The organism is Pseudomonas leptonychotis (assembly GCF_004920405.1).
Classification (GTDB): domain Bacteria; phylum Pseudomonadota; class Gammaproteobacteria; order Pseudomonadales; family Pseudomonadaceae; genus Aquipseudomonas; species Aquipseudomonas leptonychotis.
In genome coordinates this window covers 57,672-114,695 of record NZ_RFLV01000004.1, presented here as the reverse complement: position 1 = coordinate 114,695, position 57,024 = coordinate 57,672, and the positions used below count along the sequence as shown (strand labels likewise).

The following is a 57,024-nucleotide window of genomic DNA, read 5'->3' as shown; positions in this document are numbered from 1 at the left end:
ATTACCCGCAGGCGCTACAGCCACTGTCTCGACCCACCCAACAAGCGGGTCGGTTGATGGGGCCCGCAGCGCCTGCCATACCGTAAAAATCGGCGTTTCCCAGACTATTGGGTACGGCTGCCGCTTGTCACGAGTGGCAGCCAGCGGCCTGGGAGCGCACTTGAATAAAGGCTCGGCCTGCGCAGTGCGCTCCAAGGTCGGGCATAGCCTGTAACGCACCCGCCGTCTGAGCCAGGCTTACGCCAGCAGCTGAATAATCCACTGCGCTTGCTGGGCAACCTTCTGCACCTTCTCCTCGGGCACAGCCTGCCGCGCGTGAGCGAAGTCGGCCAGGGTCTGCTGCTTCAGACGCAGCATGCGTTGCCATTTGGCCAGGAACGCAGGGCTACGTGCCTGCATCTGCAGCGGGCCAAAGTACAGCTCTTCGGCGCTGTACAGCACCGGGCCAGAGCGTTCGGCAACGATGATTTCGTAGGCAAAGCGATTCTCTCGCAGCACTTCCTCGCAGAGGATGCGGTAGCCATTGTCCATCAGCCATTGGCGCAGTGGCTGTTCGCCGCCGTTGGGCTGCAGGATCAAACGTTCCTGACCACTCAGGTGCGCCTTGCCGCTGTCCAGAATGTCGCGAATCCGCTCGCCGCCCATTCCGCAAATGCTGATTGCCGTGATTGCGTCGCCCGTCTCAATCGCCGCCAAACCATCTGCCAGGCGCACGCTGATGAGTTGGCTCAAGTCGCTCTCGCGCACGCTGCGTTCGGCCGCGTGGAACGGCGTCAAAGCCACCTCCCCCGCCACCGCAGTTTCGATGGCACCACGGCGCATCAATGCTACCGGCAGATAAGCGTGGTCCGAACCAATATCAGCCAGCCGCGCCCCGGCCGGCACATGCGCCGCTACACGTTCCAGGCGCATGGACAATGTCAGCTCATTCAACTCCAGCCCCTTCTTAGCATCGACGTCCGGCCATTGGGCCAAATCGGGCCGCGATTTTGTCGAGCAACGCCGTGTATGGCAAATTTCTGCGACCAGCGCTATGCATCCGCCCCGAGCCTAGGCTTCAGGGGAGCACTAATAACGAAACTTAGTAATGGGCTGTTATCGACCCATAACTGCCGGTGGGGATAGGCAGAAGTCGGCCAATTAGTAGACATTACAGCGCCACATGCCCTTCAACGCATAAGCAGACAAGGGGCGATGTACTTAATTGGCCTATAGCAGTTCGATGCCAAAACGACGGACGCACAAGGCAAACAAACCGAAACAAGCAGCGGTAGCGACGATGTAGATCAGCAGAGCTGGCCAGAAGCCGAAGCGGGTCAGAAGCATGGGGAACGCGAGTAGCGTCGGCAAGGTGGGCAACACGTACCAGAAGGTGTACCACGCATGGTTAGCGATCTTTTCTGCTGGCTGGTTTTCAACGTTTAGCCAGATAAGCGTCAATACGGTGATCAGGGGCAACGCCGCAATAAGTCCCCCAAATTTGTCACTACGCTTCGCGATCTCCGAAACCACAACGACCACGACTGCGGTCAGGAAATATTTGCTGATTAGCCATGCCATCCTGCATCTCCTCGCCGTTAGTGTTGAGCCGCCTCAGAGGTACTTGGTGATTTGCTTGAAATCTTCGAGTGATGCGCGCTCGCCTATCGCAAGTGCTTCGACCGTATGTTCCAGGCAGTGGTCGATATGGTCTTGGATAAGCACACGCTTGGCCTGGCAAACGGCTTTTTCCACGGCATGCAGCTGCTGGGCGATGTCCACGCAGGCTCGGCTGTCTTCGATCATGGTGACGATGCTGCGCAGGTGACCCTCCGCACGCTTCAACCTTTTGATGATGTCGCCATGACTTTGGTGCTGGTGGCCGTGTTCGTGATCGCTCATGCCTTGAGTCTCGTGCATCGATGAATTACGCTCGCATGCTATCCCCCCCCGGGGGATACGGTCAAACCGATCACCCCTCCAGAAAAGCCATCCGCTTAGGCATCGAAAGAACCACAATATGCTCAGCAATCCCATCAGTACCAAGGTGATTTTTGCCCTTGCTCTAGCCATATTGCTGGCTTGGGCTGGACATACCTCTGCGCTGTTTATGGGATCGAGCCAGCCTTCCTTGAGCGGCAATGACGGTGCTCATTCACATGCGCATGGTGACGAGACGCTGGCCTGTGCTGCGTACGGGGATCACTGCCACTCGCCGCTGACCGCCGACCATCTGCATGAAACACCACACCTGACCTCGCTGCTGAGCATAAGCACGCTGCCAGAGCGTGCGCAGCCGATAGAAACCCCTCGCTACTCCATTCCTCCCAGTCCGATCTTCCTGATCGAGCGGCCACCACGCCCCACATTCGTGCTCTGAAACGGGCTGCTATGCGGCCCAAGCCCCCTTTAATTTAGGACTCAACCATGCATTCGCTATCTATGGGCGCAATGGACGTATCTGCCGTGCGCCCGAATCGCTCGTTACTACTGTTGCTGCTGTTCACGGCATTGCTGTTTCTCGGCATGCCTGACGCACTGGCCCACGCCGTTGCCGAGGGCGACAAGGGCTTTATCCAGGAAAGCTCCGGGGTGATGGTGCTGCCGTTCATCTACATGGGCGCAAAGCACATGATCACCGGCTACGACCACCTGCTGTTCCTCTTCGGGGTGATCTTCTTTCTCTACCGCCTGAAGGACGTGGGGCTCTACGTCACGCTGTTCGCCGTGGGTCACACCGTGACGCTGTTGTTGGGCGTACTGGCGGAAATCAACATCAGCTCCTATGTGATCGACGCCATCATCGGTTTCTCGGTGGTGTACAAGGCGCTGGATAACCTAGGTGCATTTCAGCGCTGGTTCGGCCACCAGCCGAACACCCAAGCGGCCACGCTGATTTTCGGTTTGCTGCATGGCTTTGGTCTGGCGACCAAGATTCAGGAATATGAGATCTCGGCAGACGGCCTGATCACCAACCTGATCGCCTTTAATGTCGGCGTCGAAATCGGCCAGCTTCTGGCCTTGAGCGCCATCCTGATTGTCATGGGCTACTGGCGACGCACCGCCAGCTTCTGGCGTCATGCCTACACCGCCAACGTCGCCATGATGAGCGCCGGTTTCCTCTTGATGGGTTACCAGCTCACCGGCCTGATCGTCTCTCAATAAGGAATTCTCCGCATGTTCAATACCAAGCTTCCGACCCAAAGCGAATTGCCTACCAGCCGCCAACTGCTGCGCTCCACCGTTATTGCCATAGTTGTTGCTGCGGTCTTGCTAGTCACCGTGGTGATGCCGTCGGAGTACGCCATCGACCCAACGGGGGCTGGTCGCTTACTCGGCCTGACCCAGATGGGCGAAATAAAGAAAACCCTGACCGAAGAAGCGGTAGCGGATGCAGCTATTCAACCCGCGACTGCCCCAGTCGTAGAAGCCCCTGCGCCTGTTCAGCCTGTGGCTCAAGAGCCCGTTGCAGCAGTACCTGCTGTAGAGCCTGTAGCTGAGCCTAAGCCAGCCCTGAAGTCCGATGAAGTGACCGTCACACTGAAGCCGGGCGAGGCCAGTGAAATCAAACTGGAAATGCTGGACAAGACCACGGTCAGCTACGAATGGACAACCGATGGTGCTCCGGTCAACCACGACACCCATGGCGAGCCCTACAACGGCCCGAATGGCTACTTCCACAGCTACAGCAAGGGCAAGCAGGTCAAGGGCGACAAAGGCGAATTCACCGCCATCTTCGACGGCACCCATGGCTGGTTCTGGCGCAACCGCAGCAACAGCGATGTGACCATCACGCTCAAGACCAAAGGCGAGTACCTGAGCGTTAAACGAGTTATTTAAGGCAGAAAGCCCCCAGCGTCATCAGGCACTGGGGGCTTCTACATTCATGATCGAAATCAAAAGGAATAGACGATGAAAATCACAGCTACCCAGACCCGCTCCCTGCTGTTGGTTTGCCTGTTTGGCCTACTGTCGGCATGTGGCGCCGACGAGCCGGAAACCCAGTCCGAAGTCGAAAGCCACGGCCATGCTCACGATTAAGTGCTGAAGTGCAGTGTTGTCACGTGCAATGAGCCGTTACTTGGACGTGACAATCAAATAATTTCTCTTCCTCTCGGCTTCCGCTACATATGCCACCGAATTGTTGAATGGCGGCTTTTGGCCGACTTCTGCCCTTCATGACCGGCAACTGTCGGCCAACAGCAGGCCGCCTAATGGCCGTCCCATTTTTTTGATCAACCATCAACATCCCGGCCTCAACATTGGTCAAGCCCAACACTGTGCGTAAGATGCCCCCATGACTACCCACAACCAACGCTTCTCCCTCGACCACCCGCGCCTGCTCGAATCCCTTCTCGCGACCGACAAACTGCTGATCATCCAGGACCTGGACGGCGTCTGCATGGATCTGGTGCGCGACCCACTGACCCGCACCATCGAGCGCCGCTATGTCCAGGCCGCGGCGCGTCTGGCCGGGTGTTTCCAGGTACTGACCAACGGCGAGCATATCGGCATCCGCGGAGTGAACGACATAATCGACAAAGCCTTCGACGACCCCAACCATGCCCGCGAACAGGGCCTTTACCTGCCGGGGCTGGCCGCCGGTGGCGTGCAGTTGCAGGATCGCTTCGCCAGGGTCAGCCATCCAGGCGTCAGCGCAGCCGAGTTGGCCTTTCTGCAAGGCGTGCCGGACAAGGCCACGCGCTTTCTCACCGAACTGCTGGCCGCCCCGCCCTACGCCCTCGCCGCGGCCGAGATCACCGCCCTGGTCGGTGCCAGCGTGCTGGACAACCTCGCCTCGCCGACCCTCAACCTCAATAGCCTCTACCAACGCTTCAGTGCCCAACCGACGCTTTACCGGCAATTGCAGCAAGCGGTCGCCGACTTTATGAGCGCCTTGCAACAGCAAGCCAGCCAGGCTGACCTGGTGGACGCCTTCTTCGTCCACTACGCGCCCAATCTCGGGCACGACGCCCAGGGCCACGAACGGCTCAAATACAGCGATGGCGATGACGCCGGCAGCACCGACTTCCAGTTCATGCTCAAGGGCGCGATCAAGGAAGTCGGCGTGCTGCTGATCCTCAACCACTACTACCAGCAACGCACCGGGCACTACCCGCTGGGCGAACACTTCAACGCCCGCCAGGCCCCGCGCGACCAGGGCGCGCTACTGCAACTGGCCCGCGAGCATTTCGACCCGGCGCTGATGCCGCGCATCCTCGGCGTCGGCGACACCGTCACCTCCAACACCCGCACCCTAGACGGCCAACAGCAACAACTGCGCGGCGGCAGCGACCGCGGCTTTCTTAGCCTGGTGCAGCGACTCGGCGAAGCCTTCGACAGCAACAACACCCTGGCCTATATCGACAGCAGCAACGGCGAAGTCGCCCGCCCCGGCATCGATCTGGCGCACCTGCAATGCTGCACAAACGACCCCAGCCTGGCACCCTGGCCAGCCTTCGCAGGCATCAGCGACAGCGCAGACCCGCTAAAACTGGATGTGATTTTTTGTGGTGGGCATAGGCAATACGTGGAATTTTTCTGTGCGTTGGCTGAGGGGTATGTGGGACGGTAGGAAGCTGGCTGCTGTTGGTGGTGGTGGTGGTGGTGGTGGTGGTGAGGTTTGAGGATTAATTGTGGTCTGTCCCTAGTTATTCCAGCTCGCTCTCGCGCACGGATCGTTCAGCCGCGTGAAACGGCGTCAACGCCACCTCGCCGGCCACCACCGTGATCACGCCGCGGCACATCAATGCCACAGGTAGGTAGCAGTGATCAGAGCCAATATCGGCCAGCCGCGCACCTGCCGGCACATGCGCGACTACGCACTCCAGACGCTTGAACAATGCCCACTCGTTCAATTTCAGCCCCTTCACCACCAGCGTCCGGCACGGACGGCCAGATCGGCGCGCGATTCTGCCGGGCAGTGTAGGGGATCCGACTGAAGTCGACCCAAAGCGGACTCTCAGATATGGCTATGAAACTAGGGGCGATTCCGTATATTCAGGGGTCAGCGTTGCACTTATGTGTTGGATTCAGGCGTTGAAACGGGTGCAGAAGCTGTCCGGCGGGTCGGTGCACCGGCCATTAGCTCTAGAGTACAACTGCAAGTCAGTGGTATGGGTATGAGCCTGGAAGCCGCGGAGAGGAACGCAATTAATTGTGCGTTTCCGCTCTTTTGCGTTGGACCAGGCAGACGCTGCGGTGGCAGCTTAAGCGGACTGGGAGCAGGTTGATCTGAATGGTTATTAAGGTTCTGATTTGCTTTGGACTGGCATTGCTCAGTGGCAGGGTATGGGCGACGGAGATTGGGGTCTACGCTCCGGAGGAAGCACCTTACCAGTACCTTGATAGCAGCTCGGGGCAAGCTGCTGGCTTTGCTGTCGAGGTCGTACAGCTGGTGCTCAAAGAGGCGGGCAGCAAGGTACCGATCAAGCTGCAACCCTGGCCAAGAATTGAATGCTGTGTGCTGGAGCAGCCCAATAACCTGATCTTTACCGTCTACCGCAATCAAGAAAGTGAACTGGACTACCGTTGGGTCGGGTCTTTGGTGCCCTTTAAGATAGTCGTCTATCGACTCAAGTCGCGCCAGGATGTGCAGGCGAGCAGTGTCAGCGAGCTGGGCCAGTATCGAATCGGCGTTGCTGCGCAAGGCAGCCGGTTTCGTTATCTGAGTAAACAGGGTTTGGCCGCCAATCTGGATATTGCCAACAATGATGAATCCAATATCCGCAAATTCTTCCACGGCCGGTTTGACCTTCTGCCCGAAGATCCCACCATGCTGTTCTACGCGACCCAGCGTTTGGGCTTGGATTTCAGTCAAGTTGAGAGGCTTTTTGAGCTCACCGAGTTGGCTGGCGAAGGCTATCTTGCCTTTACTCTGGGGACTGAGGATGCACTGGTGAGTCAGTTCACGCGTGCGCTAGAAAAGGTCAAATCAGGGTCGGCTTACCAGGATTTGTTACTGAAGTATGGGTTGTAAGCGCTGGTGACGGCATGCCAGCGAAAAACCAAAGGGGGGCGGAGTGAACAAATTTTGATGAGCCAAGCTGGTATTTGAACCCCAGCGCGACCAGCGATTAAAAATAATTCACTTCCTCCCCTTATAGCCACGATAGAGCAGGATGTTTGTCCTGACAGATAGGTGCGACAGACAGGTGATTTGCATCAATATGGGATCTGACTGTCCGCTTCTGGCCGCTAACAGCCTCTCGTGACAGGTCGTTTCCGACCCGTTGCAGACGGTCAGGTTAGTCAAAATATCAGTACTCATTCTCCATTCTGAGAATCCTCCAGGATGCTAGTGAGTCTCAGGAAATGGTAACCGTGTGCAAACCCGCTCAGCAGCACCCTCGCTGCTGCTGCTGAATTGGCGGGCATGGCACTGAGCCGAACGAGCAGAAAACACAACAGTGGCCCGCTTGCGGTCTTAGTAACGTCTTGCAGTTCAAGCATTCGTAGTAGAACTGGCATGCATCTGTGGGCATGGTTTCCTGCTGGGCATGACCACAGTGCGGGCAAGTTAATACCGATTCGAGAATTATGGCGCTCATCACCGCCTCACTTGTGCACTGAGGAGGGATAACCCGCGTTCGTAGTTGCTGCAGTCAGCGCCTCGGAGTTTGTTATAGCCGGGTCAAAAGTGACGATCGCCGTTTTCTCATCAAAATCGACTTTGACGGCACTTACTCCTGGCAGCTTTTCCAGTGACTTCTTGACCGTGATCGGGCAGACCGCACAGGTCATCTTTAGCACCTCGAGCGTAATGGTTTCCGCTGCAGCCGCCAGCGTCACTATGGGTAAGGCGACGAGCACAGCCAGTAGCAATTTTCGCATGGTGAGTCTCCTTCAATAGAACAGTGGGGCGAACCACGGCACGACCAACAGCCCCAGTAGCAGCCCCGTTACGATCCAGAATATGCGTCGCTGCCGAGTAGTCGTGTGCGGATCTGCACAGGCCGTGCCTGCTGGGCACGCCAGTGGTTTCAGGTAAAGCTTGCGGAAAGCCAGCCCTAGAAACAGCAAAGTCAGACCGATGAAGAAAGGTCGGTATGGCTCCATCGCCGTCAGGCTGCCGATCCATGATCCGCTGATACCAAGCGCCAACAATACGAGCGGCCCGACACAACAAAGCGACGCACCAATGGCGGCCAATACACTCGCGATAAGCGAGCCTTTACCGGTGAACTGAGTCATCGCGATCTCCTTGAACCTATCCAACTAGGCGTTACTCTAAACTCTGTACCTGAGTACGGAATCAAGGGGTTTGTGATGGCAACGACACTGACTATCGGCAAACTGGCGGAAGCTGCCGGGGTGAACATCGAGTCGATTCGCTATTACCAGCGACGCGGCCTTATGGATGAGCCGCCAAAACCGCTGGGGGGCTATCGGCGCTACCTACCTGAGCAGATCAAACGGGTGCGATTCATCAAGCGAGCACAGGCGCTTGGCTTCACTCTAGATGAGGTCGGCGCATTGCTGACGTTAGATGCTGGGTGCACTTGTGTTCAGACACGTGCACTGGCTGTGCGGAAGATGACCTTGATTCAGCAAAAAATGGCCGACCTTGCAGCCATGCAGAAGGTCCTTGGCGGACTGGTGCAGCAATGTGATGTAGGCGATGGCGGTGCCGCTTGCCCTATCATTAATGCACTAGATGGGGAGTGAACTCAGCTGGATGTCACCACACTAAATCGGCAACCAGTGAAGCGAAGCGATAGGCCCATTGCTTATCACGACTGTCCGCTTCTGCGCCGACTGCGGCCTATCGTGTATTTATCTACCAACCTGCCTAGCAACTGTCACGGCCAAGTGAAATCCAGGACCAGAGCGTTACCACGCACAACTGCGCAGGCTTGGACATGGCGCCACTATTCGGCCGTACCCATAACTCTGCCACGACGCAACGATAAGCCGTTGGCGTGCTAAGCGAACCGTGTAAAATCCCGCGCCCCAAAAATGCAGGAGATAACACGTTGGCTATTCACTACGCCGCGTCCGCGGAAAATGTCGCATGTGGACGCACTGGCTCAAACCTGAGCAGTACTCAGGATGTAACTCAGGTTTCATGCAAGCTGTGCCTGCGCAGCGTTGAGAAAGGTACTGCTGAGCCTGTCCGTAAAACCCCAAGTCTTGCTGAACTCAGAGCCGCGGCAAAAGCTGCGAAGGCCGCTGCCGCAACGGCTGAGTTGGTAAAGCCAACCACTGCCCTGAAACCCCGAGCACAATGGCAGCAACGCCTGGAACAACTGCCGGGTAGAAACCGCATCCCACGCGGGATGGCTCGGCAGGTATTCGTTTAAACACTGCTGGCCAATTTCAGCCTGCCGCCAACGGCCGTTGCGGCTCGATCCCAACCAGCCCCGGCTCTCGGGGCTATTGCACTCCCACCATCCGTTTTAGCGATGGCGTGGTTTCTCTAATCAGCCAAACATCACACAACCGCGCCAACCGTTAATAAAGCAAGCGAACTGCTGCGGATATACAGACGTCGTCAGGGAAAGCGCTGCCGTTTACGGCCTCACATAGCGCTGCACGATCCGTGCATAACTGCCGCTCGCCACCAGCTCACGTAGCGCATCGGCATAAGCCTGGACAAAGGCTGAGTCTGTGGTTTTCTTGCTGAATGCCACTTCAGCAGCCTCACTGGACACCACAACATTGGAAGGTTTTATCTCGCTCTGCAGGCCTAGCTGATGAATTTCATAGGCACCGGTATTTTCATCAGCAATCACGCCGTCAATCCGGCCTTTACCCATCATGCGCCACAGGTTGAGTCGGTTGGCGGACATAAATACCCGCTCGGCCCATGCTTGATTCCGCATCAGATGCTCGAAGTCTGCACCGTAAGAGACGTTGATCTGTGCCCCCAAACGAAAATCGCTGTGCTGTAGCGCTAAGAGCTGGCTAATCGGCCAGCGTGCCAGGGCGAGCCGGTGCATGAACAGAATATTGCGCGAGGGCGGCAAAATGGTGCCGGAGAAGTGCGCATAAACCTCACGCTCTGGACGCTTGAAAGCGCCCGGCAAAATATCCAGCCGACCGATCTCAAGCTCTTTAAGCGCACGGCCCCAAGGCAGCTTACGCAACCGCACTTCGCAACCCAGGCGCTCCAACACCTCGCGGTTAGCATCGACATAGATACCTACGACAGAACCGTCTTCCGCCCGCATGCTAAAGGGTGGATCGTCGGCCCAGCGTAAGGTTTTCTGGCAATTCGCCACGGCCAAGGCTGGCAGTAACACCAGTAGCGGCGCGGCGAATAGGCATTGGCGCAACAATGCTGATAGACCAATAAAGACTGCAGCCAAGAGGACAACTCATGCAGGGTTAGTATGCGGTTCTCGAATCTAGCCACCTGGCGAAGCAGATGGCAGCGATCAGCAAAAATACCGGTCAGGCGTCCACACTACTCCACTGTTTACTCAGACGCTTATCCGACACCGGTAGCTTGGTACCCAGCTGTTGGGCAAACAACGACACGCGGTACTCCTCCAGCAGCCAGCGATACAGCACCAGCTGCGCATCGCGCTTACCTTCCTGACTGTGCTTGGCCAAACGCGCCTGGTACTGCTCCCAGTAACCGCCTAACTCGCCGCTCCACACACGGTCGCGTTGCACCTGGCTGCCAATTTTGTCAAAACGCTGCTCGATGGCTTTGAGGTAACGCGGCATCTCCTTGAGCCACTGGGTCGGGGTTTCGCGAACGAAGCCGGGGTACACCAGGTTGCTCAGTTGCTGCTTGATATCGTTCAGCGCCATCGCCTGAGCCAGGTCGATTTTTCCTTTGAACCGCTTTTGCAAACCGTGCCAGAGCTTAAGCACTTCCAGCGTCAGCTTGGCTAAACGCTCGGCATGCTCGGCCCAGTCGCCACGCTTGCGCTCGGCCAGCGCCGCCAGCCCGGCACCGTCGCGCGGCAGATTGGCCTCACCGTCGAGGATGCAGCTGTCGAGGCTGGCGAGCAGGATGTCTTCGACCAACGCATCGACCCGGCCCATGTCGCGGTAGAGCAACGCCAGTTCGGTCAGCCCCGGTAATTTATTACGCAGAAACTTCGCCGGCTCGGCCAGTTGCTGCAGCAGCAAGCGTTGCAGCGCACGACGATGCTGAAACTCGGCTTCGGCCAAGGTGGGGAAGCGCCCTTCCTTGACCACGCCCGCCTCTTCCACCAGCGCCGGGTAAACCGTCATGGACAGACCCGCGACCTGCTGCTGGGTCTTGGCTGCAACTTCACTAAAGGCTTTGGCTTCGACCGGCTGCTGACTCTTGGCGGTTTTCGGCAGGGCCAGACCGGCCTGCGTCGCTTCGCTGAAACGCGCGGTCAGCTCAGCCAGATCGCGGCCTTCGCCCAAGGGCTTGCCCTGGTTGTCGACCACCTCGATATTCATCCGCAGATGCCCTTCCAGCTGCGCTTCGGACTCGGCCCATGCCTCGTCGCTGACCCGCGCACCGGTCATGCGCGTCAGCTCGCGGCCCAAGGAAAGCGACAAGCTGCCTTCGGCAAACTGCACTTTGCTTAAGGCCGCACCGACAAAGTCCGGCACCGGCACAAAGTTCTTGCGCAGCGCCTTGGGCAGGCCGCGCACCAGAGCCATGCACTTGGCCTCCAGCAGGCCCGGCACCAGCCATTCCAGTCGCTCAGTCGGCAGTTGCGGCAGCAAAGGTGCGGGCACCCGCAAGGTCACGCCGTCGCGCGGGTGATTGGGTTCGAAGTGATAGGTCAGTGGCAGGGTCAATTCACCCAAACTCAAGGTGTCCGGGTATTGCGCGGCGGTGACCTCTTTGGCATCGCGGGCGAGCACGTCCTCCTCGCGCATGATCAACAGCTGCGGATTTTTCGCGCTTTCGGTTTTGTACCAACTGTCGAAGGTGGCGCTCTGGTAAATCTCCGACGGCAGGCGTGCCTCGTAATAAGCGAACAGGGTTTCTTCGTCGGCGAGAATGTCGCGCCGACGCGCCTTGGCTTCCAGCTCGTCGAGCTTTTCCAGCAGCTGACGGTTGGCGGTCAGGCACTTGGCGCGGCTGTGCATTTCACCGCCCACCAGGCCTTCGCGGATAAACAGTTCACGCGAGACCACCGGCTCAATCGGGCCGAAATGCACGGCGCGGCGACCCACGACAATCATGCCGTAGAGGCTGATTTGCTCATAAGCGACTACCTGGCCGCGCTTCTTCTCCCAGTGCGGTTCCATATGGTTTTTCTTGATCAGATGGCCGGCCAAGGGCTCGATCCAATCCGGTTCAATCTTGGCCACCATGCGCGCGAACAACTTGGTGGTTTCCACCAGCTCGGCAGCCATCAGCCACGTAGGTTTCTTGCGGCCGATCACCGAAGACGGATGCACCCAGAAACGCCGTTGGCGGGCGCCGAGGTAGTCGCCGTCTTCAGTCTTTTGACCGATCTGGCTAAGCAGCCCGGCGAGAATCGCCTTATGCACGGCGGCGTAGCCTTTGGCTCGTTGCGCGGCCTCGCCGGCCTCGGCCTGCTCACGGACGATGACATTGACCTTGCTGTCGGTGGTCGGTTGCGGATGCGCATCGGCTGGCACTCCCTTGTGGGAGGAGCCTTGGCCGCGACTGGTTTTTTGCGAGTTTGCATCGCGGCTGAAGCCGCTCCCACTGGGTGCTTGCAGCTGCAGATCACGGGTAATCAGCACCAACTGGCGGTGGGAATCACGCCATTCACGCAGGCGCAAATAGTTGAGGAAGTTCTTCCGACACCAGCTACGCAGCGCGCTTGAGCCCAACGCCTGGCGCTGCTCTTCAAAGCCGCGCCAGAGATTGATCAGCGCGGCGAAGTCAGAGTCGACATCCTTCCACTGCGCGTGGGCTTGGTCGGCCGCCTGCTGACGGTCGGACGGACGCTCGCGCACATCTTGTACCGACAGCGCACTGGCGATGATCAGGATTTCTTCCAGGCTGCCCTGTTTGGCCCCTTCCAGCACCATGCGGCCCAGGCGCGGGTCCACCGGCAAACGGGCCAACTGGCGGCCCAGCGGGGTGAGCTGACCCTCGCGGTTCACCGCCGAGAGTTCCTGCAACAGGTTGAAGCCGTCGCTGATGGCTTTGCCGTCTGGTGGTTCGATAAAGGGGAAGGCTTCGATCTCGCCGAGGCGCAGGTGCAGCATCTGCAAAATCACCGCGGCCAGGTTGGTGCGGAGGATTTCCGGATCGGTAAAAGCCGGCCGGCCGATGAAGTCCTCCTCACTGAACAAGCGAATACAGATGCCCGGCTCAACCCGCCCGCAACGGCCCTTGCGCTGATTGGCACTGGCTTGGCTGATGGCTTCAATCGGCAGGCGCTGCACCTTGGCGCGGTAGCTGTAGCGGCTGATACGCGCCGTACCGCTGTCGATTACATAGCGAATGCCCGGCACGGTCAGCGAGGTTTCCGCGACGTTGGTGGCCAGCACGATTTTGCGGGCACCCATGGGCGCGAAAATCTTCTGCTGCTCGGCTGGGGTCAGGCGCGCATACAGCGGCAGCACCTCGGTCATGCGCAGGTTGGCCTTGCGCAGCACCTCGGCGGCGTCGCGAATTTCACGCTCGCCGGGCAGGAACACCAAGACGTCGCCTGGGCGTGTGCCTTCACTCTTTTCAAACGCGGCAATTTCATCGAGGGTGGCGAGAATCGCCTGGTCAACCGACAGGTCTTCTTCGACCCGATTGCCCTCCTCATCCTGCTCGGCGGCCAGCGGACGGTACCAGGTGTCCACCGGGAAGGTGCGGCCAGACACCTCGACAATCGGCGCGCCATCGAAGTGTTCGGAGAAACGCTGCAGGTCGATGGTGGCCGAGGTAATGATCAGTTTCAGGTCAGGCCGGCGCACCAGCAGGGTTTTCAGAAAGCCCAGGAGGAAGTCGATGTTCAGGCTGCGTTCGTGAGCTTCGTCGACAATGATCGTGTCGTACTTTTCCAGGTAGCGGTCGTGCTGGGTCTCGGCCAGCAGGATGCCGTCGGTCATCAGCTTGATCAGGCTGCGCTCGTTGCTCTGATCCTCGAAGCGCACTTGATAGCCGACCAACTCGCCCAGCGGCGTGCCAATTTCTTCCGCCACCCTTGTCGCCACGCTGCGCGCCGCCAGACGCCGCGGCTGGGTGTGACCAATCAGCCCATGTACGCCGCGACCTAGCTCCAGACAGATTTTCGGCAGCTGAGTGGTTTTACCCGAGCCGGTCTCGCCGGCGATCACCACCACTTGGTGTTTACTGATGGCAGCCTTGATCTCGTCACGCTTGGCGGCAATCGGCAGCGCATCGTCATAACGCATCGCCGGCACACTCAGCCGGCGCGCCTCGACTTTGGCCACGGAGGCCTCAAAGCGCTGCAGCCACTGCGCCAGCTTGGCTTCATCCACCGGATTCTGCTTACGCAGCTCATGCAACTGGCGGCGCAGGCGATGACGATCACCCAGCAGCGTCTGGTCGAGGTTTTTCAGCAGTTGGTCAACGGCGGGCGTGGCTTCGGTCATCAGGTAATCGCGGGGTGGGGTCAGGGGGAAGAGCAAAAGGGTGGCGATTGTCGCAGATTTGCCGAGTGAGGTCAGGAACCCCATAAATCTCAGGGATCGAGGCAAATGATCAGCCTTCGCCATCTTCCCGTGTGAAAAAAATCTTCATGCCCCGCCCTTGCATGGCCATAAAAGCTGACTAGGCCTGCAACAATCCGACCTTGCCAAGAGCCCCGCCGTAGAGTAATCGCGCAACTCTTATTGCTCTCTTTAGGCTGCGATTGACCGGCATCGGAGCGCGTTTGTGCGCTTAATCGCGGTCTATTGACCCAAGTCACTACGGTCGCCCTGCAAGAGCGCTCAATACCCCCCTGTTCCCTGACATGGAGGTATGTGAAATGCCTGATTCGACACAAAAATTGCGCCTAGGCGCATTAGTCGCCTTGGTAGTCGGCTCCATGGTCGGCGGCGGGATTTTCTCCCTGCCGCAGAACATGGCAGCCAGCGCCGGGGTCGGGGCCGTGCTGATCGGCTGGGCCATCACTGCGGTCGGCATGCTGACCCTGGCCTTCGTCTTTCAGACCCTAGCCAACCGCAAGCCGGAGCTGGATTCCGGTGTCTACGCCTACGCCAAGGCCGGCTTCGGCGACTACATGGGCTTTTCCTCGGCCTGGGGCTACTGGATCAGCGCCTGGCTGGGCAACGTCAGTTACTTCGTTCTGTTGTTCTCCACCCTCGGCTACTTCTTCCCGGTTTTCGGTGAAGGCAATACTGTGCCGGCGGTGATTGGTGCCTCTCTGGTGCTCTGGGGTGTGCACTTTCTGGTGCTGCGCGGGATCAAGGAAGCGGCCTTTATCAACTTCGTGACCACCATCGCGAAGATGGTGCCGCTGGTGCTATTCATCGTGATCGCCGCCATCGCCTTCAAGTTTGAGGTGTTCACTGCGGACATCTGGGGCTTGGGCAACCCGGACCTGGGCAGCGTGATGAACCAGGTGCGCAACATGATGCTGGTCACCGTATGGGTGTTTATCGGCATCGAAGGTGCCAGCGTCTATTCGGCCCGCGCCGAGAAACGCAGCGATGTCGGCAAGGCCACCGTGATCGGCTTCGCCAGCGTGCTTCTGCTACTGATGCTGGTCAATGTGTTGTCGCTGGGCATCATGAACCAGGCCGAACTGGCTGGGCTGAAGAACCCCTCCATGGCCTACGTGCTTGAGCATGTGGTCGGCCGCTGGGGCGCTGTATTTATCGCCATCGGCCTGGTCGTTTCGCTGGCCGGTGCCCTGCTGTCCTGGACCTTGCTGTGTGCGGAGATTCTCTTCGCCGCCGCGCGTGACCACACCATGCCGGCGTTTCTGCGCAAGGAGAACGCCAATCAGGTGCCGGCCAACGCACTGTGGCTAACCAACGGGCTGATCCAGCTGTTTCTGGTCATCACCCTGTTCAGCAGCTCCACCTACCTCAGCCTGCTGTACCTGGCCACCTCGATGATTCTGGTGCCCTACCTCTGGTCCGCCGCCTACGCCGTGCTGCTGACGATACGCGGCGAAAGCTACGAGCACGCTCGCGGTCAGCGCAACAAGGACCTGCTGATCGGCAGCATTGCCCTGCTCTACGCCATCTGGCTGCTCTATGCCGGAGGCATCCAGTACCTGCTGCTCTCCGCCCTGCTCTATGCCCCTGGCGCCCTGCTATTCGCCAAGGCCAAACGCGAGCTGGGCCAACCCATCTTCACTGGCGTCGAAAAAATCATCTTCACCGCCGTGCTGATAGGCGCCGCCATCGCCGCCTACGGGCTGTATGACGGCACCCTTAGCCTCTAACGAACAGGAGTTCAGTATGTCCAAGAAAGCCCTCGGCGTTCATTCCGAAGCCGGCAAACTGCACAAGGTAATGGTCTGTTCACCAGGCCTGGCCCACCTACGCCTGACCCCGAACAACTGCGACGAGTTGCTGTTCGATGACGTGATCTGGGTGTCGCAGGCCAAGCGTGACCACTTCGACTTTATGACCAAGATGCGCGAACGCGACATCGAAGTGCTGGAGATGCACAACCTGCTGGAGGAAACAGTCAAACACCCTGAGGCCCTGAAATGGATCCTCGACCGCAAGATCAGCCCCAACAGCGTCGGCATCGGCCTGCAGGACGAGGTACGTTCCTTTATCGAAGGGCTGGAGCCACGCAGAATCGCCGAATTCCTGATCGGCGGAGTCTCCGGCGCCGACCTGGCCAAACACAAGGATTCGGACGCGGCAAAGATGTTCAACGCCTACCTCGGCGAATCCAGCTTTATCTTCGCGCCACTGCCCAATACCCAGTTCACCCGCGACACCACCTGCTGGATCTACGGAGGGGTAACCCTTAACCCCATGCACTGGCCGGCGCGCCGGCAGGAAACCCTGCTGACCACCGCCATCTACAAATTCCACCCGGACTTCGCCAACGAGGCGTTCGATATCTGGTACGGCGATCCGGACCAAGACCATGGTTCAGCGACGCTGGAAGGCGGCGACGTGATGCCCATCGGTAACGGCACCGTACTGATCGGCATGGGCGAGCGCACCTCGCACCAGGCCATCGGCCAGGTGGCCCGCGCACTGTTTGCCAAGGGCGCAGCTGAACGGGTAGTGGTGGCTGGCCTGGGCAACTCCCGCGCCGCCATGCACCTGGACACCGTGTTCAGCTTCTGTGACCGCGACCTGGTGACCATCTTCCCGGATGTGGTGAACGGCATCGTGCCCTTCATCCTGCGGCCGGACGAGAGTCGTCCCGGCGGCATCGATGTACGCCGCGAGGAAAAAACCTTCCTCGAAGTAGTCGCCGACTCCCTCAATCTGAAGAAACTGCGCGTGGTGCAAACCGGCGGCGACAGCTACGAAGCCGAGCGTGAACAGTGGGACGACGGCAACAACGTGGTCTGCCTGGAACCGGGTGTGGTGGTCGGTTACGACCGCAACACCTACACCAATACTCTGCTGCGCAAGGCTGGCGTGGAAGTCATCACCATCAGCGCCAGCGAGCTGGGGCGCGGCCGCGGCGGCGGCCACTGCATGACGTGCCCGATTATCCGCGACCCCATCGACTACTGACCAAGCCTTGCCCCTACGGCTACCCGCCGCAGGGTGCTTTCAGATGCCCATAAGGAGAAAGATCCATGGCTTTCAATATGCACAACCGCCACCTGCTCAGCCTGATGCACCACAGTGCCCGCGAGCTGCGTTACCTGCTCGACCTTGCGCGCGACCTCAAGCGCGCCAAATACACCGGCACCGAACAACAGCATCTGCAGCGCAAGAACATCGCGCTGATCTTCGAGAAGGCCTCCACCCGTACCCGCTGCGCCTTCGAGGTGGCCGCTTACGACCAGGGCGCCAATGTCACCTACATCGACCCCAACTCCTCGCAGATCGGCCACAAGGAATCGATGAAAGATACCGCTCGCGTGCTCGGTCGCATGTATGACGCCATCGAATACCGTGGCTTCAAGCAGGAGATCGTCGAAGACCTCGCCCAGTACGCAGGAGTGCCGGTGTTCAACGGCCTGACCGACGAATACCACCCGACCCAGATGCTCGCCGACGTGATGACCATGCGCGAGCACAGCGACAAGCCCCTGCACGAAATCAGCTACGCCTACCTGGGCGATGCGCGTAACAACATGGGTAACTCGCTGTTGCTGATCGGTGCCAAGCTCGGCATGGATGTGCGTATCGCCGCCCCCAAGGCGCTGTGGCCGAGCGATGAACATATCGCCGCGTGCAAGCAGTTCGCCGAGGAAAGCGGCGCGCGCATCAGCCTCACCGAAGACCCGAAGGAAGCAGTCAAGGGGGTCGATTTCGTCCACACCGACGTTTGGGTATCCATGGGCGAGCCCGTGGAAGCCTGGAGCGAACGCATCGAAGAGCTGCTGTCATACCAGGTCAACATGGACATCATGAAGGCCACCGGTAACCCACGGGCCAAGTTCATGCACTGCCTGCCAGCCTTCCACAACAGCGAAACCAAGATCGGCAAGCAGATCGCCGATCAGTACCCGCATCTGGCGGGCGGTATCGAAGTTACCGAGGAAGTCTTCGAGTCGCCCTACAACATTGCCTTCGAGCAGGCGGAAAACCGCATGCACACCATCAAGGCGATATTGGTCTCAACTCTGGCCGACATCTAAGAACCGGCTGAAAGTCTGCTGCGCGTCGGCACTGTTGCGTTAAAAACAGGCTCGGGCTGCTCATTTACAACTCGTAGACTCCGCGCCCTCGTCTGTTTTGCCTTGCATTGCTCTAGCTCGCGAGACTTTAAACCGGTTCTGAATAGCCGTAGCCCTGATTGCATCCGGGCTACGCACTATCGAACAAGGAGATCCAACCATGCGATTAGTCATCGCTCTGGGCGGCAACGCCCTGCTCCGCCGTGGTGAAGCCATGAGCGCCGAGAACCAGCGCGAGAACGTGCGCATCGCCTGCGAGCAGATCGCCAAGGTGGCGCCCGGCAACGAACTGGTGATCGCCCATGGCAACGGCCCACAGGTCGGCCTACTGGCGTTGCAAGGCAATGCCTACGACCCCAGCAATCCCTTTCCGCTGGACGTGCTCGGAGCCGAGACCGAAGGCATGATCGGCTACATGATTGAGCAGGAACTCGGCAACCTGCTGCCATTCGAAGTGCCCTTCGCCACCCTCCTCACCCAGGTCGAGGTGGATAGCGCCGATCCGGCCTTCAAGAACCCGAGTAAACCCATCGGCCCGGTCTACAGCAAGGAAGAGGCCGAGCGCCTGGCCGCCGAAAAGGGCTGGAGCATCGCCCCCGACGGCGACAAGTACCGCCGCGTAGTGGCCAGCCCCAGACCACAGCGCATCTTCGAAATCCGCCCGATCAAATGGCTGCTGGAAAAAGGCAGCGTGGTGATCTGTGCCGGCGGCGGCGGGATTCCCACCATGTATGACGGTAATCAACTGCGCGGCGTAGAGGCAGTGATCGACAAGGACCTGTGTTCGGCGCTGCTCGCCGAACAGCTCAATTGCGACCTGCTGGTGATCGCCACTGACGTCGACGGCGCCTATATCGACTGGGGCAAACCAACGCAGGCATCCATCGCCGAAGCGCACCCCGACGAGATGGACAAGCTCGGCTTCGCCGCTGGCTCAATGGGGCCCAAGGTACAGGCCGCTTGCGAGTTCGTCCGTAACACCGGCAGCAGCGCGGTCATCGGCTCGTTGGAGAACATCGAAGCCATCGTCAAGGGCACCTCCGGCACCCGCATCAGCCTGGCAAGCAACGGCATCCGTTGCTACTGACCCGACCGCAGGGCGTCGGCCCTGCATGCCCTACAGGAGCGCTTCAACATGTTCACCCCTGGCCATCTACACCGCAGCAACCTCGACCGTTCTGAAAGCCTGCGGCTGGCACTGCCCTTCTCTATCGACTTCTACTACGAGGTGCGCCAAGACCCGCAAGAAGGCCCCATGCTGCATATGCGCTTGATCGGCGAGGTGCAGGACCGACATTTCGAGGAGGAATTCGAACTGCATCGCGATGTTGCCTTCAACTTCGCCAGCGTCGCCACCCGGATCGCCGCTAAACACGGCCTACCACCCAGTGCCAGCCCGATCATGCGCAGCCACGACGAATACGACAAAGTGTTCGCCGATATTCGCCAGCAGCTGCATGCCACCTCCGGGGAGCCCGTCAATCTCGACCACATCAGCTAAGCGGGCGGTGTAACAACCGCTCGGACCGTCCACGGCCACCACAGCGAACTCCGCTCCGTCGTGGTCGGTCATACCACGCCGTGCAAGGACAACCTCGCCAGATACTTAACCCCATCGCGCAACCTGCGGATGGGCTAACCGTGCAACGGCATCACCCATCCCCGGCTCAGCGCTAGTCGCGTTCAGACCACATCACGCCAGCGCTGGCCCAATCGCTTTTCTTCACCTCCTCGAAAATCACATCCACTGCGTCGGCATCGCAGCCGAGAACGCGAGTCGAGGCTTCGGTAAGGGCTTTGGCGTACTCGCGCTTGATCTCGTCGGAACGGCCTTCGAATATTTTGACCAGAAGGGTAGGCATCTAATAATCCTCAAACAGGGAAACAGGACTGGTTAGATCGGTCACGGCGATCCGCTTGGCGCAATGGCGCGGGCGCATTATGGCGTGTCAACGACAGCATGGGTATCGCCGCGCTCAGCCCATTCGAGCCACTGCTCGAAGCATTGAGGTACCTGTGGGAGGCGATTTAGCGGCAGGCTGTTAATCGCTTTTTTCGCGGCTGAAGCCCCTCCTACATACCTCATCGCAAACAGCCAATAAAACAAAGGGCCGCATCATGCGGCCCTTTGTAGGTACAAGTGCAATCAGCCGTGCTTGCGCCGACGCCACAACCACAGCGCCAGCACACCCAGCGTCAATACCAGCGGCACCAGGGCGATATTGAGGAACTTGAGCGTGCCGCCCAACGCCTCAATATCGGCATTGAGCTGGTAGCGCACGTTGCGCAGCTCTTTGCGGATCGCCAGTTTCTGCTGCACAAACTGCTGCACCGCCGCTTGCTGTTCCGGCGTCAGCTCCAACGCTTTACTGGGGTCGTCACTCTGCTGCAGCTGCGCCAGCTTTTGCTCGGTGTCAGCCAGTTGCGCTTGCAGGGCTTGTTCCTTCTCGCGGAACTTGACCTCAGCGTCACGCTGGATCGCATCCACCACCTCGAACGGACGGGTAAAGCGCCCGCGCGAGCGCACGCTGATCAGCGCTTCGGAACCGGCCAGGTTATCCAGCGCGTTGATCGCAAAGCCGGCGTTGTCGGCCCATGGCTGCGGGATGCGCTGACCGAAGAAGTCCTGCACCTGCACCCACATGCGATCGGTGAGCATGTCGGTATCAGCGACGACAATCACGTTGATATTGTCCGCCTGCTTGAGGCCATCCTTCTGCCCTTCGATGCCGTCAGGATAAGCCGACTGCGCCGGACCGCTGATGCGCGCCGCCAGGGTGTAGCGCTCACCAGTGGGTTGCAGCTCGCGGATCAGCTCTTCGGGGTTGGCCAGCATGCCGAAGCGTTTCGCATCAAACGGCATGGCGTACTGTGAGCTGCGAATCAGCGGAGTGAACTGGGTTTGCGCGCCTTCCAGCGGTTCCAGGATGCCCGCCGTGGCGACCGTAATGGTTTCCAGCGAAGCGGTGCTGATGTCGTCCTTATCCAGGGCATTCTTCGGCAGGCTCAGCCAAGCCGCATGGCGCACCGGGCGCTGACCCTGGCCCATGTTCACGGACATGGCGTAGGAACCATCGCCGAGCACCTGATCCGGCACCATGCGCAGGCCCCAGGCCTTGAACAACGCCGGCAGATCGGAGGCTTTGTCGATGACTGCTTCACCCGGCATCTCGGCCTGGGTATCCGCTTCGCTATAGGGGTCAACGAAGGTCAGTAGCTTGCCGCCACGCAGCACGAACTGGTCGATGGCATACAGGGTCTGCTCGGGCAGTTGCTTAGGGTGAATCAGCAGCAGCACGGAGACGTTTTCCGGGATCAAATCCACGTCACGCTTGAGGCTTTCGATCTGGAACAGCTGGCGAATTTCCTCGATCAGCATCCAGGCCGGCGTCGGCTGACGCGCGGCCATGTCGAAGCCACCATTGACCTGCAGCCCAGCCAACACACCCACCACCGGCCGCTCCGGTTTGGCCAGGCTCTGCACCAGTCGGCTGAGTTCGTACTCCAGAAACTCTTCCTGATCCAGGGCGAAGAACGGGATCACCTGCACCTGACCTTCGGCATTTTTGCCGGCCAGACCGAAGTAGATCGAGTCGCCACCCTGCTGCAGCGGGATACCCTGCAAGCCGAACTCAGCCGCCTTGTCTTCCTCCTCGGAGAACGGCTCGGGGTCGATAATCGTCAGTTTGAGCTTGTCACCCGCTTCACGCTGGTAAGCCTTGAGCATTTCCTCAACGCGTTTGGCGTAGGTGCGCAGGGCCGGCAGGTCCTTGGTGGCAGTGTCGGAGTAAAAAAAGCTCAACTCCACGGGCTCGTCCAAGTCAGCCAAAATCTGCTCGGTACCGCTTGAGAGGGTGTAGAGCTTCTGCTCGGTCAGGTCCAGGCGTGCGCCGCTAAGGCTCAGGCTGGAGAACAGGTTGAACGCGAGAAACGCCAGGGCAATGAGTACAAGCCCGGCGCTGGAAACCATCAGCTTTTTCATGGGCGTCCTCAATCAGCTTTTTTCAGGTCGATAACCACCGCGGTCGCCGCCAACCAGGCGGCAATCAGGGTGAGGAAATACAGCAAATCGCGCAGGTCAATCACGCCTTTGCTGATCGCATCGAAACGGGTGAGGAAGCTCAGTGAGGCCACGGCGTCGATCATCCACTGCGGGGCCCAGGCGCTGAAGCCATCGAGCACCATGGGGAAGCCGCTGACGATAAACAGAAAGCACACGCTGACCGACAGAATAAAGGCGATCACCTGATTCTTCGCCAGCGCCGACATGCACGAACCAATTGCCAGGTAAGCCCCGGCCAGCAGCCAACTGCCGATATAGCCGGTGATGATCGCGCCGTTATCCGGCTCACCGAGGTAGTTGACGGTGATCACCATCGGGAAGGTCAGCAGCAAGGCCAGGCCGGCGAATACCCAGGCGGCGAGAAACTTGCCGGTGACCGCATCGAAACGGGTGATCGGCAGGGTCATCAGCAACTCGATGGTGCCGCTCTTGCGCTCTTCGGCCCACAGGCGCATGGCAATTGCCGGCACTAGGAACAGATAGAGCCAGGGGTGGAAGTTGAAAAACGGCGCGAGGCTGGCCTGGCCGCTTTCAAAGAAGCCACCGAGGTAGAAGGTGAACACCCCGGACAGCACCAGAAAAATCAGGATAAACACATACGCCAGCGGCGTGGCGAAGTAGCTCGCCAGCTCACGTTTGAAAATTACCGGTAACTGACTCATAGCCCCTCCCCCCGGGTCAGGCTGCGGAACACTTCATCCAGCCGTCCGCGTTCGACATTTAGCTCACGCACTTTCCAACCACGTTCAGCGATCAGCGCATTGACCTGCGCGAAGATCACTTCGCCCGGCTTGGCCAGAATACTCAGGCTGTGTTCCAAGGCGTTTTCTTCCACCCCGGCAACGCCCGGCAGTGCCGCCAGCGCGTCTTGATCCAGCGGCTCTTCAGCCACCAAGGTCACCGCCTGGTGATAGCGCGAGCGGCTTTCCAGCTCCAACGGTGTGCCGTCAGCCAGCAGCTTGCCGTGGGCGATCACCACCGCGCGGGTGCATACGGCCGAGACCTCTTCGAGGATGTGGGTGGAAATGATCACGATCTTGTCGTAGGCCAGGCTCTGGATCAGTTTGCGCACCTGATGCTTCTGGTTCGGGTCGAGGCCATCGGTGGGCTCGTCGAGGATCAGCACCTTGGGGTCGTGCAAAATCGCCTGGGCCAGACCGACGCGGCGCTTAAAGCCCTTGGACAGGGTTTCAATGCTCTGTTCCAGCACCGCCTCAAGCTCGACCTGGGCCACGGCCTTGGCTACCCGTTCGCACTTCTCGGCGCCCTTGAAACCGCGCACCTCGGCGATAAATTCGAGGAAGCTGCGCACCGTCATATCGCCGTAGCACGGCGCGCCCTCGGGCAGATAACCGATCTGCCGCTGAGCCTTGAGGGTGTCTTTCTGGATATCAAAACCGAGGATGCTGGCGGTGCCGGAGGTCGGCGCCAAAAAGCCGGTGAGCATCTTCATGGTGGTGGATTTACCGGCGCCGTTGGGGCCGAGAAAGCCGAGGACTTCACCGGCCTGAACGCTGAAGGACAGGTCGTCGACAGCGGTGTGCTGGGCAAAACGCTTGGTTAGGTTTTTTATTTCGATCATGGCCTCTCACCATTGCGGTAACAGGCCCTGCTTGCAGCCGGTACTGACGCAAGCCGGGCGCTTAAGTGCCGGCGGACTATAAGGAGTCACGCGCCGGCAGCGCAAGCGAAGAACTGGGGAGTCATGTATCTGTTCGCTACAACGCAGCCAGGCGCTACGCAGTAAACGGGCGAACCGCGCAGGAGGGGTTAGCGGTGCCTAGCGCAGAGCAATCAGGCACCGCCATTGTGGAGCGCCGCGTAACCCACCCTACGCAAGGTCGCTTAAGCCTGTAACCCGGATAAAATCCGGGGAAATCCATCCCCCTGGATTGCATCCAGGCTACGACTGGCTGCTTAACAACCAGCGCCTGGCCGATCGCAGATTAAAGGGTGCCGCGCAGGGCTTTTTCGAACAACTGACTGTACTGCGCAGCGGTAAAGGCAATCGGATTGGTGCCGGCCGATGGGTCAACCTCGGCCATCTGCCCGACCTGCTCGATACGCGTGTCATCGATACCGATCTCGCCCAGGCTATGTGGAATGCCGACCTGCTCACGCAGCGTCATCACCCACTCCAGCACGCCCGTAAAACCTGACTTAGGCAGGTTCAGATAGCGCGCCATTTTCTCCATCTGTGGCTCGATTCGTTCTCGATTAGCCACCAGCACATAGGGCATCAGCACCGCATTGAGTAAACCATGGTGGGCGTCATACAGCGCACCGAGCGGGTGAGCCAGCGCATGCATGGCGCCCAGGCCGCGTTGGAATGCGGTGGCGCCCATGCTCGACGCCACCAACATCTGTAAGCGCGCTTCGACATCTGTGCCTTTAGCTACCGCGCGCGGCAGATACTCCTGCACCAGGCGCATACCCTCCAAAGCAATGCCTTCGGCCATGGGGTGGAACAGCGGAGAGCAAAAGGCTTCAAGGTTATGCGACAGCGCGTCCATACCCGTAGCCGCGGTAATCTTGGCCGGCAAGCCAACCGTCAACTCCGGGTCGAGAATCACCAGCGCCGGCAACATGCGCGCATGAAAGATGATGCGCTTGATATGCGCGGCATCATCGGTAATCACCGAGGCCCGACCGACTTCCGAGCCAGTACCGGCGGTGGTCGGCACCGCCACCACTGGAGCCATACCGGCTACATTGACGCGCTCGCAGTTGTCGCCAATGTCTTCGAAATCCCACAACGGACGATTCTGCCCAGCCATCAGGGCGATGGCCTTGCCCGCATCCAGCGCCGAACCACCGCCAAAAGCGATCACGCCGTCATGCTTGCCGGCTTTGAACGCAGCCACCCCGGCCATCACGTTATCGCCGGTGGGGTTGCCCTTGATGCCATGGAACAGGCCGGTCTTGAGGCCATCATCACGGCACTGCAACAGCGCCCGATCAATCATCGGCAGCGCAGCCAGACCGGGATCGGTGACCAGCAGCGGGGCCTGCATGCCCAGCTGGCGACAGGCCGCTGGTAGTTCGCTGATGCGGCCGACACCAACGCGCACCGAGGTCGGGTAATTCCAATTCATGCGGTAATGATTCAGGTCCATGTGCGCCTCACAGCTGAGTCTTGAAGTGGAAGGATTTCGGCCGGGTGACGTGCTCAAAGCCGACGCTAGACAGGGTGCAGCCACGCCCGGAGTTTTTCACCCCGGTCCAGGCCAGCGCCGGGTCGAGATAATCGCAGCGGTTGAGGAACACCGTGCCGGCTTGCACTCGGTCGGCCAGGGCCATGGCGGCATCCACGTCACGACTGAATATCGCGGCGGTAAGACCAAACTCGCTGTCGTTCATCAGGGCCAGGGCTTCTTCGTCATCCTTGACCTGCTGGATGCCAACCACCGGGCCGAAGGATTCCTCGGTCATCACTCGCATGCCGTGGTGCACATTGGTCAGTACCTGCGGTGCAAGGTATTGGGAGCCGGGATGGTCGAGGGCAAAGTCGGCGGGCACTAGATGCGCCTGTGCGCCTTGCTCGATGGCATCGTGAATTTGCCCACGGACGAAATCCGCTGCATCAGCACGCACCAATGGGCCGAGGGTGGTGTCCGGATCATCGGAACGACCGAGTGTGTATTGCTTGACCAGCGCCACCGCTTGCTCGACGAAGGCCCCAAAGAGCGATTCGTGCACATAGATGCGTTCGATACCGCAACAGGACTGCCCGGAGTTGAAAAAAGCGCCGTCGATGGTGGTTTCCACCGCATGCGCAAGGTCGGCATCGGCACGTACGTAAGCGGGGTCTTTGCCGCCCAGTTCCAGGCCGACACTGAGGAAGCGCCCCACCGCCACGCGCTCGACCATGGTGCCGCCCGGCACCGAACCGGTGAAAGCGACGTGGGCGATGGTCGGCGCCTGGATCAGCGCCTCGGTTTCCCCATGACTGAGGTGCAGGTACTGGAACACGCCCTCCGGTAAGCCAGCCTCAATAAAGGCCTCAACCATGCGCTCGCTGCACAGCGGCGTTTGCGCAGAATGTTTAAGCAACACCGCATTGCCTGCCAACAGCGCCGGCATCACCGCATTCACCGCCGTCAGATAGGGGTAATTCCAGGGGGCAATCACCAGCGCCACACCCAGCGGCTCACGACGAATAAAGCGAATAAATCCGGGTTTTTCCGGCACCGGAATATCGGCCAGTGCCTGCTCGGCAATGTCGGCCATATAGCTGGCGCGCTCAACAAAGCCGCGCACCTCGCCAGCCGCATAACGAATTGGCCGGCCCATCATCCAGCACAGCTCTTCAGCCAACTGGTTTTCCTTGGCGGCAAACGCGGTAATCGCCTTGCGGCCGATGGCGATGCGCTCGGCCAGAGGGGTATTTTTCCAGGCCACCTGCGCCAATTCGGCCTTGACTAACGCCGCCTGGATCTCTGGGTTTGAGGCCAGATGACGCTCGACATACACCGAGCCGTCGATGGGGGATATGCATTGCAGTTTGCTCATTGCTTGCACCATAGAGTCCTGTCACCAACAACAGGTAGGTCTGTTGTGTATCTACAAGCCTGGATCTCGTAGGGCGGATGGCGCTTTACCCATCAACCGATACACGGGTGGATGAAAACAGCGTCATCCACCCTACCCAGCGCCTCTAGCCCCTGTGTCTATCTGTGAGCCTTGCTAGGCAGGGCATCAAATAATTTCGAAGTAGCGATCCAGCTCCCAATCGCTGACATGGCGGCGGTATTCGCGCTCTTCCCACTCGCGGCTGGCGGCAAAGTGCTCGACGAACTCGTCGCCAAACAATTCGCGCGCCGCCGTCGATGCCTTCAAGCGCTGCGCGGCATCCCACAGCGTGCGTGGCAGAGCCAGCTCTTCCGGATGCTTCATGGCATAGGCGTTGCCCACCACAGGCTCAGTCGGCTCCCATTCCTGCATCACCCCGTACAAACCGGAGCCGAGTGCCACCGAGAGAGCTAGATAGGGATTACCGTCAGCAGCGCCGAGGCGATATTCCTGGCGCTGCGATTTGTCAGTACCGGGAATCACCCGCAATGCAGCGGTGCGATTCTCCACGCCCCAGGTGGCGTCGGTGGGCGCCCAGAAGCCGGGAATCATCCGTCGGTAACTGTTCAAGGTTGGCGCGACCATGCACAGAAACTCCGGCATCAAACGCTGCTGGCCGGCGAGAAAATGCCGCTGCAGCTTGCTCATGTTGTGCGCCTGAGTTGGGTCGTAAAACGCCGACTTGCCGCTGGCCAGATCGCGCAGCGACACATGAATATGCCCACTCTGCCCCGGATATTTGCCCGACCATTTGGCCATAAAGGTGGCCATCAGACCGTTGCGCTGGGCCAGCACCTTCATAAAGGTTTTAAACAATGCGCCCTTGTCCGCTGCGGCCTCGGCGCGGTCATAGGCAATCGCCGCTTCCAATACGCCGGGACCAGTTTCGGTGTGCAGGCCTTCGATGGGGAAGTCCATGCGTTCGGCCATTTCGAGAATTTCGTGGTACAGCTCGGCATGCACCGAGTTGCGGATCATCGAATAACCGAACCAGTCCGGCGTAAATGGCTTTAGATCGCGAAAGCCCTTGGCGCGGGCCGACTCCGGGGTTTCATCGAACATAAAGAATTCGTATTCCAGCGCGGCAAAGGCATCAAAGCCCATGGTCTTGCAGCGCTCCACTACGCGGCGCAGGGTGGCGCGTGGGCAGACCTTTTCTGCCGCCTCGGCAAACTCGCAGATAAACAGCAACATGCCGTTTTCAAAGGGCAACTCACGGCAAGTGTGTGGCAGCACACGCACAGGGGCATCGGGGTAGCCGGTGTGCCAGCCGGTGTATTGGGCGTTGTCGTAGAGCTGGTCCTTCACATCCCAGCCGAGCACCACATCGCAGAAGGCAAAGCCGCTATCGAGGGCCGAGAAGAACTTGCTGCGGCTAAGGTATTTGCCGCGCATCACCCCATCGTTATCGAACACCCCCACCTTGATATGGCTAAGGCCCCGCTCCTCGACAATGCGCTTGGCATCCAGGGCGGTTTTCACGTCTCGCGGATTGAGCATAAATGCACCTGCCTCTTGTTGTTATGGCTGACGTCCGGTGTCAGTCCTGCAGGCAACAACAGAGTCTAAGCGCAGCCCCGCAACCACCACATCATGCGCCCCGACTACCACTCAACGCCTGTTAGAACGGCCGGGAAAAACCCAGTTAGTGTGGTACAGGATTGCCGAGTTGGCTGGTTGATCGGGCAAATATCTGCGGCGGCATGCGGCAAGCGCATTGCCAGGTAACACGCGGCACAGCGTAAAACGCCCGCGTCTTGCGGCGCGGGCGTGGTTAGTACAGGTCACTCAACGCCATCAACGATAAGGCGCGCCCGCTTTGGCCATGAGTGCGTTGTACTTCTTGAAGATCTCCACCACGCGGGCGCAGCGTGGGCTGGTTTTGGCAATCTCATCCCAGAACTTCAGCGCCTCGGCTTCCACCGTGGCCCATTCTTCGGCCGGGATGGAGGTCAGTTGCAGCTTGCCGCCTTCAACTCGCAGCTGCGCCTCGCCACCCCAGTACCAGTGCTGACGGTAATAGTTGGAGCTGTCCATGCACAGTTTGAACAGGGTTTTCAGGTGCTCCGGCACCTCGGCCCAGCGATCTGAGTTGGCGAAGTAGGAGCCGCACCAGGCACCGGAGATGTTGTTGGTGAGGAAGTACTTGGTCACGTTGGCCCAGCCAACGGTGTAGTCCTCGGTGATGCCGGACCAGGCGATGCCATCCAGCTCGCCGGTTTGCATCGCCACCTCGACATCTTCCCAAGGCAGAGTCACCGGAATGACACCGAAACGGGAGAGAAACTTGCCGGCCGTAGGGAAGGTGAAGATGCGCTTGCCCTTGAGGTGCTCAAGCTTGGTAATCGGCTCCACCGTGGCGAAGTGGCACGGGTCCCAGGCGCCGGCGCCGAGCCAAGTCACGCCTTTAACCTCACCGTAGGCCTCGGCCCAGATCTCGTTGAGGCCATATTTTTCGAACAGTACGGGCACATCAAGGCTGTAACGGGTGGCAAACGGGAAATAGCCGCCGAACACCGAGATATCCACCGGCGCGGCAATGGAGTCGTCATCACTCTGCACCGCGTCGATGGTGCCCTTCTGCATGGCGCGGAACAGCTCACCGGTAGGCACCAGCTGGTCGGCGTAATACAGCTGAATTTCCATCTCGCCATTGGCGGCCTTATTGAAGGCATCGATGGACGGTTTGATTACATGCTCGCCCAAGGCCGCGCCGGCGTAGGTCTGCAAGCGCCACACGATTTTCTTCGGCTCGGCGGCGTAGATATGCGCCGAACCCAATGCCGTTGCCCCGGCTGCCCCGGTGGCCACCGCGGCGGTTTTTAGAAAACTGCGTCTCGTACTCATGCTGTTATCTCCAGGCTTGTCGATTCAGATGGCATACAACCGCACTGCCTGGCCCACGGGGCGCTGGCAGGGTTTTCAGAGGGGCAACCTGCACCTGATTTCGACAAAGCCCTTGAGGATTGCGTACGGCATAAGCGGCACTGCGCCGCTGCAATCCTCACTGGCTTCTATAGGTACAACTGCGCTGGCCTACTGCTGAAACTCATGTGCTCACCCGCCGTAATGCCACTGCGGTAACCACAGGGCGATCTGCGGGAAGACCATGACCAGCACCAGCGCCAGCACCATGATCAGCACGAATGGGGTAACCGACACGTAGATGTCGCGCAGCGAGACTTCCGGCGGAGCCATGGCGCGCATCAGGAACAGGTTGTAGCCGAATGGCGGGGTCATATAGGCGATCTGGCAGGTGATGGTGTAGAGCACGCCATACCAAACCAGATCAAAGCCCAGAGCGCCGACCAAAGGAATATAGAGGGGGGCGACGATCACCAGCATGGCAGTGTCATCGAGAAACATGCCCATGATGATGAATGACAGCTGCATCAGTATCAGCACCTGCCAAGGCCCCAGCCCCAGGCTTTCGAGGAAGAACGCCTCAATCGCCTTGACCGCACCGAGGCCGTCGAATACCGCGCCGAAGCACAGGGCGGCGAGGATGATCCACATAAACATGCAGCTGATGCCGAGGGTCTTGCGCAGGGTTTCTTCCATCACACTGCGGGTCAAACGGCCCTTGACCAGCGCCATCAGGGTGGCCGCCGCCGCGCCCACCGCCGAGCTTTCCACCAGGCTGGTAATGCCCATCAGAAACAGCCCGGTCATGCAGAAGAAGATAAACAGCGGTGCGATGCCGGCCTTGAGTAACAGCAGCTTCTCGCGCCGGCTGATCTGCCCACGCTCTTCTTCGGACAAAGCAGGGCCCAACTCAGGTTGCAGGCGGCAACGCACGGCGATATAGAGGATAAACAGCCCCGCCATCAGCAGGCCGGGCAATACGCCGGCCAACCACAGCTGGCCGACGGGCTGGCGAGCGATCATGCCGTACAGCACCAGCACCACGCTGGGCGGAATCAGGATACCCAGGGAGCTGCCGGCCTGGATCACCCCGGTGACCATGATCTTGTCGTAGCCACGGCGCAGCAGTTCTGGCAAAGCAATGCTGGCGCCGATGGCCATGCCGGCCACGCTTAGGCCATTCATTGCCGAGATCGCCACCATCAGGCCGATGGTGCCGATGGCCAGGCCACCATTGAGCGGGCCCATCCACACGTGGAACATCTTGTAGAGGTCTTCGGCCAGCCCCGACTCGGAGAGCATGTAGCCCATAAACACGAACAACGGCAGGGTCAGCAGCGGGTACCACTTCATCAATTTCATGGCCGCGCTGAAGGCCATTTCGGACCCACCATCGCCCCATAACAACAGCGCCGCCGCCACCGCGACAAAGCCGATCGCGCCAAACACGCGCTTGCCGGTAAGTAGCAGCAACATCATCGTGGAGAACATCAGCAGGGCGATCAGCTCGTACTCCATTACAACGATTCCCCTCGGGCGGCGGCAATGTCCTTGAACAGGGTGGCGATGGCCTGCAGCAGCATCAGGGCGATGCCGATGCACATGATGATCTTGATCGGCGCCATGGGTGGCGACCAGGCCGAGTAACTGGTTTCGCCGTATTCCAGGGCGTATTGGGTCGAGGAAATACCGCCGTAGAGCAGGAATACCAAATAGAAAATCAGAAAGCCGATGGTGATCGCATCGATGATCGCCCGAGCCCGTGGCGACCAACGGCTGTAGAACAGGTCCATACGCACATGAGCATCAAGCTGCATGGAGTAGGCGCCGCCCAAGAGGAAGTAGGCAACCATCAGAAACTGCGCCGACTCCAGCGTCCAGGCTGCCGGCAGAAAGAAGGTTTTGCTGATCGAGGAGTACAGCAGCACGCCGAGAATGGCGAAGATCAGGTACATGGCGAAGCGCCCGACTACGCGGTTAAGCGTTTCCACTGCGTGCACAAACAGCCTGATGGCCTTGGGCATACTGCACCGCCGAATAATTGTTATTCCGAGAGCCTAGACCATGATTGAGCAAAGCCAACCAGCGCTGACAGCACCAGCACAAAGCACGCCAACTCTTTTGCGCAGGTAATCTCTCTCGAAAAATCAGCAGCTTAGTGCGTAGCAAAAAGCTGCCGTAAAACCCTGCTAGCCTTCTAGAAAGCCCATCAGCACCGCCACGGTGCGCGCGGGGTCCTCTTCTTGGGGCACATGGCCTAGCTCGTCAAACAACACCAGACGGCTGCCCTTGATATCGCGTTTGAAGCGCTCGGCGTTGACCGGCGGAATCAGCTCATCGCGGCCACCCCAGAGAATCAACGTCGGCATTTTGAGTTCGCTGATACGGGTGTAACTCTGCCCCGCTTCGACCTGGATAAAGCGCTGACGCAAGGCGTCGCGATTACCAGCGCGCAGGGTCAGCTCATAGTAGCGATCAATCAGTTCATCACTGACCTGGCCCGGGTCGCCATAGACGTTACGGATGCTCGCCTCGATCATCGGCCGGGGCAGCACGTTGGCCATCACTGGAGCCAGCGCGGGGATCTGCGCCAGACGAAAGCCAATAGGCATAGACGTGGCATTGCGCGGGTAACCGGCGGCGTCCACCAGCACCAGACGCTCGACCCGCTGCGGATGGTCCAGGGCAAACTGCCAGGCCAGTTGCCCACCAAAACTGTTGCCGGCGACCACCGCGCGCGGCACCTGTAATTGCTCCAGCACGTTGGCGAGGAAGGCGCTGTAGTGGCTCATGCGGTAATCGCCGTCAGGGAATGGCCCAGTTAAACCAAAACCCGGCAGATCCAGGCTGATCACCCGTCGTTTATCCTGCAAAACCGCCACCCAGCCTTCCCACGTATGCAAACTGGCTGAGGTGCCGTGCAGCAACACGATAGGCGCAGGATCATCACGCGGGCCTTGGTCGCGCAGGTGCACCAGCATGCCGTCGATGGCTACAAACTGCGACGGCGCCAGCGCCCAGCGTGGCTTGAGCTCCGCCACCTGACGATCCGGCGCCCAATACCAGGCGACTGCCGCCGTTACCGTTAACAACACCAGCAGCACAACACTGAGTAGAACCTTGGCAAACCGCTTCATGACGAGTCCTTGTGGTGGGTCAGTGGCAAGCGTAGTCAATGCAGCGCTGGCTGCCCGCCGCCGATAACCTTTTAGCAGGCGAAAAAAAGCCCCTATGTGCCGGGGCTTGAGGAGTGTTGCGCCGTTTTGCGGCGCACACGAAAAACGAATAACTAACGCATCAGCAGCCGCTTCGAGGCTGGTGCTTAAACCAGGCTCATCAGCGCATCACGGCTGAACGGCAGAATGTCCTGCTCGCGGCCATCACGCACTTTCACCGCCCAATCCGGATCAACCAGCAGGGCACGACCTACGGCAACCAGGTCAAACTCCTGCTTGTTCAAACGCTCCAGCAGGTTCTCCAGGCTGGCTGGCTGAGCCACCTTGTCGGTGTTGACCATAAACTGCAGGAACTCGCCATCCAGGCCGACGCTGCCGACGGTGATGGTTGGCTTGCCGGTCAGCTGGCGTGTCCAGCCTGCCAGGTTAAGGTCAGAACCTTCGAATTCAGGCTCCCAGAAGCGGCGGGTCGAGCAGTGGAAAATGTCCACGCCGGCGTCAGACAACGGCTTGAGGAAAGCGCCCAGTTCTTCCGAGGTCTGGGTCAGACGTGCGCTGTAATCCTGCTGCTTCCACTGCGAGAAACGGAAAATGATCGGGAAGTCCGGGCCTACGGCGGCGCGCACAGCCTGGATCAGCTCGATGGCAAAGCGCGAGCGCTGGGCCAGATCGCCGCCGTATTCGTCGGTGCGCTTGTTAGTGCCTTCCCAGAAAAACTGATCGACCAGATAACCGTGAGCGCCGTGGATTTCCACGCCGTCCATGCCGATGCTCTGAGCATCTTTGGCGGCCTGGGCGAATGCCGCGATGACCTCGTTGATGTCGTCCTGGGTCATGCCGTGAACCACGACAGTGCCTTCCTTGATTTTCTCGCTCGGACCGTAGCCTGGAACGCTGGCATCCGGCTCGGTGCCCAGCTTGCGCACATTGCCCACGTGCCACAGCTGCGGAACGATCTTGCCGCCTTCTGCATGCACAGCGTCGACAACCTTTTTCCAACCGGCCAGAGCATCCTCACCGTAAAAACGCGGCACGTTCGGGTAGCCGTTACTGGCCTTGTGGCCAACCGTGGTGCCTTCGGTAACGATCAGGCCAACACCAGCAGCAGCGCGGCGACGGTAATACTCGATGACCTTGCTGTTCGGCACACCGCCAGGGGAGAAGGAACGGGTCATCGGCGCCATGACCACACGGGTCGGCAGCTCCAGGTTGCCCAGGGTAAAGGGTTGGAACAGCGCTTTAACAGGATCGGTCATCATCATTCCTCGGGGCGGCCACAGCGCCGCAACTGGTTAATAGGGGTTGCGATCAGGCCTGCAACAACAGCTGCAGGCGTTGGATAAAGTCAGTCAGGGCGCGGCTGTTGTTCGCCACCTTGAGCCGGGTCAGCGCGCCTTGCCAGGCATTGGTGATAAAGCTCGCCAGGTTGCGGCAGTCCTCACCGACCGGTAGTTCGCCAGCCGCCTGCGCCTGTTCCAGACAGCTCTGCAGGGTGTCCGCCGAGGCTTGCAGAATCGCATCGACCTGCGCGCCCAAGGTTGGCGACAACTCGGCCATTTCAAAACTCAGGCTGCCAATAAAGCAGTGGTACTCCAGGCGCTCCTGGCGGGCGAAGTGCTCCACCAGCTCGGTGTAATAACCGAGGATGCGCTCGCGCGGGCTCACCGCCGGATTGCCTAAGGCTTCGGCATAACGCGCCAGGCGCGGCTGGTAAACCTGCTGCAGGGCCTGCAGGGCAAAGTCTTCTTTACTGGCGAAGTAGTGGTAGAAGGAACCCTTGGGCACGCCGGCGGCCTGGACGATTTCCTGCACGCCGGCACCGTGATAACCACGACGGGTCATCACCTCGGCGCCTTTGGCGAGGATCAGGTCACGCTTGTCGACACGGATACTGGAGTTCATGCCGCAAGGATATGACCGGTCGTCTAGGGCCGCCCAGCACTATTGATTTGCGTGATTATCAACAAGAAGCAGAGTGGGTCTCAGCAGGACTGAGCCTCGATCAGTACGAGGCTCAAGTAGGGAGAGAGATACAGAACCTGCTCAACGTTTCGCGAGCTAGAGCCATGCAAAGCGCTACGTTAGTAACAGCCTCGGCTGGTCAATGCAGGTGAGAAACGCAGCGCAGCGGAGTAACAGCCGCAGGCTGGCCCGAAGGGTGAGCGCAGCGAATCACGCGGAACCTGCTTTTAACGCAGCAAGGCCGACGCGCAGCAGACGTTGAGTAGGTTCTTAGCCGCGGGCGGCTTTAATCACTTCGATATAGGGTTCGGCAAAGCGTTGATCCTGGATCAGCGCGATAAAGTCATGGCCTTGGGCGTCTTTAGCATTCAGGTCATAACCCGCTGCAACGAAGAAACCGACAAAGCGCTCGAAATCATCAATCCGCAAGCCACGGTAGGCTTTGACCAGCTTGTGCAGCGACGGCGGCGTGGCGTCTGCCGGCTCCACGGCGAGGAACAGCTTGATCGGCTCGTCACCAATCTCTTCGCCAATCACCTGTTTCTTGTCTTTACGCATCGTTCACTCCAGCTAACCAGGCCACACGGGGGGCGGCAGTGTAACCCCCACATGCCCCGCCGCTCAACGCGAGCGGCGTGCGCGAACAACCCAGCGAGTTGTGCGGCAACGCATGCGATGAGCGCGCTACAGCCGCAACAGGACGCGCCTCGTATACAATATCTGCACTTCTGACCAACGCGAGGCCTGCCTCTTGCCACTGCCCAGTTTCAATGCGCCCAACCTAGGCGTCACCCCAACGGCCTCGGAAGTCATCACCAAGCACCTGCGTGAGGCCATCATCGGCGGCCACTTCGACGAAGACGAACCGATTCGTCAGGACGACGTAGCCCGCCTGTTCAATGTCAGCAAAATCCCCGTGCGCGAAGCGCTCAAGCGTCTAGAAGCTGAAGGGCTGGTGGTGTTCCAGCGCAACAAAGGCGCGGTGGTCACACGTATCTCCGAGCCTGAACTGGCGCAGATCTTCGAGGTGCGCGTGCTGCTAGAAGTGCAGGCCATCCGTCTGGCGGTGCCCAACATGACGGAAGCAACATTCGCCCAAGCCGAGCGCATCTGCCAGGCGTTCGTTGGCGAAACTGATATCGGCCATTGGGCAGAATTGAACTGGGCACTGCACGCCTGCCTCTATGAGCCGGCCCAGCGTCCCTTCTTGATCAACCTGATCCGCTCGATCCACGACAAAGTCGAGCGTTACCTGCGCATGCAAATGAGCCTGTCCGCAGGTAAAGACCGCGCTGACCACGAGCACCGGGAAATCCTTGAGGCTTGTCGCGCGGGGGATGCCGACAAGGCCGCCATGCTGATCGAGCAGCACATCATCGGTGTCTGCCGCACGCTGTACGAGCACTTGCCAAACCGGCTTACACCGAACTGATCACAACTACCCGCGCCGCAAAATTCAGACGCAGTAATCGGCACGCCACTGTGCCGATTTCGTCATAGCCCACCACGAAAGTCATCAAGCCGCCACGGCAGCGAAACCCCAGTCTTACAGGCACCTTATTTACACGCAGGTGCCTGCAGCCATGAAACGCATCCACGTCATCGACTCCCACACTGGCGGTGAGCCAACCCGCTTGGTGATCGAAGGTTTCCCCGATCTAGGTCAGGGCACAATGCTCGAACGACGCCAGCTATTGGCCGAACGTTTCGACGCTTGGCGCGCCGCTGTCGTGCTGGAACCACGGGGCAGCGATGTCTTGGTCGGCGCGCTGCTCTGCGAGCCACTGGACCCGAGCGCCAGCTGTGGCGTGATCTTCTTCAACAACAGCGGCTACCTCGGCATGTGCGGCCACGGCACCATTGGCTTGGTCGCCTCACTGGCCTACCTGGGCCGCATTCAACCGGGAATACACCGCATCGAAACCCCCGTCGGCACGGTCGAGGCCACGTTGCATGCGGATGGCTCGGTCAGTGTGCGCAACGTACCAGCCTATCGCTATCGCCAGGCTGTCACCCTGCAGGTGCCTGGGCTGGGTAGCGTCAGCGGCGATATCGCCTGGGGCGGTAACTGGTTCTTCCTGATTGCCGAGCATGGTCAACGCATTGCCGGGGACAATATCGAAGCACTCACCGACTACTGCTGGGCCGTGCGCCAAGCGCTGACCGCACAAGCTGTGCACGGCGAAGACGGCGAGGAAATCGACCACATCGAGCTATTCGCCAGCGACGCCGAAGCAGACAGCCGCAACTTTGTGCTGTGCCCCGGCAAAGCCTACGACCGCTCCCCCTGTGGCACCGGCACCAGCGCCAAACTGGCCTGCCTGGCCACCGATGGCAAGCTGGCACCCGGCGCCCTGTGGCGCCAGGCCAGCGTGATTGGCAGTCAGTTCGAGTGCAGTTATGAATGGCAAGACGAGGGTCGCGTTATTCCGACCATTCGCGGCCGCGCGCATATCAGCGCCGACGCCACCCTGCTGCTGGAGGACAACGATCCTTTCGCCTGGGGCATTCGCGGATGAACGCGGATGTCATCGTTATCGGCGCAGGTATAGTCGGCAGCGCCTGCGCCAAAACGCTCGCCCAGCGCGGCATGAATGTTGTGGTGCTGGACAACCATCGTGGCGGTGCCACGGCCGCCGGCATGGGCCACCTGGTCGCGATGGATGACAACCCGGCGGAGCTGGCCCTGAGTCGCTTCTCCATCGAGTTGTGGCAGCAGTGGGCGCCTCAACTCGCCGCCGACTGCGCCTACCGCAACTGCGGCACCTTGTGGCTGGCGGCGAACCAGGAAGAACTGCAGGCCGCCGCGCACAAGGGCGAAACCTTGCGTGCTCAAGGTGTCGCCTGCCACTTGCTGGATGCAGAAGATCTGCGTCAGGCCGAACCGATGCTGCGTCGAGACCTGAGCGGCGCACTCAAGGTGAACGGTGACAGCATCGTTTACGCTCCCAATGCGGCACGCTGGATGCTGACTCAAGGTGGCGCGCGTATTCGCCAACGCTGTGAGCAGGTCAGCGCGGTCGAGGGTAACCGGGTACGTCTGGCGGATGGCAGCTGGTTACAGGCCAAGGTGGTGATAGTGGCCAACGGCATCCACGCCAGCGAACTATGCCCTGAGCTGCCGATTCGCTCGAAGAAGGGCCACATACTGATCACTGACCGCTACCCCGGCCGTATTCAGCATCAGTTGGTTGAGCTTGGTTACGCCGCCAGCGCCCATGTCACCAGCGGCACCACGGTCGCCTTCAACGCCCAGCCGCGACCGACCGGACAGATCCTGCTGGGTTCATCGCGCCAATTCGACAGTCTCAGCCCAGAGGTCGAGGGGGCCGTGCTCGCACGCATGCTGCAACGCGCCCTCGACTATCTGCCAGAGCTGGGCCAGCTGAACGCGATACGCAGCTGGACCGGCTTTCGTGCCGCCACTCCAGACGGTCTGCCGCTGATCGGTGCGCACCCACAGCAGCCAGGCCTATGGCTCGCCGTTGGCCATGAAGGCTTGGGCGTCACCACGGCACCCGGCACTGCGCAGCTACTGGCCGAGCAACTTTTAGGAGAACTCTCAGCGATCGACCCCACGCCTTATCGTCCAGAGCGTTTTCTCCACACACCTGAACTCAAGGAGCAGCACCGATGATTGAGCTCAGCCTGGATGGCCAACTGCTGCGGGTAGCCCAAGGTACAACGGTCGCAGCGGCGCTCTACCTCGGCGGTGACGGCAACAGCCGGACCTCGGTCAGCGGCCAGCGCCGCGCGCCATTTTGCGGCATGGGCGTGTGTCAGGAATGCCGCGTCAGCATCGATGGCCAGCGTCGCCTGGCCTGCCAAACTCTGTGCCGTACCGGCATGCAGGTGGAGACTCAGCCATGACCCGCGACTTCGACCTCTTGATCATCGGCGCGGGCCCTGCGGGTATGGCCGCCGCCTTGGCAGCCGCCCCCAGCGGTGCGCGTATCGCCATCATCGACGACAACCCGGCGCCCGGTGGGCAAATCTGGCGTGATGGCGTACAGGCGCAGCTACCTGCCGCCGCGCGCCGCTACCGCTCGGCGTTGGCCGCAGCGAGCAACGTGCAGTTTTTTGCTGCAACCCGCGTAGTCGCCATCGCTGGTCCACAGCAGTTGCTGCTGGAGGATGACAACTGCGCCTGGAACGTTCGCTACAGCACACTCATCCTCTGCACGGGCGCCCGCGAACTATTACTGCCCTTCCCCGGCTGGACATTGCCCGGTGTCACGGGCGCAGGCGGCCTGCAAGCGCTGGTCAAAGGTGGCGTTCCGTTGGCTGGTGAACGCCTGGTGATTGCTGGCAGTGGCCCGCTGTTATTGGCCAGTGCCGCCAGCGCCAGGAAGGCCGGCGCACAGATCCAGCGCATTACCGAACAGGCCAGCCTTGCAGCCCTGTCGGCTTTTACCCTTCAGCTGGCGCGCTGGCCCGGCAAACTGCTGCAGGCCACGCAACTGCTGGATAGCCACTATCGCAGCGACAGTTTCGTCGTGGCCGCACTCGGCAGCGAGAAACTGGAAGCCGTGCGCTTAAGCCAGTCCGGCAAAATCATAGAAATCCCTTGCGAGCGCCTCGCCTGCGGCTTTGGCCTAATTGCCAATACTCAGCTGGGCCAAGCCTTGGGGTGTCGCGTGGCAGACCAAGCAATTGCCGTCGATGACTGGCAAGCGTGCAGCCGGGCCGATCATTACGCTGCCGGCGAGTGCACCGGTTTTGGCGGCAGCGAATTGGCCCTGGTTGAAGGCGCCATCGCCGGCTATGCCGCAGTTGGCGAGCAACAGCAGGCCCGCGCACTGTGGCCGCAACGCGCACGCTGGCAAGCCTTTGCCACGCAGCTCAACCGGCGCTTCGCCCTCAATCCACAGCTGAAACAGCTGGCCGAGGCCGACACACTGGTCTGCCGCTGTGAAGACGTGCCCTACTCGGCCCTCGCCGAGCGCAGTGGCTGGGTCGATGCCAAGTTGCACAGTCGCTGTGGCATGGGCCCTTGCCAGGGACGTATTTGCGGCGCGGCCTGTGAGTATCTGTTCGACTGGCAAACGCCGACACCGCGCATGCCCCTGACGCCTACGCGTATCGACAGCCTGCTGCAGCTCGCAGAGGCGCAAGTGCATGGGTAGGGTGGGTTAGCGGCGCCAAGCTCAATACGATCAGACACCGCCAGCATGGCGCGCCGCGTAACCCACCAGACGGTAGCCATGTATTGCGCCGATGGTGGGTTACGGCGCAGCAACGATCGGTGTAACGCCAGTCACATGGACAGGCGCCTAACCCACCCTACGTCCTCTCGCAGGCTAGCAATACTTCCCCATGACCGGCGCGCAGCTATAGAGTGGTGCCGCTAGCCGCTACCAGCGGCATCCACTCGCTCTGCCTGGACCCGGCCCATGTTGTTTCCCGCCCCAAGCCAACTGCTACCACCGCCCTGCGACCTGAACGAACTACTCGGCAGTTTGCAGGTAATCGCACCGCTACTCGACGCCATGCCCGGGGTGGTGTTTTTTATCAAGGATTGCCAAGCGCGCTACGTACTGGTTAACCAAACCTTGGTGCAACGCTGCGCGCTGAAAGAGCGGCAAACACTGCTTGGCAAAACCGCCGAGCAAGTTTTCCCCTCGCGCTTCGGCCCGCTGTATACCGAACAAGACCGGCGCGTGTTAGAGGTCGGAACGCCCCTCAGCGATCAGCTTGAGCTGCACCTCTACCCAGGCCGCCAACCCGGCTGGTGCCTGACTCACAAACTGGCCTTACAGGATCGCCAGGGAACGATCATCGGCATGGCCGGCATCTCTTATGACTTACAAGCGCCGCAGGCCAGCCACCCGGCGTATCAGAAGCTCGCTGCAGTCGACGCGCATATTCGTCAGCACTACGCCCACCCCATCGCGGTGAAGCACCTGGCCAGCATCGCCGGGCTGTCCATCGCTCAACTCGAACGGCTGTGCAAGCGTATTTTCCAACTCACGCCACGGCAGATGATCCACCAGGCTCGCCTCGGTGCGGCCTCACAGCTGCTAGCCGGCGAACTGCCGATCACCGAAATTGCCCTGCGCTGCGGCTACACCGACCACAGCGCGTTCAGCCGCCAGTTCAAAGCCCTTACCGGACTCTCCCCAAGCCAGTACCGCGACAGCCAACGCCACGCCTGACCCTCGCGCAAATCTCTGCGTCACGATTGTTACCCTGCGGCGCAACGTTACGGTGCACACCTGCGCGTCCTGCTTCCTTCTGTGACACCGCGAGGCTGATACGCCCTTTCGCCCGCGGCCACGCTCGCGACGTAACGGCCCTGCGTGTTCTTCGGCGTTGTAGCGCAGCGCCCAGCCCACAGGCGCTGTAGCCCAGTACACGATCCTCAAAAAGCACTTCTCAACCATCTAAGGGCGTTCTGGCATGACCGATGCATATTTAATATCGTATACGAAATCCGCAATACCAAATTCAATCCACACCAATGCTCGACCCAACCAGACCTAGAGGCCCCTATGAAAAACCCCACACTCGCCGTAGCCCTCACAGCTGTTCTGAGCACCTCCTTTATCAACGTGGCCCAGGCCGACAAGCTCGATGACATTATTGAGTCGGGCAAGCTGCGCTGCGCCGTCACCCTGGACTTTCCACCGATGGGCTTTCGCGATGAAGCGAATAACCCCGTAGGTTTCGACGTCGACTATTGCGGCGACCTGGCCAAGGTGCTTGGCGTCACCCCAGAAGTGGTCGAAACGCCTTTTCCTGATCGCATCCCTGCGCTCATTTCCGGGCGCGCCGACGTCATCGTCGCGTCCACCTCCGACACCCTGGAGCGCGCCAAGACCGTGGGCATGACCGTGCCCTACTTTGCCTTCCAAATGGTTGTGCTGACCCGTGCAGACAGCGGCATTAACAGTTACGCCGACCTCAAAAGCCACCCGGTCGGCAATACCAGCGGCACCTATGAGGCCATCGCCCTGGAGAAAGACGTGAAGGCTTGGGGCGGTGGTAGCTTCCGCGCCTACCAGAGCCTCAACGACACCATCCTCGCCGTCACCCAAGGGCACATCGACGCAACAGTCGTGACCAACACCGTCGCTGCCGCAACGCTCAAGTCGGGCAAATACAAAGGCCTGAAGATCGCCGGTGACGCGCCCTACACCATCGATTACGTGTCGCTGGCGGCCAAGCGTAACGAATACGGCTTACTCAATTACATGAACCTGTTCGTTAACCAGCAGGTGCGTACCGGCCGTTATCAGGAACTGTGGGACAAGTGGGTCGGCAAGGAAATCGCCCCGGCCAACCTGTCGGTACCCGGCGTCTACTACTGAGCCGTAGCTAATAATCCATCCATCAACGTGCGGCCTGCTTGCGGGTCGTACGGGAGCTACAGATGCCTGATTTTTCTATGCAAGCACGCAGCCTGGTCAGTGGCCGCGCGCAAGGCGATTTGCTGTATGCCGATGTTGGCCTGAGTTTCTGGGGCGGGGTCGACCCCTTCAGCGGTGAGGTGATCGACCGCCATCACCCTTTAAACGGTAACGTCATCAGCGGGTGTGTGCTGGCCATTCCCAGCGGCCGTGGCTCCTGCACCGGCAGCAGTGTATTGCTGGAACTGATTCTTAACGGGCACGCACCCGCCGCTCTAGTGGTGGCGCATCCCGAAGAAATTCTCAGCCTGGGCGTTCTGATTGCTCAGGCGCTGTTCGAGCGCAGCCTGCCGGTTATCTGTATCGGCCAAGCGGCATTCGAACGCCTGCACGACTGCACCTTTGTGCGCGTCGACGGCAGCCAGATCAACGCCTACGTCACAGCACCTAGAGACGACCAACCCGCGTCGTCACTGACAGCTGAAACATCACCTCAGCACAGCGACCTGATGCTGACCGACTACGACCACGCCGTGCTCGCAGGCGACCACGGTAAAGCCGCACAAGTCGCCATGCAGATCGTTTTGCGCATGGCGGAACTGCAAGGTGCTCGCGAATTGATCGACATCAGCCAGGCGCATATCGATGGCTGCATCTATACCGGCCCGGCGAGCCTGCGCTTTGCCGAGCAATTGGTTGCGTGGGGCGCGAAGGTGCGGGTGCCGACGACGCTCAACGCCATCTCTGTAGACCAACGACGCTGGCGCGCCCAAGGCATTGACCCGGCCTTTGGCGAGCCGGCCAGCGCCTTGGGTGATGCCTATATGGCGATGGGCGCCCAACTGAGCTTTACCTGCGCGCCCTACCTGCTCGACAGCGCACCAGAAGCCGGTGATCAGGTGGTCTGGGCCGAGTCCAACGCCGTGGTATTTGCCAATAGCGTGCTGGCGGCCCGCACCCAGAAATACCCCGACTTTCTCGACATCTGCATTGCCCTGACTGGCCGGGCGCCGCTGATCGGCTGTCACCTGGCCACAGGACGGCTGGCCACGTTACAGATCAACGTGCCGGCGCTGGGCGAAGTGGACGACGCCTTCTACCCGCTGCTCGGTTACCACATCGGCGCCCTGGCCGGCAGCCAGATCCCCGTGATCTGCGGTTTGCAGCAGGCGCAGCCGAGCCGCGATGATCTCAAAGCCTTCGGTGCGGCCTTCGCCACCACCTCAGGCGCGCCGATGTTCCATATCGTCGGCGTGACCCCGGAAGCCGCCACCTGCGAACAGGCTCTGGGCGGCATGGCAGCGCAGCGCCAGCTCGATATTAGCGCGCAAGACCTGCTTGCCAGCTGGCACGAACTGAACAGCGCCAGCAGCCCAGACCTCGGCCTGGTGTCGCTGGGCAATCCGCATTTCTCGTTAAGTGAATGTGCGGCGTTAGCCCGGCTCTGCGTGGGCAAAGATAAACACCCAGATGTAGCAGTGGTGATCACCTGCGGCCGCCACGTGCTTGAGCAAGCGCGAGACGCCGGCCATGTCGCTGCGCTGGAGGCTTTCGGCGTGCAATTTGTCACGGACACCTGCTGGTGCATGCTCGGTGAGCCGGTACTCCCGATCAGCGCCAAAAACCTGATGACCAACTCTGGCAAATACGCCCACTACGCACCGGGCCTGGTCGGCCGCCGCGTGCACTTCGCAGGCCTGGCCGCGTGCGTCGATGCAGCCTGTAACGGCCAAGCCAGCGGCGATCTGCCGAATTGGTTGAGCCAAACATCCCGCCAAGGAGGTTATTGAGCAATGTTCGATTACAGCTTCCACTGGCGCTCGGCCTTCAAGGCGCTGCCCGATATGCTCGGCGGCGCGTGGGTCACCTTCGAAACCGCCGCCCTGTCGATGATCTTCGGCGTGTTAATCGCCCTATGTCTGACCCTGATGCGGCAAACAAAAAACCCTTTAGCCCGCGGCTTCGGCAACGCCTGGGTATCAGTGGCGCGCAACACGCCGTCGCTGTTTCAGATCTACTTGCTGTACTTCGGCCTCGGCTCGTTCGGCATTCACATCAGTTCCTGGGCGGCATTGCTCGCAGGGATCACCTTCAACAATGCGGGCTATCTGGCGGAGAACTTTCGCGGCGGGCTCAAGGCCGTGCCGGAGACGCAAATGCGTGCGGCCCGCTCGTTGGGCATGAGCGCATTCAAGACCTACCAGCTGGTGATCATCCCGCAGTTGCTGCGCATCGTGTTCTACCCACTGACCAATCAGATGGTCTGGGCGGTATTGATGACCTCACTGGGCGTCATTGTCGGCCTCAACAACGACCTTACCGGGGTCACCCAGGGTTACAACGTGAAGACCTTCCGCACCTTCGAGTACTTCGCACTCGCGGCGGTTCTTTACTACCTGATCGCCAAAGCCATCGTACTGGTCGCCCGCCTACTCGGCTGGCGCCTGTTCCGCTACTAGGAGGGTAATGGCCATGTTGACTACCAGCATCACCTCGACCGACCTGCTGTTTCTGCTGCAAGGGGCCTGGACCACCATCCTGCTGACCTTGTGGGCCATGCTGCTGGGCACCGCCGGCGGGGTTATCTGCGGCCTGCTGCGCGCTACCTTGCCACGCGCCACATTGCCGCTGGCCTGGGTGCTGGATGCCTTTCGCAGCGTGCCGTTGCTGATCCAGTTTGTCTTGTTCAACTCACTGAAAAGCATTGCCGGTTTGGACTGGAGCGCGTTCTCAGTCGCCTGCGCCGTACTCGGCGTGTATGCCGCCGCCTACTGCACCGAGATCGTGCGTAGCGGCGTGCTGGCGGTATCACCCAACGTGCGCCGGGCAGGACGCTCACTGGGCCTGAATTACTGGCAAGACCTGCGCTACATCGTCATGCCGATGGCCACCCGCATCGCCTTCCCTGGCTGGCTCAACCTGGCCTTGTCGGTAATGAAAGACACCGCCCTGGTCATGTGGATCGGCATTGTCGAGCTGCTACGCGCCTCGCAAATCATCGTTACACGCATCCAAGAGCCTCTGCTGGTGCTGTGCATCGCCGGGCTTATCTACTACTTCATCAGCCTGGTGGTGGCCCGCTTGGGCAATCAACTGGAGAAAAGGTGGCAGGAAAATGATTGAGATCGAAAACGTACACAAATCCTTCGGCGACCTCGATGTCATCAAGGGCGTGAGCCTGACGGTGAACAAAGGCGAAGTGGTGTCCATCATCGGTGGCTCCGGCTCCGGCAAATCGACCCTGTTGATGTGCATCAACGGCTTGGAAGTCATCCAGCAAGGCAGCATTCGCGTCGACGGTACCGAGGTGCACAACAAAGCCACCGACCTCAATCGCCTGCGGCAGAAGATCGGTATCGTCTTCCAACAGTGGAATGCGTTTCCGCACCTGACCGTGCTGGAGAACGTCATGCTGGCACCGCGCAAAGTACTCGGCCAAAGCCGAGCTGAGGCTGAGGACATCGCCGTGCGCCAGCTGACCCACGTGGGCCTGGCGGACAAGCTCAAGGTGTTCCCCGGCAAGCTCTCTGGCGGTCAGCAGCAACGTATGGCCATCGCCCGCGCCTTGGCCATGTCACCGGATTACATGCTGTTTGACGAGGCCACCAGCGCTCTCGACCCGCAGTTGGTGGGCGAGGTGCTGGACACTATGCGCATGCTCGCCGAAGACGGCATGACCATGGTGCTGGTGACCCATGAGATCAGCTTCGCCCGTGAAGTCTCGGACCGTGTGGCGTTCTTCCGCAACGGCCTGGTGCACGAGATCGGTACCCCCGAGCAAGTGCTGGTCAGCCCGCAATACGCGGAAACGGCCGACTTTCTGAAATCCGTGCTTTAGGAGAGCAGCATGCGCTCGAGCAAAGTTATACATGTGGTCAGTTGCCATGCCGAAGGCGAAGTCGGCGACGTGATAGTCGGCGGCGTCGCACCGCCACCGGGCGATACGCTGTGGGCGCAATCGCGCTGGATCGCCGAAGATCAAACCCTGCGCAACTTCATGCTGAATGAACCGCGCGGCGGGGTGTTCCGCCACGTCAACTTACTGGTACCAGCCAAAGATCCACGCGCGCAGATGGCCTGGATCATCATGGAACCGGCCGATACGCCGCCGATGTCGGGCTCCAACTCGTTATGCGTTGCCACGGTGCTGCTGGAAAGCGGCATCCTGCCCATGACCGAGCCGCAAACCCATCTGATTCTGGAAGCCCCCGGCGGGCTGATCGAAGCCGTGGCGCAGTGCCGCAACGGCAAAGTCGAACGGGTCGAAATAAAGAACGTGCCGTCTTTCGCCGATCGGCTGGATGCCTGGATTGAGGTCGATGGTATTGGCTCACTACAGGTGGACACCGCCTATGGCGGCGACAGTTTCGTCATTGCCGACGCCCAGGCGCTGGGCTTCTCACTCGGCGCTGACGAAGCGGCCGACCTGGCCGCCTGTGGGCTTAAGATCACCCGCGCAGCCAACGAGCAGCTAGGCTTCGTCCATCCACTCAACCCGGACTGGGCGCATATTTCTTTTTGCCAACTGGCCGGCCCATTGCAACGGCAAGAGGGGATTTTGAGCGCCGCCAACGCGGTGGTGATTCGTCCCGGCAAAGTCGACCGCTCGCCCACGGGCACCGGTTGCTCAGCGCGCATGGCGGTATTGCATGCCAGAGGTCAATTGCAGGTCGGCGAACGCTTTATCGGCCGCTCGATTATTGATTCCGAGTTCCATTGCCGAATCGACAGCCTGAGCGAAGTCGCTGGGCGCCCGGCGATCATCCCCTGCCTGTCTGGCCGGGCCTGGATCACCGGCACCCACCAGCACCTGCTTGACCCTGATGACCCCTGGCCGCAGGGCTATCGCTTGTCCGATACCTGGCCAGTGGAGCTGAAGCGCTAAGGCGTGTTGAGGATTTAGAACTGCCGGCTCGCCGGTGCAACGAACCGGGCGTTACGCCCAACCACGGGAAACAGATGGCTAACTACGGCTATTTATCTTCGTATACGAAATACTTTAATTCTGCCCAGGAGGCAAACCCATGAGCCGCACCATTTTTACCGGCACCATTCCCGCCCTGATGACCCCCTGCACCGCTGAGCGCAAGCCGGACTTCGACGCCTTGGTACGCAAGGGCCACGAGCTGATCGAAGCAGGCATGAGCGCGGTAGTCTACTGCGGCTCCATGGGTGACTGGCCACTGCTGACCGAAGCCGAGCGCCAGGAAGGCGTGGCACGCCTAGTCGCAGCCGGCATCCCAACCATAGTCGGCACCGGTGCGGTAAACAGCCGCGAAGCCGTATCCCACGCCGCCCACGCGGCCAAGGTCGGCGCCCACGGTCTGATGGTGATCCCGCGCGTTTTGTCCCGTGGCGCTTCGCCAGCCGCCCAGGAAGCGCACTTCGCCGCCATTCTCGAAGCGGCGCCGAAGCTGCCTGCGGTGATCTACAACAGCCCGTATTACGGCTTCGCCACCCGTGCTCAGCTGTTCTTCAAGCTGCGCCGCAAATACGCCAACCTGATCGGCTTCAAGGAATTCGGCGGCGCGGCTGACATGCGCTACGCCGCCGAGCACATCACCTCGCAGGACAAGGACGTGATCCTGATGGCCGGCGTCGATACCCAGGTGGTGCATGGCTTCGTCAATTGCGGTGCGACCGGCGCCATTACCGGTATAGGTAATGCCCTGCCGCATGAAGTGCTGCAACTGGTCGAGCTGAGCAAGAAGGCCGCCAAGGGTGATCCCGTCGCACGGCGTCGTGCTCTGGAGCTGGCCGAGGCGCTGAATGTGCTGTCGTCCTTCGACGAAGGCACCGACCTGGTGCTCTATTACAAGTACCTAATGGTGCTCAACGGCGATCAGGAATATGCCCTGCATTTCAACGCAACCGATGCCCTTAGCGACGCCCAGCGTAACTACGCCGAGACCCAGTACAGGCTGTTCCGTCAGTGGTACGCCACCTGGTCGGCCGAACAGGGCAGCGTCTGATCGGCGCACTGCGCTTGGATCGCGGCCTGCAGCAAACGCACCAGCGGCCCTGACCCCGCCGCTGGCGTCATCGATTTTTTACCTGAAATCCGTTGCGCCCGCCGACATCCGTTACGGCCACATGTACCGCGCTGTAGTGCCGTTCATCCTGATTCAACTGTTGCTGTTTCTGCTTGTCCTCGTGTTGCCAGGTCTCGCCACCTGGTTACCGGGGCAATTGTTCTGACCCGTCACCCAGAGGAGCCATTTATGCTCAAGCTCGTTGGACACCATTACATCGCCGGGCGCCGCAGCTTTGCTGGCAGCACCACCCAACAGAGCGTCGACGCCAGCAGCGGCGAGCCGCTGCCCTATCAGTTCCACCAGGCCACAGCAGAAGAGGTGGCCGCCGCCGCCCAGGCTGCTGCTGCTGCCTACCCACAATTTCGCGCGCTCGCCGCCAGTCGGCGTGCCGAGTTTCTTGAGGCCATTGCCGACGAGATCGACAGTTTGGGCGACGATTTTGTCAGCATTGTCTGCCGCGAAACCGCCCTGCCTGCCGCGCGCCTTCAAGGTGAACGCGGCCGCACCAGCGGGCAGATGCGCCTGTTCGCCAAGGTGCTGCGCCGTGGCGATTTTTATGGCGCACGCATCGACCGGGCGCTACCCGAACGCCTGCCGTTACCCCGCACCGACCTGCGCCAGTATCAGATCGGCGTCGGCCCGGTGGCCGTGTTTGGCGCCAGCAACTTTCCTTTAGCCTTCTCGACGGCTGGCGGCGATACCGCTGCGGCATTGGCCGCCGGTTGCCCCGTGGTATTCAAAGCCCACAGCGGCCACATGGCGACAGCCGAGTGTGTCGCTGATGCGATTATTCGCGCGGCGGAAAAAACCGCGATGCCCGCGGGCGTGTTCAACATGCTCTTCGGCAACGGCGCGGGCGCCGATTTGGTCAAGCACCCAGCCATCCAGGCTGTCGGCTTCACCGGCTCACTGAAAGGTGGCCGAGCGCTGTGCGACATGGCTGCCGCGCGGCCACAACCCATCCCCGTGTTTGCCGAGATGTCGAGCATCAACCCGGTGGTGCTGTTACCGGCCGCACTAAAGCAGCGCGGCGCACAGATAGCCACTGAACTGACGGCCTCGGTGGTGCTCGGTTGTGGTCAGTTCTGTACCAATCCAGGTTTGGTGATCGGTATTCGCTCAGCTGAATTCAGCGCATTTGTGCGCGACTTCGCCGCGTGCATGCACGAGCAACCGGCACAGAGCATGCTCAATGCCGGCACGCTGCAGAGTTACAGCCACGGCTTGCAACGCTTGCATGCCCATCCTGGGCTGCAGCATCTGAGCGGCCGCCCGCAGGTTGGCAATCAGGCTCAGCCGCAACTGTTCAAGGCTGATGCCCGTTTGCTGCGCGAAGGCGATGCGCTGCTACAGGAGGAGGTATTCGGCCCGACCAGCATCGTCATTGAGGTGGCTGATCGAGCCGAGTTAGTCGCAGCGTTGCACGGCTTACATGGCCAGCTCACCGCCACCCTGATCGCCGAAACGAGCGACCTTGAGCAATACGCGGAACTATTGCCATTGCTGGAACAGAAGGCCGGACGCCTGTTGCTTAACGGCTACCCCACCGGGGTCGAGGTGTGTGACGCCATGGTGCATGGCGGCCCCTACCCGGCCACTTCCGACGCGCGTGGCACCTCCGTTGGCAGTTTGGCAATCGAGCGTTTTCTGCGCCCGGTGTGCTACCAGAACTGCCCGGATGCACAACTGCCCCCAGCCCTGCAGAACGCCAACCCGCTCGGTATTGCCCGCCTGCTGGATGGCGAAAGTACGCGTGAACCCGTGACCGGATAGTTGTCGGCACGGTCTGCGGTTCTCGTTTTGCCCCGGCACACTGCCGGGGCTTTTTTTGCCTGCTCCGCTAGACGCAGCACCCGTGACCGTGGGAAGGCGCAGCCCGTTTCACCGCACAATCAGCGCATTGAGGTCGTCATACAGCGCCTGAGGGATCTGCACGCCCTCCTCGGCACTGCGCTTGCGCGCCTCATACCGGCGCTGTGACGGCAAGCGTGCGCCCTGCCCCTGAATACTCTCGAACAAGGTCTCGGCGCGGGCCAAGTGCTCGTCGGCAGCCGCGCCGAGGAAGCGTTGCGGGTCCAGGGCGATGATCAACTCGCCGTGATAAGGCGAAGAGTCGCCGCCGTCATCGTAGGCCTTGGATTCTGCGCTGGTCAGGTCGCCTATCAACGGCCCGGCGATCAGTTCAACCATGGCCGCCAACGCCGAGCCTTTATGCCCACCAAAGGTGTGCATAGCCCCCTGCAGCACCGCCGCCGCATCCGTGCTGGGCTGGCCCTGGGCATCGATCCCCCAGCCTTCGGGGAGTGGCTTACCGGCACGCCGATGCAGTTCGATGTCGCCCCGGGCAATCACACTGGTGGCGAAGTCAAAGATAAATGGGTTATGGCCGGCCCGAGGCCAGCCGAACGCAATTGGGTTGGTGCCAAACACCGGCTTACTGCCACCAGCCGGCGCAACCCAGGCATGGCTGGGGGTAAAGGCCAAGGCAACCAAACCGGCATCGGTCAGGGCTTCGATTTCCACCCACAGTGCCGAGAAATGTACGCAATGGTTAATCGCCATCGCGGCGATACCCGCCTCCCGCGCCTTGCCCAACAACACAGGCAACCCGGCCTGAAAAGCCAACTGGGAGAAGCCACCATGGGCATCAACACGAACGATCGCCGGGGCTTGATCAAACACCTCGGGCTGGGCGTCAGCAACCACCTTGCCGGCCTTTAGCGAGCGTACGCAGCCGAGCACCCGATACAGCCCATGGGAGGCACAGCCATCGCGCTCCCCCGCGAGCACGGTGGCACTCACTGCTTGCACGTGGGGTTCGCTAAAACCATTGCTGCGCAGTATGTCCTGCGCGAGTTGATGGGCTTGTTCCAGGGTCAATCGGATCACGGTTCGGCTCCTCTGCTAATCAATGATTAGAGTGGTGCCTAGGCAGTGGAGCGGCTTGAGCCATTTACCCGGCCAGACTGACGAAATCAGCACAATCCGGTTTAAGCGAACTGCCCGCGCATCCAGGCTAAATAGGCCGGGGCATCGGCCTCACCTTCTTTGGGCGCCCAACTGGCCTGCTCGCCTGCCCCGACTGCCTTGTAGGGCCCGGCCTTGCATTCGAACAGAATGCTGTCGGCTTCGAGCACGACCAAGGCATGGAAAATATTTGGCGGCACGTCGACGCCAACACATTCGCCACCGGCTGCCAGCACGCGCTTAGCCAACACCTCACCGCGGTCATTAAAGATCAACAGCCCCAAACTACCTTTGAGAACCAACAAGGCTTCAGCCTTATCGGCCGAGAGGTGGCGGTGCGGCGGGATATAAGTAGCCGGCTGTAAACCTACCGCCATGCGATGGCAAGGCTCGTCCATCTGGTGAAAGTTATGGTGCTGGCGCTGGCGTGGATTAGCCGCCGCTTGCTCGGCCAAATCGCCGAACAGTGTCTGATCGAGAAAGCGCAGTTCGCTCATACGTTTTACAGGCCTTTGACCGCGTATATACCCGGCGCATTGCGCCAGTAACCTTTGTAATCCATGCCGTAGCCAAACACATAGCGATCAACACAGGGCATGCCGACGTAATCAGCCTTGAGGTCGGGGCGTGCCTTGCGGTCGTGCGTCTTGTCTACCAACACAGCGATGCGCACGTTCTTGGCACCGGCATGACGGCAAAAATCGATGATTGCACCGAGAGTGTGCCCTTCATCAAGGATGTCGTCGATGATCAGCACGTCGCGGTCGATAAAGGAGATTTCCGGCTTGGCCTTCCAGAACAGTTCGCCACCGCTGGTTTCATTGCGATAACGGGTGGCATGCAGGTAGGACAACTCCAGCGGGAAGTTGAGCTTGGGCAGCAGCTTGCCGGAGAAAATCAGCCCACCGTTCATCACGCAGAACACCACGGGGTTACTGTCGGCCATCTCGCTGTTGATGGCCGCCGCCATGGTGTCGATGGCCACCTCGACCTCGGCATTGCTGTACAGGCAATCGGCTTCGGCCATGACTTGGCGAATATGCACGAGATCGACGGACATGCTGTTTCCTCTTGGGAGCGGGACGGCGGCGATCATAAAACTGATCAATGCGTCAAAATAAAAGCCGGCAAAGGTACGCATCTGCACCAAACAGAGCAAGCCCCTGCAGACCAACTGCGGCAATTACCCGCAAGCAGCGACACGTTAGCCGCTTTTTAGCGACATTGGGCCATCTTGGCTAAGCACTTGGCATAGCCAATGCTTTAATCTAAGCCACTTTTCGCCCGTCCTGCCGGAGACCCCTGCCCATGCCCGTCCTTGAGATTCGCCACCCGCTGATCCGCCACAAACTTGGCCTGATGCGCCGCGCCGATATCAGCACGAAGAACTTTCGCGAGCTCGCCCAGGAAGTGGGCGCGCTGCTGACCTACGAGGCGACCAAGGACCTGCCGCTGGAAAACTACGAGATCGAAGGCTGGTGCGGCACCGTGCAAGTGGAAAAAATCTCCGGCAAGAAAATCACCGTGGTACCCATCCTGCGTGCCGGCATCGGCATGCTCGAAGGCGTGCTGAGCCTGATTCCGGGGGCCAAGGTCAGCGCCGTGGGTGTGGCACGCAACGAGGAAACGCTGCAGGCGCACACCTACCTGGAAAAACTGGTGCCGGAAATCAACGAGCGCCTGGCGATGATTATCGACCCGATGCTCGCCACCGGCGGCTCGATGGTCGCCACCATCGACCTGCTGAAGAAAGCCGGCTGCAAGGAGATCCGCGCCATGGTGCTGGTCGCCGCACCGGAAGGCATCAAGGTGGTTAACGACGCCCACCCGGATGTCGCCATTTATACCGCGTCCATCGACCAATGCCTGAACGAGCATGGCTACATCATTCCCGGCCTCGGTGATGCCGGCGACAAGATTTTCGGCACCAAGCAGAAGGACGCCTGATTAATGCACGATGAATTTAATGATCCGATCTGGCGCCAGGGCATTTCCGGCGCGCAGATGCTGTTTGTGGCGTTCGGCGCACTGGTGTTGATGCCACTGATCACCGGTATGGACCCCAACGTTGCACTGTTCACCGCCGGTATTGGCACCCTGCTGTTCCAACTGGTCACCGGCCGTCAGGTCCCGGTATTCCTCGCCTCCAGCTTTGCCTTTATCGCACCCATTCTCGCTGCCAAAGGTGAGTTTGGTTTACCCGCTGTGCTGGGCGGCATCGTCGCTTCCGGCTTGGTGTACATCCTGCTCAGCGCTGTGGTGCGAGTAAAAGGCGCCGGCTTTATCGACCGCTTGTTGCCGCCGGTGGTGATTGCGCCGGTGATCATTTCCATCGGCCTGGCACTCTCGCCCGTGGCGGTGAACATGGCCATGGGCAAGGCCGGTGATGGCAGCGCGCAATTGGTGCCGTATGAAATCGCCATGCTGATCTCCATGTCGGCGTTGGTCACCACCGTGCTAGTCGCCGCCATGGGCCGTGGCCTGCTGCGCCTGTTGCCGATTCTCGCCGGGATTAGCGTCGGCTGCATCGTCGCGGCCTTCTGCGGGGTGATCGATACCAGCCAGGTTGCCGCTGCGCCCTGGTTGGCACTGCCGGCATTCGTCGCGCCCGAGCTGCATTGGGGCGCGATTCTGTACATCGTGCCGGTCGCACTGGCTCCGGCCATTGAACACATTGGCGGCGTGGTAGCCATCGGCAGCGTAACCGGCAAGGACTTCATCAAGAAGCCCGGCCTGCACCGCACCCTGCTTGGCGATGGCTTGGCTACCTCTGCCGCTGGCCTGCTCGGCGGCCCGCCCAACACCACCTATGCCGAAGTCACTGGCGCGGTGATGCTCACCAAGAACTACAACCCAAAGATCATGACCTGGGCGGCCTGCTTCGCCATCGGCCTGGCCTTTGTCGGCAAGTTCGGCACCGCATTGCAAAGCATCCCCGTACCGGTCATGGGCGGCATTCTCTGCCTGCTGTTCGGCTCCATCGCGGTGGTCGGTTTGAACACCCTGATCCGCCATCAGGTCGATCTGTCGGAAGCGCGTAACCTGATCATCGTTTCGGTGACGCTGGTATTCGGCATCGGCGGCATGGTCATGGGCAACAGTGACTTTGCCCTGTCCGGCATCTCGCTGTGCGCCATCAGTGCTCTGGTGCTCAATCTGGTACTGCCAGGTGGTCATGGCTGGCGCAGCAAAACCGTGCTGGAAGAGCCAGACCTGTAAATCGCGTCCACTAAAAAGCCCCGCATCTGCGGGGCTTTTTTATACCGTTAATTATCTAGAGCCTGTTTCGACGCAGCAGGCCGACGCGCAGCAGATCGTAGACTGGCTCTAGGCAGGGCTGGCCGACCACCCCTGCAATCGCACCACGCTGTCGCGATACGGTTTAAGCCCCATGCTCAGCAGCACTATGGAGCTGAACACCGCCAGCGCAGTGACAATCAGCAGTGAATAACGCAGCGCGTTGTCATCGACGAATACATAGTCGGTCACCAGCGCCACCGCTGTCGGGCCGATGCCCAAGCCGATCAGGGTAATCACAAACAGGTAGATGGCCGAGGCTTGGCCGCGCATCGAATTAGGCATGATTTCCTGGATCGCCGCCGGCGCCACACCGAACGGCATGCTTAGGCAAAACACCGTGGGCGCCATCAATACCGCCGCCCACATCGCGTTGTCCATCAGCGGGAACGACAGCACAAAGGGCACCGCACCCAGCGCTGCATACAGACCGACGCGCATGTTGGCGTCACTGCTGCCGCGCTTGGCCATCCAGTCGGCCAGACGGCCGCCGAAAACAATCCCCAAACAACCAAACACCGCGACGATGCTGCCGTACACGACGCCCACCTGGCCGGCATCCCAGCCATAGGTCCGAATAAAGAAGGTTGGCACCCAGGCTGCACTGCCGTAACCGGCAAAGGCCAGCCCAGCAAAACCGAAGTTGTGGCACAGCACCGTGCGCCGATTGGCGCGAATATAGCGCCCCACCTCCGCCAAGGGCACGGCAACACCGGCACCGACGCCACGCCGTGCGGGCTCTCTGACCGCGAGCATGAGCAAGGTAAACAGCACCCCGGCCGCGCCGAGAATCAAAAAGATCAGCTGCCAGGGACGCACTTCACCGATCACGGGCAGCACCACATCGCCCTGCGCCGAGGCAAACTGAATCACCAACCCACCGAGCAAAAACGCGATACCGGAGCCGAGATAGACCCCCATCGAGTACACGCTGATCGCCGTGGCGCGGCGCTCGGCTGGAAAGCTGTCAGCAATCAATGAGTAGGCTGCAGGCGATAACGCCGCCTCGCCTACACCGACGCCGATGCGGCAAATCAGAAATTGCCAATACAGCTTGGCCATGCCGCACGCCGCAGTGGCCGCACTCCAGAACAGCACGCCGATGGCGATCAGGCCGCGACGGCTCTTGGTATCGGCCAGACGACCCAAAGGGATGCCGCACACGGTGTAAAACAGGGCGAACGACAAGCCCATCAGCAGGCTCATTTGCGTGTCACTGATCATCAGATCGCGACGAATCGGCCCGACCAGCAGGTTGAGAATCTGCCGATCGATAAAGGACAGCACGTACGCCACCATCAAGATGGCAACAGTCACCCAGGCGCGGGTGGAAGAGGGATAGCCGTTATTGTTGTGGGGCACTGGCAGTCTCCTCGGCACCGTTGGTGCGGTGCACGACGGGTGGAAAGAACTGCCAGCTTAGGCTGAGAGGACGGGCGAAGAGTATCGCCCTAAGGTGTTATCAGTGCGGCGAATGCGCAGCATCCCTTCGAGCGAATGACAACCGCGCCGCATTCGGTTAGCGGGCCGTTTTTAACGCAGTATTGCCAACGCAGGTAGCTTTCAACGGTCTGCTAGAGCATCAGCGGGGCACGCTCGCTAAGGGTCTTCAGCGCCGCCACCCAGCTTGGATGATCATTCAGGCAAGGAACTAGTTGCAGGCTCTCCCCCCCGGCTTCGATAAACTGTTCGCGACCGCGATCGCCGATCTCTTCCAGTGTTTCGATGCAATCGGCGACAAACGCCGGGCACATGACCAGCAGTTTTTTCACACCCTGCTTACCCAGCTCATCCAGGCGCGCTTCGGTGTAGGGTTCGATCCACTTGGCCCGGCCCAGGCGCGACTGAAACGACACCGACCACTGCTCAGGCTTGAGCCCCATACGCTGGGCGAACAACTCGGCGCTGCGCAGGCATTGGGCGCGGTAACAGGTGGCCAGCACTTCAGGCGCGGCCGTGCGGCAGCAATCGACGCCTTTCAGGCAATGACCGCTGGGGTCGAGCTTGTGCAGGTGGCGCTCCGGCAGGCCGTGGAAACTCAGCAGCAGGTGGTCGAAGTCTTGCTCCAAGTACGGCTTGGCGCTGTCGACCAACGCATCG

Annotated in this window: 56 protein-coding genes and 1 pseudogene (1 of these 57 cut by a window edge); 29 read left to right on the top strand and 28 right to left on the bottom strand. The window is 60.3% G+C overall.

Features of this window, described 5'->3' with window-relative positions; all coding sequences use genetic code 11:
- Positions 1-237 precede the first annotated feature (237 nt).
- From D8779_RS17255 to mreA, 3 genes are all read right to left on the bottom strand, one after another.
- Entirely contained in the window at positions 238-933 is a 696-nt protein-coding gene (locus D8779_RS17255) for a tRNA (adenine(22)-N(1))-methyltransferase (protein ID WP_338109876.1), read from the bottom strand.
- 276 nt (positions 934-1,209) lie between these two features.
- Complete coding sequence (locus D8779_RS17250) at positions 1,210-1,560, bottom strand: DUF3147 family protein (protein ID WP_136665706.1); 351 nt, start codon at positions 1,558-1,560, stop codon at positions 1,210-1,212.
- A 33-nt stretch (positions 1,561-1,593) separates the two neighbouring features.
- On the bottom strand, positions 1,594-1,881 hold the full coding sequence (mreA, locus tag D8779_RS17245; protein ID WP_045733414.1) for a metal-sensing transcriptional repressor MreA: 288 nt from the start codon (positions 1,879-1,881) through the stop codon (positions 1,594-1,596).
- A 118-nt stretch (positions 1,882-1,999) separates the two neighbouring features.
- Between mreA and D8779_RS17240 the strand changes: the two genes are divergently transcribed.
- The 5 genes from D8779_RS17240 (at position 2,000) to stpA (ending at position 5,554) form a co-directional block, all read left to right on the top strand.
- Positions 2,000-2,359: a hypothetical protein gene (locus D8779_RS17240; protein ID WP_136665705.1), complete on the top strand. Its 360-nt coding sequence runs from the start codon at positions 2,000-2,002 to the stop codon at positions 2,357-2,359.
- Between the two features lie 47 nt (positions 2,360-2,406).
- Complete coding sequence (locus D8779_RS17235; protein WP_136665704.1) at positions 2,407-3,144, top strand: HupE/UreJ family protein; 738 nt, start codon at positions 2,407-2,409, stop codon at positions 3,142-3,144.
- Between the two features lie 12 nt (positions 3,145-3,156).
- Positions 3,157-3,819, top strand: coding sequence for a transmembrane anchor protein (locus tag D8779_RS17230; protein WP_136665703.1), 663 nt, complete (start codon positions 3,157-3,159; stop codon positions 3,817-3,819).
- Between the two features lie 72 nt (positions 3,820-3,891).
- On the top strand, positions 3,892-4,020 hold the full coding sequence (locus D8779_RS20945) for a hypothetical protein (RefSeq protein WP_276605891.1): 129 nt from the start codon (positions 3,892-3,894) through the stop codon (positions 4,018-4,020).
- A gap of 256 nt (positions 4,021-4,276) precedes the next feature.
- Positions 4,277-5,554 (top strand): glucosylglycerol 3-phosphatase, encoded by a 1,278-nt coding sequence (stpA, locus tag D8779_RS17225; RefSeq protein WP_136665702.1) that lies wholly within the window; start codon positions 4,277-4,279, stop codon positions 5,552-5,554.
- A 79-nt stretch (positions 5,555-5,633) separates the two neighbouring features.
- On the opposite strand, the pseudogene D8779_RS17220 reads toward stpA, so the two are convergent.
- Positions 5,634-5,837, bottom strand: a pseudogene (locus D8779_RS17220) (tRNA (adenine(22)-N(1))-methyltransferase TrmK); the annotation flags it as partial.
- Between the two features lie 380 nt (positions 5,838-6,217).
- On the opposite strand from D8779_RS17220, the gene D8779_RS17215 reads away from it, so the two are divergent.
- Positions 6,218-6,958: a substrate-binding periplasmic protein gene (locus tag D8779_RS17215; protein ID WP_136665700.1), complete on the top strand. Its 741-nt coding sequence runs from the start codon at positions 6,218-6,220 to the stop codon at positions 6,956-6,958.
- Between the two features lie 358 nt (positions 6,959-7,316).
- Here the strand turns inward: D8779_RS17215 and D8779_RS20860 are convergent, their stop codons facing one another.
- From D8779_RS20860 to D8779_RS17200, 3 genes are read right to left on the bottom strand one after another with little or no spacing between them, the layout of a single operon-like run.
- Positions 7,317-7,529 (bottom strand): GDCCVxC domain-containing (seleno)protein, encoded by a 213-nt coding sequence (locus tag D8779_RS20860; RefSeq protein WP_136665699.1) that lies wholly within the window; start codon positions 7,527-7,529, stop codon positions 7,317-7,319.
- Positions 7,530-7,536: 7 nt separating this feature from the next.
- Positions 7,537-7,812, bottom strand: a complete 276-nt coding sequence (gene merP / locus D8779_RS17205; protein ID WP_136665698.1) for a mercury resistance system periplasmic binding protein MerP — start codon at positions 7,810-7,812, stop codon at positions 7,537-7,539.
- 12 nt (positions 7,813-7,824) lie between these two features.
- Entirely contained in the window at positions 7,825-8,172 is a 348-nt protein-coding gene (locus D8779_RS17200) for a mercuric transporter MerT family protein (RefSeq protein ID WP_136665697.1), read from the bottom strand.
- Positions 8,173-8,247: 75 nt separating this feature from the next.
- Between D8779_RS17200 and merR the strand changes: the two genes are divergently transcribed.
- Complete coding sequence (gene merR, locus D8779_RS17195; RefSeq protein WP_136665696.1) at positions 8,248-8,646, top strand: Hg(II)-responsive transcriptional regulator; 399 nt, start codon at positions 8,248-8,250, stop codon at positions 8,644-8,646.
- A gap of 308 nt (positions 8,647-8,954) precedes the next feature.
- Positions 8,955-9,281: a hypothetical protein gene (locus D8779_RS20855; protein WP_136665868.1), complete on the top strand. Its 327-nt coding sequence runs from the start codon at positions 8,955-8,957 to the stop codon at positions 9,279-9,281.
- A gap of 210 nt (positions 9,282-9,491) precedes the next feature.
- Here the strand turns inward: D8779_RS20855 and D8779_RS17185 are convergent, their stop codons facing one another.
- On the bottom strand, positions 9,492-10,289 hold the full coding sequence (locus D8779_RS17185) for a substrate-binding periplasmic protein (protein WP_240789754.1): 798 nt from the start codon (positions 10,287-10,289) through the stop codon (positions 9,492-9,494).
- 85 nt (positions 10,290-10,374) lie between these two features.
- Positions 10,375-14,451 (bottom strand): ATP-dependent RNA helicase HrpA, encoded by a 4,077-nt coding sequence (hrpA, locus tag D8779_RS17180; protein WP_136665695.1) that lies wholly within the window; start codon positions 14,449-14,451, stop codon positions 10,375-10,377.
- Between the two features lie 377 nt (positions 14,452-14,828).
- Between hrpA and arcD the strand changes: the two genes are divergently transcribed.
- The 5 genes from arcD to D8779_RS17155 all read left to right on the top strand — a co-directional run bounded on the left by arcD (position 14,829) and on the right by D8779_RS17155 (position 20,139).
- A complete protein-coding gene (arcD, locus tag D8779_RS17175) occupies positions 14,829-16,256 on the top strand; it encodes an arginine-ornithine antiporter (protein WP_136665694.1) in 1,428 nt (475 codons plus the stop codon).
- Positions 16,234-17,523, top strand: coding sequence for an arginine deiminase (arcA, locus tag D8779_RS17170; protein ID WP_420875613.1), 1,290 nt, complete (start codon positions 16,234-16,236; stop codon positions 17,521-17,523). The genes arcD and arcA overlap by 23 nt, the downstream gene beginning before the upstream one ends.
- 65 nt (positions 17,524-17,588) lie before the next feature.
- Complete coding sequence (locus D8779_RS17165; RefSeq protein WP_136665692.1) at positions 17,589-18,599, top strand: ornithine carbamoyltransferase; 1,011 nt, start codon at positions 17,589-17,591, stop codon at positions 18,597-18,599.
- Between the two features lie 199 nt (positions 18,600-18,798).
- Positions 18,799-19,725 (top strand): carbamate kinase, encoded by a 927-nt coding sequence (gene arcC / locus D8779_RS17160; protein WP_136665691.1) that lies wholly within the window; start codon positions 18,799-18,801, stop codon positions 19,723-19,725.
- A gap of 48 nt (positions 19,726-19,773) precedes the next feature.
- Entirely contained in the window at positions 19,774-20,139 is a 366-nt protein-coding gene (locus tag D8779_RS17155) for a DUF5064 family protein (protein ID WP_136665690.1), read from the top strand.
- 172 nt (positions 20,140-20,311) lie between these two features.
- Here the strand turns inward: D8779_RS17155 and D8779_RS17150 are convergent, their stop codons facing one another.
- The 14 genes from D8779_RS17150 to D8779_RS17085 form a co-directional block, all read right to left on the bottom strand.
- A complete protein-coding gene (locus tag D8779_RS17150; protein ID WP_136665689.1) occupies positions 20,312-20,500 on the bottom strand; it encodes a 4-oxalocrotonate tautomerase in 189 nt (62 codons plus the stop codon).
- 284 nt (positions 20,501-20,784) lie between these two features.
- Entirely contained in the window at positions 20,785-22,620 is a 1,836-nt protein-coding gene (locus D8779_RS17145) for a GldG family protein (RefSeq protein WP_136665688.1), read from the bottom strand.
- Positions 22,621-22,628: 8 nt separating this feature from the next.
- Positions 22,629-23,363, bottom strand: coding sequence for an ABC transporter permease subunit (locus D8779_RS17140; protein ID WP_136665687.1), 735 nt, complete (start codon positions 23,361-23,363; stop codon positions 22,629-22,631).
- On the bottom strand, positions 23,360-24,283 hold the full coding sequence (locus D8779_RS17135) for an ABC transporter ATP-binding protein (RefSeq protein WP_136665686.1): 924 nt from the start codon (positions 24,281-24,283) through the stop codon (positions 23,360-23,362). The genes D8779_RS17140 and D8779_RS17135 overlap by 4 nt, the downstream gene beginning before the upstream one ends.
- 364 nt (positions 24,284-24,647) lie before the next feature.
- Positions 24,648-25,817 carry an iron-containing alcohol dehydrogenase gene (locus D8779_RS17130; RefSeq protein ID WP_136665685.1) on the bottom strand — a complete coding sequence of 390 codons (1,170 nt, stop codon included), beginning with the start codon at positions 25,815-25,817 and terminating at the stop codon, positions 24,648-24,650.
- A 7-nt stretch (positions 25,818-25,824) separates the two neighbouring features.
- Positions 25,825-27,213 carry an aldehyde dehydrogenase family protein gene (locus D8779_RS17125; protein ID WP_136665684.1) on the bottom strand — a complete coding sequence of 463 codons (1,389 nt, stop codon included), beginning with the start codon at positions 27,211-27,213 and terminating at the stop codon, positions 25,825-25,827.
- Positions 27,214-27,399: 186 nt separating this feature from the next.
- Positions 27,400-28,773 (bottom strand): glutamine synthetase family protein, encoded by a 1,374-nt coding sequence (locus D8779_RS17120; protein ID WP_136665683.1) that lies wholly within the window; start codon positions 28,771-28,773, stop codon positions 27,400-27,402.
- A 297-nt stretch (positions 28,774-29,070) separates the two neighbouring features.
- Complete coding sequence (locus D8779_RS17115) at positions 29,071-30,120, bottom strand: TRAP transporter substrate-binding protein (protein WP_136665682.1); 1,050 nt, start codon at positions 30,118-30,120, stop codon at positions 29,071-29,073.
- Between the two features lie 210 nt (positions 30,121-30,330).
- A complete protein-coding gene (locus tag D8779_RS17110) occupies positions 30,331-31,656 on the bottom strand; it encodes a TRAP transporter large permease (protein WP_136665681.1) in 1,326 nt (441 codons plus the stop codon).
- On the bottom strand, positions 31,656-32,162 hold the full coding sequence (locus D8779_RS17105) for a TRAP transporter small permease subunit (protein ID WP_136665680.1): 507 nt from the start codon (positions 32,160-32,162) through the stop codon (positions 31,656-31,658). Before D8779_RS17105 ends, D8779_RS17110 begins: the two co-directional genes overlap by 1 nt.
- Before the next feature lie 165 nt (positions 32,163-32,327).
- Complete coding sequence (locus D8779_RS17100; protein WP_136665679.1) at positions 32,328-33,275, bottom strand: alpha/beta fold hydrolase; 948 nt, start codon at positions 33,273-33,275, stop codon at positions 32,328-32,330.
- Positions 33,276-33,460: 185 nt separating this feature from the next.
- Positions 33,461-34,570: an NADH:flavin oxidoreductase gene (locus tag D8779_RS17095; RefSeq protein WP_136665678.1), complete on the bottom strand. Its 1,110-nt coding sequence runs from the start codon at positions 34,568-34,570 to the stop codon at positions 33,461-33,463.
- A gap of 52 nt (positions 34,571-34,622) precedes the next feature.
- Positions 34,623-35,216 (bottom strand): TetR/AcrR family transcriptional regulator, encoded by a 594-nt coding sequence (locus tag D8779_RS17090; protein ID WP_136665677.1) that lies wholly within the window; start codon positions 35,214-35,216, stop codon positions 34,623-34,625.
- 330 nt (positions 35,217-35,546) lie between these two features.
- A complete protein-coding gene (locus tag D8779_RS17085) occupies positions 35,547-35,834 on the bottom strand; it encodes a PA4642 family protein (protein WP_136665676.1) in 288 nt (95 codons plus the stop codon).
- Positions 35,835-36,027: 193 nt separating this feature from the next.
- Here D8779_RS17085 and D8779_RS17080 point away from each other — a divergent pair, with 193 nt between their 5' ends.
- The 14 genes from D8779_RS17080 to D8779_RS17010 all read left to right on the top strand — a co-directional run bounded on the left by D8779_RS17080 (position 36,028) and on the right by D8779_RS17010 (position 50,433).
- Positions 36,028-36,708 carry a GntR family transcriptional regulator gene (locus D8779_RS17080; protein ID WP_205895837.1) on the top strand — a complete coding sequence of 227 codons (681 nt, stop codon included), beginning with the start codon at positions 36,028-36,030 and terminating at the stop codon, positions 36,706-36,708.
- A 151-nt stretch (positions 36,709-36,859) separates the two neighbouring features.
- Positions 36,860-37,795, top strand: a complete 936-nt coding sequence (locus D8779_RS17075) for a 4-hydroxyproline epimerase (RefSeq protein WP_136665675.1) — start codon at positions 36,860-36,862, stop codon at positions 37,793-37,795.
- A complete protein-coding gene (locus tag D8779_RS17070) occupies positions 37,792-38,913 on the top strand; it encodes an NAD(P)/FAD-dependent oxidoreductase (RefSeq protein ID WP_136665674.1) in 1,122 nt (373 codons plus the stop codon). The genes D8779_RS17075 and D8779_RS17070 overlap by 4 nt, the downstream gene beginning before the upstream one ends.
- Entirely contained in the window at positions 38,910-39,146 is a 237-nt protein-coding gene (locus D8779_RS17065) for a (2Fe-2S)-binding protein (protein ID WP_136665673.1), read from the top strand. The genes D8779_RS17070 and D8779_RS17065 overlap by 4 nt, the downstream gene beginning before the upstream one ends.
- A complete protein-coding gene (locus D8779_RS17060) occupies positions 39,143-40,402 on the top strand; it encodes an NAD(P)/FAD-dependent oxidoreductase (protein ID WP_136665672.1) in 1,260 nt (419 codons plus the stop codon). Before D8779_RS17065 ends, D8779_RS17060 begins: the two co-directional genes overlap by 4 nt.
- 267 nt (positions 40,403-40,669) lie before the next feature.
- A complete protein-coding gene (locus D8779_RS17055) occupies positions 40,670-41,431 on the top strand; it encodes an AraC family transcriptional regulator (RefSeq protein WP_136665671.1) in 762 nt (253 codons plus the stop codon).
- A 336-nt stretch (positions 41,432-41,767) separates the two neighbouring features.
- Positions 41,768-42,586, top strand: a complete 819-nt coding sequence (locus D8779_RS17050; RefSeq protein ID WP_136665670.1) for an ABC transporter substrate-binding protein — start codon at positions 41,768-41,770, stop codon at positions 42,584-42,586.
- 62 nt (positions 42,587-42,648) lie between these two features.
- Positions 42,649-44,415 carry a cis-3-hydroxy-L-proline dehydratase gene (gene lhpI, locus D8779_RS17045; protein WP_136665669.1) on the top strand — a complete coding sequence of 589 codons (1,767 nt, stop codon included), beginning with the start codon at positions 42,649-42,651 and terminating at the stop codon, positions 44,413-44,415.
- Positions 44,416-44,418: 3 nt separating this feature from the next.
- On the top strand, positions 44,419-45,084 hold the full coding sequence (locus tag D8779_RS17040) for an amino acid ABC transporter permease (RefSeq protein ID WP_090244638.1): 666 nt from the start codon (positions 44,419-44,421) through the stop codon (positions 45,082-45,084).
- 13 nt (positions 45,085-45,097) lie between these two features.
- Positions 45,098-45,748, top strand: a complete 651-nt coding sequence (locus tag D8779_RS17035; protein ID WP_136665668.1) for an amino acid ABC transporter permease — start codon at positions 45,098-45,100, stop codon at positions 45,746-45,748.
- Positions 45,741-46,463, top strand: coding sequence for an amino acid ABC transporter ATP-binding protein (locus D8779_RS17030; protein WP_136665667.1), 723 nt, complete (start codon positions 45,741-45,743; stop codon positions 46,461-46,463). The genes D8779_RS17035 and D8779_RS17030 overlap by 8 nt, the downstream gene beginning before the upstream one ends.
- 9 nt (positions 46,464-46,472) lie before the next feature.
- Positions 46,473-47,510, top strand: coding sequence for a trans-3-hydroxy-L-proline dehydratase (locus tag D8779_RS17025; protein ID WP_136665666.1), 1,038 nt, complete (start codon positions 46,473-46,475; stop codon positions 47,508-47,510).
- Positions 47,511-47,649: 139 nt separating this feature from the next.
- Complete coding sequence (locus D8779_RS17020; RefSeq protein ID WP_136665665.1) at positions 47,650-48,597, top strand: dihydrodipicolinate synthase family protein; 948 nt, start codon at positions 47,650-47,652, stop codon at positions 48,595-48,597.
- 249 nt (positions 48,598-48,846) lie between these two features.
- Positions 48,847-50,433, top strand: coding sequence for an aldehyde dehydrogenase (NADP(+)) (locus tag D8779_RS17010; protein ID WP_136665663.1), 1,587 nt, complete (start codon positions 48,847-48,849; stop codon positions 50,431-50,433).
- Between the two features lie 108 nt (positions 50,434-50,541).
- On the opposite strand, the gene D8779_RS17005 is transcribed toward D8779_RS17010, so the two are convergent.
- The 3 genes from D8779_RS17005 to D8779_RS16995 form a co-directional block, all read right to left on the bottom strand.
- A complete protein-coding gene (locus tag D8779_RS17005) occupies positions 50,542-51,549 on the bottom strand; it encodes an Ldh family oxidoreductase (protein ID WP_090244648.1) in 1,008 nt (335 codons plus the stop codon).
- A gap of 101 nt (positions 51,550-51,650) precedes the next feature.
- Positions 51,651-52,124, bottom strand: a complete 474-nt coding sequence (locus D8779_RS17000; RefSeq protein ID WP_090244650.1) for a WbuC family cupin fold metalloprotein — start codon at positions 52,122-52,124, stop codon at positions 51,651-51,653.
- 5 nt (positions 52,125-52,129) lie between these two features.
- On the bottom strand, positions 52,130-52,687 hold the full coding sequence (locus D8779_RS16995; protein ID WP_136665662.1) for a hypoxanthine-guanine phosphoribosyltransferase: 558 nt from the start codon (positions 52,685-52,687) through the stop codon (positions 52,130-52,132).
- A 248-nt stretch (positions 52,688-52,935) separates the two neighbouring features.
- On the opposite strand from D8779_RS16995, the gene upp reads away from it, so the two are divergent.
- Together upp and D8779_RS16985 are read left to right on the top strand one after the other, a co-directional pair.
- Positions 52,936-53,574, top strand: a complete 639-nt coding sequence (gene upp, locus D8779_RS16990) for a uracil phosphoribosyltransferase (RefSeq protein ID WP_136665661.1) — start codon at positions 52,936-52,938, stop codon at positions 53,572-53,574.
- A gap of 3 nt (positions 53,575-53,577) precedes the next feature.
- Positions 53,578-54,846, top strand: coding sequence for a uracil-xanthine permease family protein (locus D8779_RS16985; protein WP_136665660.1), 1,269 nt, complete (start codon positions 53,578-53,580; stop codon positions 54,844-54,846).
- Positions 54,847-54,954: 108 nt separating this feature from the next.
- Here the strand turns inward: D8779_RS16985 and D8779_RS16980 are convergent, their stop codons facing one another.
- Both D8779_RS16980 and hemH read right to left on the bottom strand, forming a co-directional pair.
- Positions 54,955-56,286: a spinster family MFS transporter gene (locus tag D8779_RS16980; protein ID WP_136665659.1), complete on the bottom strand. Its 1,332-nt coding sequence runs from the start codon at positions 56,284-56,286 to the stop codon at positions 54,955-54,957.
- A gap of 212 nt (positions 56,287-56,498) precedes the next feature.
- Positions 56,499-57,024, bottom strand: the 3' portion of a protein-coding gene (hemH, locus tag D8779_RS16975; RefSeq protein ID WP_136665658.1) for a ferrochelatase. The gene runs 497 nt beyond the window's last position; the window shows 526 of its 1,023 coding nt (coding positions 498-1,023); its start codon lies beyond the right edge, outside the window; it ends in the stop codon at positions 56,499-56,501.

Coding starts and splice junctions, on each gene's coding strand:
- D8779_RS17250 (WP_136665706.1), bottom strand. CDS start 1,560: ATGGCATGGCTAATCAGCAAATATTTCCTGACCGCAGTCGTGGTCGTT.
- mreA (WP_045733414.1), bottom strand. CDS start 1,881: ATGAGCGATCACGAACACGGCCACCAGCACCAAAGTCATGGCGACATC.
- D8779_RS17240 (WP_136665705.1), top strand. CDS start 2,000: ATGCTCAGCAATCCCATCAGTACCAAGGTGATTTTTGCCCTTGCTCTA.
- D8779_RS17235 (WP_136665704.1), top strand. CDS start 2,407: ATGCATTCGCTATCTATGGGCGCAATGGACGTATCTGCCGTGCGCCCG.
- D8779_RS17230 (WP_136665703.1), top strand. CDS start 3,157: ATGTTCAATACCAAGCTTCCGACCCAAAGCGAATTGCCTACCAGCCGC.
- D8779_RS20945 (WP_276605891.1), top strand. CDS start 3,892: ATGAAAATCACAGCTACCCAGACCCGCTCCCTGCTGTTGGTTTGCCTG.
- stpA (WP_136665702.1), top strand. CDS start 4,277: ATGACTACCCACAACCAACGCTTCTCCCTCGACCACCCGCGCCTGCTC.
- D8779_RS17215 (WP_136665700.1), top strand. CDS start 6,218: ATGGTTATTAAGGTTCTGATTTGCTTTGGACTGGCATTGCTCAGTGGC.
- D8779_RS20860 (WP_136665699.1), bottom strand. CDS start 7,529: ATGAGCGCCATAATTCTCGAATCGGTATTAACTTGCCCGCACTGTGGT.
- merP (WP_136665698.1), bottom strand. CDS start 7,812: ATGCGAAAATTGCTACTGGCTGTGCTCGTCGCCTTACCCATAGTGACG.
- D8779_RS17200 (WP_136665697.1), bottom strand. CDS start 8,172: ATGACTCAGTTCACCGGTAAAGGCTCGCTTATCGCGAGTGTATTGGCC.
- merR (WP_136665696.1), top strand. CDS start 8,248: ATGGCAACGACACTGACTATCGGCAAACTGGCGGAAGCTGCCGGGGTG.
- hrpA (WP_136665695.1), bottom strand. CDS start 14,451: ATGACCGAAGCCACGCCCGCCGTTGACCAACTGCTGAAAAACCTCGAC.
- arcD (WP_136665694.1), top strand. CDS start 14,829: ATGCCTGATTCGACACAAAAATTGCGCCTAGGCGCATTAGTCGCCTTG.
- arcA (WP_420875613.1), top strand. CDS start 16,234: ATGACGGCACCCTTAGCCTCTAACGAACAGGAGTTCAGTATGTCCAAG.
- D8779_RS17165 (WP_136665692.1), top strand. CDS start 17,589: ATGGCTTTCAATATGCACAACCGCCACCTGCTCAGCCTGATGCACCAC.
- arcC (WP_136665691.1), top strand. CDS start 18,799: ATGCGATTAGTCATCGCTCTGGGCGGCAACGCCCTGCTCCGCCGTGGT.
- D8779_RS17155 (WP_136665690.1), top strand. CDS start 19,774: ATGTTCACCCCTGGCCATCTACACCGCAGCAACCTCGACCGTTCTGAA.
- D8779_RS17150 (WP_136665689.1), bottom strand. CDS start 20,500: ATGCCTACCCTTCTGGTCAAAATATTCGAAGGCCGTTCCGACGAGATC.
- D8779_RS17145 (WP_136665688.1), bottom strand. CDS start 22,620: ATGAAAAAGCTGATGGTTTCCAGCGCCGGGCTTGTACTCATTGCCCTG.
- D8779_RS17140 (WP_136665687.1), bottom strand. CDS start 23,363: ATGAGTCAGTTACCGGTAATTTTCAAACGTGAGCTGGCGAGCTACTTC.
- D8779_RS17135 (WP_136665686.1), bottom strand. CDS start 24,283: ATGATCGAAATAAAAAACCTAACCAAGCGTTTTGCCCAGCACACCGCT.
- D8779_RS17130 (WP_136665685.1), bottom strand. CDS start 25,817: ATGGACCTGAATCATTACCGCATGAATTGGAATTACCCGACCTCGGTG.
- D8779_RS17125 (WP_136665684.1), bottom strand. CDS start 27,213: ATGAGCAAACTGCAATGCATATCCCCCATCGACGGCTCGGTGTATGTC.
- D8779_RS17120 (WP_136665683.1), bottom strand. CDS start 28,773: ATGCTCAATCCGCGAGACGTGAAAACCGCCCTGGATGCCAAGCGCATT.
- D8779_RS17115 (WP_136665682.1), bottom strand. CDS start 30,120: ATGAGTACGAGACGCAGTTTTCTAAAAACCGCCGCGGTGGCCACCGGG.
- D8779_RS17110 (WP_136665681.1), bottom strand. CDS start 31,656: ATGGAGTACGAGCTGATCGCCCTGCTGATGTTCTCCACGATGATGTTG.
- D8779_RS17105 (WP_136665680.1), bottom strand. CDS start 32,162: ATGCCCAAGGCCATCAGGCTGTTTGTGCACGCAGTGGAAACGCTTAAC.
- D8779_RS17100 (WP_136665679.1), bottom strand. CDS start 33,275: ATGAAGCGGTTTGCCAAGGTTCTACTCAGTGTTGTGCTGCTGGTGTTG.
- D8779_RS17095 (WP_136665678.1), bottom strand. CDS start 34,570: ATGACCGATCCTGTTAAAGCGCTGTTCCAACCCTTTACCCTGGGCAAC.
- D8779_RS17090 (WP_136665677.1), bottom strand. CDS start 35,216: ATGAACTCCAGTATCCGTGTCGACAAGCGTGACCTGATCCTCGCCAAA.
- D8779_RS17085 (WP_136665676.1), bottom strand. CDS start 35,834: ATGCGTAAAGACAAGAAACAGGTGATTGGCGAAGAGATTGGTGACGAG.
- D8779_RS17075 (WP_136665675.1), top strand. CDS start 36,860: ATGAAACGCATCCACGTCATCGACTCCCACACTGGCGGTGAGCCAACC.
- D8779_RS17070 (WP_136665674.1), top strand. CDS start 37,792: ATGAACGCGGATGTCATCGTTATCGGCGCAGGTATAGTCGGCAGCGCC.
- D8779_RS17065 (WP_136665673.1), top strand. CDS start 38,910: ATGATTGAGCTCAGCCTGGATGGCCAACTGCTGCGGGTAGCCCAAGGT.
- D8779_RS17060 (WP_136665672.1), top strand. CDS start 39,143: ATGACCCGCGACTTCGACCTCTTGATCATCGGCGCGGGCCCTGCGGGT.
- D8779_RS17055 (WP_136665671.1), top strand. CDS start 40,670: ATGTTGTTTCCCGCCCCAAGCCAACTGCTACCACCGCCCTGCGACCTG.
- D8779_RS17050 (WP_136665670.1), top strand. CDS start 41,768: ATGAAAAACCCCACACTCGCCGTAGCCCTCACAGCTGTTCTGAGCACC.
- lhpI (WP_136665669.1), top strand. CDS start 42,649: ATGCCTGATTTTTCTATGCAAGCACGCAGCCTGGTCAGTGGCCGCGCG.
- D8779_RS17040 (WP_090244638.1), top strand. CDS start 44,419: ATGTTCGATTACAGCTTCCACTGGCGCTCGGCCTTCAAGGCGCTGCCC.
- D8779_RS17035 (WP_136665668.1), top strand. CDS start 45,098: ATGTTGACTACCAGCATCACCTCGACCGACCTGCTGTTTCTGCTGCAA.
- D8779_RS17030 (WP_136665667.1), top strand. CDS start 45,741: ATGATTGAGATCGAAAACGTACACAAATCCTTCGGCGACCTCGATGTC.
- D8779_RS17025 (WP_136665666.1), top strand. CDS start 46,473: ATGCGCTCGAGCAAAGTTATACATGTGGTCAGTTGCCATGCCGAAGGC.
- D8779_RS17020 (WP_136665665.1), top strand. CDS start 47,650: ATGAGCCGCACCATTTTTACCGGCACCATTCCCGCCCTGATGACCCCC.
- D8779_RS17010 (WP_136665663.1), top strand. CDS start 48,847: ATGCTCAAGCTCGTTGGACACCATTACATCGCCGGGCGCCGCAGCTTT.
- D8779_RS17000 (WP_090244650.1), bottom strand. CDS start 52,124: ATGAGCGAACTGCGCTTTCTCGATCAGACACTGTTCGGCGATTTGGCC.
- D8779_RS16995 (WP_136665662.1), bottom strand. CDS start 52,687: ATGTCCGTCGATCTCGTGCATATTCGCCAAGTCATGGCCGAAGCCGAT.
- upp (WP_136665661.1), top strand. CDS start 52,936: ATGCCCGTCCTTGAGATTCGCCACCCGCTGATCCGCCACAAACTTGGC.
- D8779_RS16985 (WP_136665660.1), top strand. CDS start 53,578: ATGCACGATGAATTTAATGATCCGATCTGGCGCCAGGGCATTTCCGGC.